The 46725-nt window shown below is 41.7% G+C and carries 52 protein-coding genes and 1 riboswitch (1 of these 53 cut by a window edge); of the genes, 51 read left to right on the top strand and 1 reads right to left on the bottom strand.

Annotation, left to right across the window (positions count from 1 at the left end; genetic code table 11):
* Nucleotides 1–172: 172 nt before the first annotated feature.
* Nucleotides 173–233, top strand: a riboswitch (Fluoride riboswitch).
* Between the two features lie 56 nt (nt 234–289).
* The 13 genes from ciss_RS08915 to ciss_RS08855 all read left to right on the top strand — a co-directional run bounded on the left by ciss_RS08915 (nt 290) and on the right by ciss_RS08855 (nt 10026).
* On the top strand, nt 290–685 hold the full coding sequence (locus tag ciss_RS08915; RefSeq protein WP_075866014.1) for a fluoride efflux transporter FluC: 396 nt from the start codon (nt 290–292) through the stop codon (nt 683–685).
* Nucleotides 686–1057 (top strand): fluoride efflux transporter CrcB, encoded by a 372-nt coding sequence (crcB, locus tag ciss_RS08910; RefSeq protein ID WP_077177532.1) that lies wholly within the window; start codon nt 686–688, stop codon nt 1055–1057.
* Complete coding sequence (locus ciss_RS08905; RefSeq protein ID WP_075866013.1) at nt 1058–1387, top strand: DUF190 domain-containing protein; 330 nt, start codon at nt 1058–1060, stop codon at nt 1385–1387.
* A 76-nt stretch (nt 1388–1463) separates the two neighbouring features.
* Entirely contained in the window at nt 1464–2639 is a 1176-nt protein-coding gene (locus ciss_RS08900) for a D-alanyl-D-alanine carboxypeptidase family protein (RefSeq protein WP_075866012.1), read from the top strand.
* A 34-nt stretch (nt 2640–2673) separates the two neighbouring features.
* On the top strand, nt 2674–2910 hold the full coding sequence (locus ciss_RS08895; protein WP_075866011.1) for a hypothetical protein: 237 nt from the start codon (nt 2674–2676) through the stop codon (nt 2908–2910).
* A gap of 40 nt (nt 2911–2950) precedes the next feature.
* Nucleotides 2951–3409, top strand: a complete 459-nt coding sequence (locus ciss_RS08890) for a Fur family transcriptional regulator (RefSeq protein WP_075866010.1) — start codon at nt 2951–2953, stop codon at nt 3407–3409.
* Nucleotides 3410–3829: a BlaI/MecI/CopY family transcriptional regulator gene (locus ciss_RS08885; protein ID WP_075866009.1), complete on the top strand. Its 420-nt coding sequence runs from the start codon at nt 3410–3412 to the stop codon at nt 3827–3829.
* Between the two features lies 1 nt (nt 3830).
* Entirely contained in the window at nt 3831–4769 is a 939-nt protein-coding gene (locus tag ciss_RS08880; RefSeq protein ID WP_075866008.1) for a M56 family metallopeptidase, read from the top strand.
* Nucleotides 4770–4884: 115 nt separating this feature from the next.
* Complete coding sequence (locus tag ciss_RS08875; protein WP_075866007.1) at nt 4885–6024, top strand: ABC transporter permease; 1140 nt, start codon at nt 4885–4887, stop codon at nt 6022–6024.
* Nucleotides 6025–6034: 10 nt separating this feature from the next.
* Nucleotides 6035–6724 (top strand): ABC transporter ATP-binding protein, encoded by a 690-nt coding sequence (locus ciss_RS08870; RefSeq protein ID WP_075866006.1) that lies wholly within the window; start codon nt 6035–6037, stop codon nt 6722–6724.
* Nucleotides 6725–7276: a Fe-S-containing protein gene (locus tag ciss_RS08865; RefSeq protein WP_075866005.1), complete on the top strand. Its 552-nt coding sequence runs from the start codon at nt 6725–6727 to the stop codon at nt 7274–7276. It abuts the gene before it with no gap.
* A 1-nt stretch (nt 7277) separates the two neighbouring features.
* On the top strand, nt 7278–8408 hold the full coding sequence (locus ciss_RS08860) for an ABC transporter permease (protein ID WP_075866004.1): 1131 nt from the start codon (nt 7278–7280) through the stop codon (nt 8406–8408).
* Between the two features lie 67 nt (nt 8409–8475).
* On the top strand, nt 8476–10026 hold the full coding sequence (locus ciss_RS08855) for a sigma-54 interaction domain-containing protein (RefSeq protein ID WP_075866003.1): 1551 nt from the start codon (nt 8476–8478) through the stop codon (nt 10024–10026).
* On the opposite strand, the gene ciss_RS08850 is transcribed toward ciss_RS08855, so the two are convergent.
* Entirely contained in the window at nt 9997–10608 is a 612-nt protein-coding gene (locus ciss_RS08850; protein ID WP_075866002.1) for a YdcF family protein, read from the bottom strand. The genes ciss_RS08855 and ciss_RS08850 overlap by 30 nt on opposite strands.
* 91 nt (nt 10609–10699) lie before the next feature.
* Between ciss_RS08850 and ciss_RS08845 the strand changes: the two genes are divergently transcribed.
* The 38 genes from ciss_RS08845 to ciss_RS08660 all read left to right on the top strand — a co-directional run.
* Entirely contained in the window at nt 10700–11266 is a 567-nt protein-coding gene (locus tag ciss_RS08845; protein ID WP_075866001.1) for a flavodoxin family protein, read from the top strand.
* Nucleotides 11266–12159 (top strand): patatin-like phospholipase family protein, encoded by an 894-nt coding sequence (locus ciss_RS08840; RefSeq protein WP_075866000.1) that lies wholly within the window; start codon nt 11266–11268, stop codon nt 12157–12159. Before ciss_RS08845 ends, ciss_RS08840 begins: the two co-directional genes overlap by 1 nt.
* A gap of 13 nt (nt 12160–12172) precedes the next feature.
* Complete coding sequence (gene sfsA, locus ciss_RS08835; RefSeq protein ID WP_075865999.1) at nt 12173–12862, top strand: DNA/RNA nuclease SfsA; 690 nt, start codon at nt 12173–12175, stop codon at nt 12860–12862.
* Nucleotides 12859–13758, top strand: a complete 900-nt coding sequence (locus ciss_RS08830; RefSeq protein WP_501161888.1) for a DUF8754 domain-containing protein — start codon at nt 12859–12861, stop codon at nt 13756–13758. The genes sfsA and ciss_RS08830 overlap by 4 nt, the downstream gene beginning before the upstream one ends.
* 29 nt (nt 13759–13787) lie before the next feature.
* Complete coding sequence (locus ciss_RS08825) at nt 13788–14828, top strand: methionine synthase (protein WP_075865997.1); 1041 nt, start codon at nt 13788–13790, stop codon at nt 14826–14828.
* Entirely contained in the window at nt 14821–15618 is a 798-nt protein-coding gene (locus ciss_RS08820; RefSeq protein WP_075865996.1) for a histidinol-phosphatase, read from the top strand. Before ciss_RS08825 ends, ciss_RS08820 begins: the two co-directional genes overlap by 8 nt.
* A 138-nt stretch (nt 15619–15756) precedes the next feature.
* Nucleotides 15757–16188 (top strand): division/cell wall cluster transcriptional repressor MraZ, encoded by a 432-nt coding sequence (gene mraZ / locus ciss_RS08815; protein WP_075865995.1) that lies wholly within the window; start codon nt 15757–15759, stop codon nt 16186–16188.
* An 11-nt stretch (nt 16189–16199) separates the two neighbouring features.
* Nucleotides 16200–17135 (top strand): 16S rRNA (cytosine(1402)-N(4))-methyltransferase RsmH, encoded by a 936-nt coding sequence (gene rsmH / locus ciss_RS08810; protein WP_075865994.1) that lies wholly within the window; start codon nt 16200–16202, stop codon nt 17133–17135.
* Between the two features lie 21 nt (nt 17136–17156).
* Nucleotides 17157–17576 carry an FtsB/FtsL family cell division protein gene (locus tag ciss_RS08805; RefSeq protein WP_075865993.1) on the top strand — a complete coding sequence of 140 codons (420 nt, stop codon included), beginning with the start codon at nt 17157–17159 and terminating at the stop codon, nt 17574–17576.
* Nucleotides 17577–17602: 26 nt separating this feature from the next.
* Nucleotides 17603–19822 carry a stage V sporulation protein D gene (locus tag ciss_RS08800; RefSeq protein WP_075865992.1) on the top strand — a complete coding sequence of 740 codons (2220 nt, stop codon included), beginning with the start codon at nt 17603–17605 and terminating at the stop codon, nt 19820–19822.
* An 80-nt stretch (nt 19823–19902) separates the two neighbouring features.
* Nucleotides 19903–21381 (top strand): UDP-N-acetylmuramoyl-L-alanyl-D-glutamate--2,6-diaminopimelate ligase, encoded by a 1479-nt coding sequence (locus ciss_RS08795; protein WP_075866019.1) that lies wholly within the window; start codon nt 19903–19905, stop codon nt 21379–21381.
* On the top strand, nt 21378–22754 hold the full coding sequence (locus tag ciss_RS08790) for a UDP-N-acetylmuramoyl-tripeptide--D-alanyl-D-alanine ligase (RefSeq protein ID WP_075865991.1): 1377 nt from the start codon (nt 21378–21380) through the stop codon (nt 22752–22754). Before ciss_RS08795 ends, ciss_RS08790 begins: the two co-directional genes overlap by 4 nt.
* Entirely contained in the window at nt 22741–23718 is a 978-nt protein-coding gene (gene mraY / locus ciss_RS08785) for a phospho-N-acetylmuramoyl-pentapeptide-transferase (protein ID WP_075865990.1), read from the top strand. Before ciss_RS08790 ends, mraY begins: the two co-directional genes overlap by 14 nt.
* Nucleotides 23719–23747: 29 nt before the next feature.
* Nucleotides 23748–25100, top strand: coding sequence for a UDP-N-acetylmuramoyl-L-alanine--D-glutamate ligase (gene murD / locus ciss_RS08780; protein ID WP_075865989.1), 1353 nt, complete (start codon nt 23748–23750; stop codon nt 25098–25100).
* Between the two features lies 1 nt (nt 25101).
* Entirely contained in the window at nt 25102–26229 is a 1128-nt protein-coding gene (ftsW, locus tag ciss_RS08775; protein WP_075865988.1) for a putative lipid II flippase FtsW, read from the top strand.
* Complete coding sequence (gene murG / locus ciss_RS08770) at nt 26229–27344, top strand: undecaprenyldiphospho-muramoylpentapeptide beta-N-acetylglucosaminyltransferase (RefSeq protein ID WP_075865987.1); 1116 nt, start codon at nt 26229–26231, stop codon at nt 27342–27344. The genes ftsW and murG overlap by 1 nt, the downstream gene beginning before the upstream one ends.
* Nucleotides 27345–27386: 42 nt before the next feature.
* Nucleotides 27387–28739: a UDP-N-acetylmuramate--L-alanine ligase gene (gene murC / locus ciss_RS08765; protein WP_075865986.1), complete on the top strand. Its 1353-nt coding sequence runs from the start codon at nt 27387–27389 to the stop codon at nt 28737–28739.
* 4 nt (nt 28740–28743) lie between these two features.
* Nucleotides 28744–29652 carry a UDP-N-acetylmuramate dehydrogenase gene (gene murB / locus ciss_RS08760; RefSeq protein WP_075865985.1) on the top strand — a complete coding sequence of 303 codons (909 nt, stop codon included), beginning with the start codon at nt 28744–28746 and terminating at the stop codon, nt 29650–29652.
* Nucleotides 29653–29677: 25 nt separating this feature from the next.
* Nucleotides 29678–30940 (top strand): UDP-N-acetylglucosamine 1-carboxyvinyltransferase, encoded by a 1263-nt coding sequence (murA, locus tag ciss_RS08755; protein WP_075865984.1) that lies wholly within the window; start codon nt 29678–29680, stop codon nt 30938–30940.
* 53 nt (nt 30941–30993) lie between these two features.
* Nucleotides 30994–31740: a cell division protein FtsQ/DivIB gene (locus ciss_RS08750; RefSeq protein ID WP_075865983.1), complete on the top strand. Its 747-nt coding sequence runs from the start codon at nt 30994–30996 to the stop codon at nt 31738–31740.
* Nucleotides 31706–32422: a DUF881 domain-containing protein gene (locus ciss_RS08745; RefSeq protein ID WP_075865982.1), complete on the top strand. Its 717-nt coding sequence runs from the start codon at nt 31706–31708 to the stop codon at nt 32420–32422. Before ciss_RS08750 ends, ciss_RS08745 begins: the two co-directional genes overlap by 35 nt.
* A gap of 1 nt (nt 32423) precedes the next feature.
* Nucleotides 32424–33119: a DUF881 domain-containing protein gene (locus tag ciss_RS08740; protein ID WP_075865981.1), complete on the top strand. Its 696-nt coding sequence runs from the start codon at nt 32424–32426 to the stop codon at nt 33117–33119.
* A gap of 3 nt (nt 33120–33122) precedes the next feature.
* The gene (locus ciss_RS08735; RefSeq protein ID WP_075865980.1) at nt 33123–33452 is read left to right on the top strand and encodes a small basic family protein; all 330 of its coding nucleotides are present in this window, start codon (nt 33123–33125) and stop codon (nt 33450–33452) included.
* Between the two features lie 117 nt (nt 33453–33569).
* Nucleotides 33570–34802: a cell division protein FtsA gene (ftsA, locus tag ciss_RS08730; protein ID WP_075865979.1), complete on the top strand. Its 1233-nt coding sequence runs from the start codon at nt 33570–33572 to the stop codon at nt 34800–34802.
* Between the two features lie 19 nt (nt 34803–34821).
* On the top strand, nt 34822–35880 hold the full coding sequence (gene ftsZ / locus ciss_RS08725; protein ID WP_075865978.1) for a cell division protein FtsZ: 1059 nt from the start codon (nt 34822–34824) through the stop codon (nt 35878–35880).
* Nucleotides 35881–35927: 47 nt separating this feature from the next.
* Nucleotides 35928–36710, top strand: a complete 783-nt coding sequence (locus tag ciss_RS08720) for a hypothetical protein (RefSeq protein WP_143298528.1) — start codon at nt 35928–35930, stop codon at nt 36708–36710.
* 79 nt (nt 36711–36789) lie between these two features.
* A complete protein-coding gene (gene selD / locus ciss_RS08715) occupies nt 36790–37821 on the top strand; it encodes a selenide, water dikinase SelD (RefSeq protein ID WP_080503665.1) in 1032 nt (343 codons plus the stop codon).
* Between the two features lie 89 nt (nt 37822–37910).
* On the top strand, nt 37911–38684 hold the full coding sequence (locus tag ciss_RS08710; RefSeq protein WP_075865975.1) for a sigma-E processing peptidase SpoIIGA: 774 nt from the start codon (nt 37911–37913) through the stop codon (nt 38682–38684).
* Between the two features lie 15 nt (nt 38685–38699).
* Entirely contained in the window at nt 38700–39413 is a 714-nt protein-coding gene (gene sigE / locus ciss_RS08705; protein WP_075865974.1) for an RNA polymerase sporulation sigma factor SigE, read from the top strand.
* Nucleotides 39414–39520: 107 nt separating this feature from the next.
* Nucleotides 39521–40294, top strand: a complete 774-nt coding sequence (sigG, locus tag ciss_RS08700) for an RNA polymerase sporulation sigma factor SigG (RefSeq protein WP_075865973.1) — start codon at nt 39521–39523, stop codon at nt 40292–40294.
* A gap of 46 nt (nt 40295–40340) precedes the next feature.
* Nucleotides 40341–40868 (top strand): stage II sporulation protein R, encoded by a 528-nt coding sequence (gene spoIIR / locus ciss_RS08695; RefSeq protein ID WP_075865972.1) that lies wholly within the window; start codon nt 40341–40343, stop codon nt 40866–40868.
* A 46-nt stretch (nt 40869–40914) separates the two neighbouring features.
* A complete protein-coding gene (locus tag ciss_RS08690) occupies nt 40915–41172 on the top strand; it encodes a YlmC/YmxH family sporulation protein (RefSeq protein WP_075865971.1) in 258 nt (85 codons plus the stop codon).
* Nucleotides 41173–41285: 113 nt separating this feature from the next.
* Nucleotides 41286–41747: a transcriptional regulator NrdR gene (nrdR, locus tag ciss_RS08685; RefSeq protein ID WP_075865970.1), complete on the top strand. Its 462-nt coding sequence runs from the start codon at nt 41286–41288 to the stop codon at nt 41745–41747.
* Nucleotides 41748–41750: 3 nt separating this feature from the next.
* Nucleotides 41751–43766, top strand: a complete 2016-nt coding sequence (gene nrdD, locus ciss_RS08680; RefSeq protein WP_075865969.1) for an anaerobic ribonucleoside-triphosphate reductase — start codon at nt 41751–41753, stop codon at nt 43764–43766.
* A complete protein-coding gene (nrdG, locus tag ciss_RS08675) occupies nt 43766–44275 on the top strand; it encodes an anaerobic ribonucleoside-triphosphate reductase activating protein (RefSeq protein ID WP_075865966.1) in 510 nt (169 codons plus the stop codon). The genes nrdD and nrdG overlap by 1 nt, the downstream gene beginning before the upstream one ends.
* Before the next feature lie 81 nt (nt 44276–44356).
* The gene (locus ciss_RS08670; protein ID WP_075865963.1) at nt 44357–45871 is read left to right on the top strand and encodes an MBL fold metallo-hydrolase RNA specificity domain-containing protein; all 1515 of its coding nucleotides are present in this window, start codon (nt 44357–44359) and stop codon (nt 45869–45871) included.
* Nucleotides 45871–46677, top strand: coding sequence for a peptidoglycan editing factor PgeF (gene pgeF / locus ciss_RS08665; protein ID WP_075865960.1), 807 nt, complete (start codon nt 45871–45873; stop codon nt 46675–46677). The genes ciss_RS08670 and pgeF overlap by 1 nt, the downstream gene beginning before the upstream one ends.
* A 1-nt stretch (nt 46678) precedes the next feature.
* On the top strand, nt 46679–46725 hold the 5' end (the start) of the coding sequence (locus ciss_RS08660; RefSeq protein ID WP_075865957.1) for a response regulator transcription factor. Its footprint extends 649 nt past the window's final position; only the first 47 of its 696 coding nucleotides appear in the window; it begins with the start codon at nt 46679–46681; its stop codon lies beyond the right edge, outside the window.

Raw genomic sequence — 46725 nt, 5'->3', positions numbered from 1 at the left:
AATTTAGAGAGAAAATTATACTCATTAAAAGATTGTTCAATATAAAACGGTAAAATTACTCTATGAGAGTGCCTGGTTAATAACTTAAAAGCAAAAAAAAGCTTACAAAGCAAAAAGCATAATTTATGGTAATTACCTTGACAATTCTGCATTGAAATTTTAAAATAATGACAAAGAATTTGGCGATGGGGCTCGCCAGAAACGCCTTAAAGGCTAATGGCTCCTACCTTTTTGGTTAATTAAAGGTAGGAGCTTTCTTATTTTGCAACCAAAAAAAGGGGGTGCGGAAATGAACTACATAGCTGTTGCTATAGGTGGTTTTTTTGGTGCAGTGATTAGAGACCTAATTGGCAAAATTATTGTTGCTAATATTTTCCCGGTTGGTACATTAACCATTAATCTTTTAGGAAGTTTTTTTCTGCTGTTCTTAACGACCATATTTTTAGAAAAGGTTAATATAAGTGATACGGTGCGTTTAGGAATTACTTCCGGTTTTTTAGGGGCGTTTACTACTTTTTCAACTTTAGCCAAGGAAACTTATGTTCTATTAACTCAGGGAAAGTTCTTCGTTGGATTTGGCTATATTGTTTTATCCCTTGGTGGCGGCTTTTTTACCGGTATATTAGGGAGAGCTCTGGCCCTTTATCTGGCTAATTTAAATATAAATGTAAAGGATGAGGGGTAAATGATAGATTTAATCTTGATTGGTTTTGGTGGTAGTATGGGTGCTGTTTTACGTTTTACCTTAACTAAAAAAATAGGGGAACGCTACCAGGGGGATTGGCCATTGGCGACGTTTTTAATAAATTTAATTGGTTCCTTTGGCCTTGGTTTATTATACGGGTTAAAATTAAATCAAGTAATATGGCTTTTACTCGGTACAGGTTTTTTTGGGGGATTTACGACTTTTTCTACTTATATTTATGAGGCAATTTTTCTTATGGAAAAAGGGTTGTTTTGGAAAAACGTGAATTATTTACTTACATCAATATTCACCGGGGTAGTTTTCTTTGCTGCGGGGATGGGGTTAGCAAATTTTTTTGAGGGAGGCGTTTAAATGAGTAAGGCAAAATTACTCAAAATTTATGTGGGTGAAGCAACCAAACATGATGGGAAAAATGTGGTTCAGCTAATAATAAAAATTTTAAAAGAAAATAAAATAGCCGGAGCAACGGTGAGCAGGGGTATTATGGGATATGGAGCCGATGGCATAATTCATGGAACGAAATTACTTGAACTTTCCGCAGATCTACCGTTGATAATTGATGTGGTCGATAGCGAGGAGAATATTCAAAAAGTTCTCCCCCAAATTTTAGAGGTTTTACCCAAAGGATTATGTTTTACCCTGGATGTGGATGTGCATTTTTATGGTACTAAAGCAAAGTAAAGGTTTATTTCTTTCCTTGACTTGAACTAAGGTTGGCGGTTATATTAAAAAAGAGACTTTTTAGACGAGGGATGAGATGAAAGCAATAAAATTTTTTGCTTTTTTTATCCTGCTTTTATGCCTGAAAACTATAGCACTGGCAGAAGAGCCACAAATTGTTGGCCGGGCTGCAGCGGTTATAAATGTTTATTCCGGAAAGTTTGTTTATTTTAAAAATGCCGACCAAAAAATGTATCCAGCAAGCACTACCAAAATAATGACTACCTTAATTGCTCTGGAAAAAGGAAATTTATCCGACAGGGTTTATATCGATAAAGAAGCGTGTTATGTTGAAGGCTCGGCCATCTGGCTAAATCCCGGGGAACAATTAAGCTTGGAAGATTTATTATATTCGATTATGCTTAATTCTGCCAACGATTCGGCGATAGCGGTGGCCAAATATATTGGTGGTGATGTGGCAACTTTTGTGCAGGAAATGAATGATAAGGCCAGGAAATTAGGGGCAAAAAATACCCATTTTGTCAATCCCAATGGCCTTCCCAACGATGACCACTATACCACCGCTTATGATTTAGCGCTTATTGCGCGGGAAGCAATGTTAAATCCCAAATTTCGGGAGATTGTGGCTACCAAAACCAAGGTTATCGATAGAGATCCAAAATATTTGCGGCTTTTAATTAACCATAATAAACTTTTATGGCGTTATGAGGGGGCCAATGGCATTAAGACCGGATACACTATAAAAGCCCGGCAATGCCTGGTGGCTTCAGCAGAGCGAAATGGAGACGAATTTATTGCTGTTATTTTAGGTAGTGAAGGAAGAAATGTTTATGATGATGCGAAAAAACTTTTAGATTACGCATTTAATAATTTTAAAACAGTAAAACTCATTTCTAAAGGGCAGGAATTTGGGAAGGTAGAGGTGGCAGGGGGCAAAGAGCCGGTAAAACTTATAGCAGCAGAAGACCTGTATGATACTGTTAAACGGGGCCAGGAACCTCAGTTTGATTATCAAAAAGAGGTGGTAAAGCTCCAGGCTCCGGTAAAAGCGGGCCAGAAGGTAGGGAAGATTGTAGTAAAGGAAAAGGAAAAGGTTGTTGGGGAAGTAAACTTAGTTGCCTTTAATTCCGTAGAGCCGACCCTTACATACAGCAAAAGAAAGTTAATTTATCCCGGGATTCTTTTTTTAGCGGGATTACTTTTAACTTTTCAATTTATTAAAAGATATGGTAGAATAAAGCCAAAGTATTAAGTCTTTGGCTTTTCTTTTTGGGGGTAGGTAGTTAATGCACCACCTCTTGAAGATTGTTTTAAAAAGAATGGCTATTGCGTTTATCAGCTGGGGGGTTGGGCTACTTTTAATAGTAGGCTACAGTTACCTTATGTATTATCTTTATATTAAGTATTCTCTCTGGCACATGTTGAGTGGTGCCGTGCTTTTTTGGGGTGTTTTATATTTTATTATTGATTTTTGGGGGTTATTTATTGGATTTGATGAAAATACTGTCAATGAACAAAAATAATCAAAAATAAGATAAAGTTTTAAGAAAAAGGACGGGTTTTATGGAGAGCATCTTAAGTCAAGTGGGAAAAAAACTTCGTGAAAGTGATTATAAGCTTACTCCGCAGCGGGAAGAAATCTTGCGGGTATTAATTGAAAACCAGGATAAGCATTTAAGTGCGGAAGAAATTTTAGGGCTTGTTAAAGAAAAATCTCCGGAAATTGGTTTGGCTACCGTCTACCGCACCCTTGAAATTTTATATTCTTTAGGATTGGTGCACTGTATGGATTTTGGTGATGGCCGCAAAAGATATGAATTTGAGCTTCTTGAAAGTAAATCGCACCAGCATCATCATTTAATATGTTTAAATTGTGGAAAAATTGAAGAGATTGAGGAAGATTTATTGGAGGAACTGGAAAGGGAAGTATATAAAAATAAAGGTTTTGTTGTAACCAATCACCAGTTAAAAATTTATGGTTTTTGCAGAAATTGTGCGCCCAAAAAGGAAGGGGAGATTTAAATGAGCTGGTTAGAAGGGGAATTTAAACCCCAGAATAAGGGTGTGGCCAAGGTTTTAGGCGAATTAGAAGCAAGAGTTATGGAAATTATCTGGGATTTAGGGGAAGCAACGGTAAAGGACGTTCACCAGCTTATCAATCAAGAGAAAAAGCTTGCCTATACCACTATTTTGACCATCATGGGCAGGCTTGCCGATAAGGGACTTTTAATCAAAAAAAGCATTGGGCTTGCCCATTCTTATACGCCGGCGGTAAGCCGGGATGAATTTTATAATAAAGTTGCCGAAACGGTAGTGGATGGACTTTTTGAAGAGTTTGCCGAACCTGCTTTTACCCATTTTTTGAAAAAGGTAGAGAAGGATCCGCAGAAACTTGCGGAGCTGGAAAAAATGTTATTAAAAATTAAAGAACAGCAGGGGTAATATGAGCTTTGAATTAGTCCATACTTTTTTTCTTTATGCTCTTTTTGGACCTCTTTTCGGTTATACTTTGTTATTATTAATTGGCAAAAGGCTTTTAAAAGATAACAGTTATTTTTGGAGTGAGATTTTAACCATACCGCTATTAATTCCTGTCCTGGCAGTAATAATTTACTGGGGAAAACCCTGTCCTCTTTTAACTTTTACCAGCACTCCTTTAAAGAATATAGGGGAATTTTTGTGCTTTTTTGGGAATATAGCTGCCAGATATTTTACTCCTGTCTTTGTATTTGCAGCTTTTTACGGTATGCACGAGATTATCCGGCCCTATTTTACATTTAATCGGTTTTTAAAAACTCACCGGCTAAAGAATAATGAGCGGTTAAACGGTATTCTTGCTGAACTTAAAGAAAAAATGGGGATAAAAAAAGAAGTTTTTTGTTATCTTGTCTCCGGTAATATCACCATTTTTACTTTTAAATTTTATAAACCGGTGATAATTATCGGGGAAGAGTATGCTAAAAGCCTGGATTTTGAAGAATTGAAGGCGGTCCTTGCCCATGAACTTGCCCATATTAAAGCAAAGGATAGCCTGATTATTAGTCTTTGTCAGTTTGCTACCTACCTTTACTTTTTCGTTCCCGGGCTAAAAAAGTATTTTGAAAAGATTCTGTTGTTTCGGGAGCTTAGAGCCGATAAAGTTGCTCTTGGCTATTTAGGGAAAAAGGAGCCTTTGGCCAGGGCTTTGGTTAAAACTTACAAATTTGAGACGAAGGGGTCATGGATCGGTTTTGCTTTGGAATTGGGAGGGGATTTTGAAATAAGACGAATGCAGGCCATAATCGAGAGCGATTTAAAAATTCCCCGGCGCAATTTCGCTTATATTGCGGTGTTGACTTTAATCGTAATTTTAAGCCTAATCTTCTTGTACTTTATTTGTTAAACGGCATTAAAACCTCCGCTTTGGAGGTTTTAATTTTTTTGTAACATTTTTGTAACTACAAATTGTAGAAATTAATTTATAATTAAGTTGAAACTACAAATTAGCGGGTGAGGCAATGAAGATTGGGCATGTAGTTTTACGACAGATGCGGGAAAAAAAGGCCAAGGTTTTTTTAATGGTTTTAAGTATTGCCATTACCATTGGGGGAATCGGGGGAGTTTTACTTACAACTTTTAATCTGCAAAAGGAAGTAGCCGATTATTATGACACAATTGGTGCAAATATTTTAATTGTACCTGATAAGCTTTCCCGGGGGAAGGCCTTTGATGGTGTTCCCTTTGCCGAGCAAAACCTAAGGGGAATTGATTTGACACTTCCCGACAAAATTAAAACCATTAAAAATAAAGAAAGTATCAGCATAATTTCCCCTAAGGTAGTGGTGAAGGCCACGGTAAACAACCGGGAAGGGGTGGTTTTGGGAGTAATTTTTGCGGAAGAGTTAAGAGCAAAAAAATGGTGGCAAATAACAGGACGTAAACCGCAAACTGGAAGAGAAGGGCTGATTGGGGAAAATCTTTACGAAAAACTTGGAAGACCGGCCAAGGTAAAGGTTAATGGGGAGGAATTTGTCATCACCGGAGTGATTAAAAGGACAGGGAGCTTTGAGGATAATAGTTTATTTTTAGATCTGAAAACCGTTCTTTCCATGTTTAAGTTAAACTCTTATACGTTTATTGAGGTAAGTGCTTTGTGTTCCACCTGTCCGATACCGGAAATAGTTAAACAAATCAAAGCGCTGGACCCTGCGATAAAGGTCTCGGCAATGGCGGATGCTATTTTTGACCGTAAACTTTTGGTTGAAAATTTTGGAAGTTTCAGCAAACAGATGGCTTACGGCCTTTTGGTATTAGGCGTTGGCAACTTTTTAATTTTAACTTTTAGTCTTTTTAAAGAAAGGGAAAAGGAGTTATTGATTTTTAGAACCCTCGGCTTTAACAAGTTAAAGATTTTTAATTTGTATGGCCTGGAAATTTTAATTGTACTTTTGGTTAGTGAAGTTTTAGGTAGTTTATTAATGATAGGACTGGCATTGGTCTTAGCCAGGATGTTGGGAATTGTCGGTGCCCAGCTGTTTTCCTGGCAGTATTTGAGTTTTGCCTTAATCGGTGGGCTAATTTTATGGTTAGCGGTTTCGTTGCTACCGGTGGTAAAGGTTTCCCGGTTGGACCAGCAGGAAATTTTAAGGGAGTATTAGGAGGAGAAAAATGGCCTACATTCAAGTGGAAAGCGTTAGCAAGAAGTATGTAAAAGGCAATGTAGAGACCAGAGTGTTAAAAGATGTGAGTTTTCAGGTGGGTAAAGGGGAATTCTGGATTGTGGCGGGGCCTTCGGGTTCCGGCAAGTCAACCTTATTAAGCATCCTTGGAAGCTTAAATGAGCCGGATAGTGGTAGGGTACTGGTGGATGAGCTGGACCTGTTTAGCTTAAGTCATGATGAGCGGGCACTTTTTCGGTTAAATTATCTTGGCTTTATCTTTCAAAACTTTCATCTTTTACCTTACCTAACTGCTTTAGAAAATATTTTATTACCTACCCTGGCGTATCCCCACAAAATAAGTAAGGAAAAAGAGGCGCGGGAGCTTTTAAAAATGCTGGGGCTTGAGGGTAAAGAGGGAAAATACCCCAAGGAGCTTTCCGGAGGAGAACAGGAGCGGGTGGCTATAGCCCGGGCACTTATCATGGAGCCGGAGATATTGTTAGCCGATGAGCCCACGGGTAACTTGGATAGCAAGACCGGAGAGGAAGTTATGAAGATTTTTGCCGAATTAAACCGCCGGGGTAAGACAATTATCATGGTAACTCATAACCTTGACCATCTCCAATATGCTACCCATGCATTATTTTTAAAAGATGGCGAGGTTTTGGAAATAAAAACTTTAAAGGAGGCGAATTAAATGGGCAAAAAGGAAGAATTTTTAAGACAAAAAAATAGCATGCAAAAAGCTCTGAAAATTATCATTGCAGTCCTGGGGATCATTGCCGTAGGATTAACGGTTATGCTTTTTATACCTGCCAAGAAGAAAAAAGAAGGTGCCTATTATGCCGCTGAAATTAATTATTCCGGGCAGGAGATTCAAATGACCGATATTCCAGCGGTGGTCAATAAGGAAGGAAAAATAGAAATACCTTTGGAAGATGTTCAAAAATACGGTATAGTCTACGTGCCTTACAGCCCGACCAAACCGCTGACGGCGTTTTTCTTAAATGACGGAAGATTGGCGGTTGCAGTAAGCATCTGTGAACCGTGTCAGGGATACCGGTTTAAAATTCAAGATAATGCCCTGGTTTGCATGACCTGCGGTACGCGCTGGTCGTTGTTAGACGACTTAAAAGGAATTGATGGTGGTTGTACCGCTTATCCCCCCGATGAAATACCGTACGAAGTGAAAGACGGGAAAATTTTGGTAGATAAAAATATTGTAGATGCCTGGCAGCCGAGGGTTTAATATGAGAGGTTTGAACGTTAGGAGCTTCTTTTTAGGCCGGCGGAGTCGGGTAGTTTCTAAAGCCCTATTAGTTTTGTTGGTTTTTGCTCTTTTTCTTACCATCGGCTTAACAATAAGCAATTTAAACACATATTTGCAAACGGAAAGGGAAAAACGGGGTCAGCGGATTGCCGTGACCGCTGCTACCGAGCAGTTCAGTTTTACCTACCATAATATCACCTTGGTTTCAGGAAATTACCAGTTAAACTTAATTCCGGAAAGTAAAGCTCTAAAGTTTTACAATACTTTTAAACAGCAAATTATCGTTTATGCGCCAAAGAAAGTTCGGCTTTTTACGGTTAATGGTCAAAATACGGCTGTAATTTATCTTGATTTTTTAGAAGAAAGGAAATATCGGCCTTACTGGGAGGTTTTAGGTAAATATCCTGAAAGAGCAGGTGAAATATTAGCAGGATCTGATGTTGCCCGGGAATATAAACTTAAGGTTGGGGATTTAGTCGACTTTGGGGCTTTTAAAGGAAAGGTAGCAGGAATCTTAAAGCCTACCGGTAAAGACGAAGACGGGTTTTTCTTTGCAAGCCTTTATGAAAGCTCTGCTCCTCCGGACTACTTTCTCCTTCAAGCTATTTTAAAACCGGGGGATGACACGGTAAAAGCTAAAGCTTATGAGTTTTTTCCGGATTTAAATATTAACTTTCTTACGGGACCAGAAGAGCAGCGTTTTAACCTCCTTTTAAGGTACCGGGTATTTGGTAGTGTCTTAGCGGTTGTTCTTTTAATAATGGGATTTCTTTTGGTAAAGTCGTTTTTGGAAAATGACCTTCTGGGAAGAAGCCGGGAAATAGGAATTTTTACAGCTTTAGGCTTTAAACCAAAGGTTATTGTAAAAATAATCTTAATAGAAGATTTACTGGCGGTTTTTTTAGGAGTTCTGATAGCCTGGCCGCTGGGATTGATGGTTACCAAGATAATTTTACAAAAGTTAGCCATTCCTTATCAGGTATTGATAAGTGGTATAAACATTGCGTTTTTTGCAGCGTTTTTAATTGCCGTGGCGATAAATTATTATAAATTAGGGAAGATTTTAAGGTTACCGATAATTGAACTTTTAAGAGGGAATGCCGGGGATTAACCCGGCATTTTTTGTTGCAAGATTTTTTGAAAAAAAGGATAATGAAAAAGAGGAGAGGTGACTGGGGATGGGTACCGTCAAGTTATCCCTGGATTTTGAAGACCGGGTAGGGTTAGTTTTGGATGTTTCCAGGGTTATTTCTGCCAGAAATTTAAATATAATCACCTTTCAAGTGCTTCCCGGAAGAATGTTTTTGGAGATTGAGAAAACGGATAAAAAAACTATAAATCAAATTATCGATGACTTAAAAAATATTCCCAAGGTGTTAAAGGTTCATCCCATAGAAATAATGCCCTATGAGCAAAAGGAACAGCAGCTTAGAGCTGTTCTTGATACGGTTAATGAGGGCATAATAGCGATCGATAGTCACGGAATCATTTCTATATGCAATCAAAGCTGTGCTGAAATTTTCGGTATTCCGGTCGAAAAGGTTATTGGGCAGAATGTGGGTAAGCTTTTAGCAAAGGATATACCCATGCTAAAAACGTTAAAAACCGGTGAAAGTTACAACAACCAGGAAATAATTATTAATGTTGAAGGTAGACGCCTTCATTACCTTACTTCCGGACGACCGATAAAGGACCGGTTGGGCAATATTGTAGGGGTGGTTGCGGTTTTAAAGCCCATGTCAGAAGTCCGGGAGCTGGTATATGCCATAACCAAACCGTCGTTAAACAGCTTTAATGATATTATCTATGCTTCGGAAAAAATGCGCTTTGTGGTAGAAATGGCCCAGAAAGTAGCAAAAACCGATACCACGGTGTTAATCCGGGGGGAATCGGGGACCGGCAAGGAGCTATTTGCCCGGGCAATTCACCTGGAGAGCCCGAGAAGAACCAAACCTTTTGTTCCCTTAAACTGTGCGGCGGTTCCGGAGAGTTTGCTGGAATCGGAACTTTTTGGCTATGTGGAAGGGGCTTTTACCGGGGCAAAAAAGGGAGGAAAACAGGGGCTTTTGGAGTTTGCCCATGAAGGGACGTTGTTTTTAGATGAGATTGCCGAACTTCCTACCCACCTGCAGGCCAAACTTTTGCGTGTCCTGCAGGAAGGGAAGGTGCGTCGGATTGGCGGTCAGGAAGAAATACCGGTGGATATTAGAATAATTGCTGCAACGAACCGCAATTTAGAGGGAATGGTCCGGGAAGGAAAGTTCCGGGAAGATTTGTATTTTCGCTTAAATGTTTTTCCCCTTCAAATTCCGCCTTTAAGGGAGCGGGTGGAAGATATTGAAGTGTTGGCCTACCATTTTTTAAATACTTTTGCCAAAAGGCGGGGAATACAAAACTTTGAAATAACGGAAAACGCCTTAAATAAGCTTAAAAGGTATAGCTGGCCAGGCAATGTGCGGGAACTGCAAAACGTCATTGAACGGGCCTTGACCTTAGCGGACGATGGAGTTATCGAAGACAAAGATATTATTTTAGATAACCCCCAGAAGACCCATTTTGTGGTCCGGACTTTAGAAGAAGCGGTTAACCAGGTGGAAAAAGAACTTATTGAAAGGGCATTAAAACAGTATCCCTCCATCCGGCAGGCGGCCAAAAGTTTGGGGGTAACCCATACTACCCTGCGCAATAAAATCAAAAAACTAAAGCTTACCGATAAGATAATGGAATAACTTTAAATATTCTTCAATCACTACTATAGTTTGCCTTAATCTTAACAATCCGCGGGCGTTTGGCAGTTCACCGGCGGGGTAGACAACGGTGGCGTTAATCCCCCGGTCGGTATACATTTTTTTAACCCGCAAAGTATGATAGGCAGAGGTGACCACTAAAATTTTTTTCCAGCGGTTTTGGTAATAAATATTGGCGGTTAATAAAACGTTTTCATAGGTGTTTTCGCTGCTGCTCTCCAGTAAAAGAGCCGGGGCGGGAACACCTTTTTTTAGCGCTTCTTTGGCCATGACGCTGGCGTCTTTTGGTTCTCTGGTAAAACTGCCTCCCGACAGGAGAAGATAACGTCCATAATCGTTTTTCCAGAGGTGAATACCTAAATTTAACCTTTCCCGGGTACTCTCGCCTAAATCTCCCTTCTTAGTAAGGCCTCCGCTTAAAACCACGACGGCATCGGCAGGCTGGGGACTTTCCTTAATTGTTAAAGGTAAGGCAAGATAGTAATTTAACGGGAAAAACCAGGCGGCAATTAAAAAAATTAAGGTAAATCCAAGGAAGGCAAAAATAATTTTTTTTAAGTTCATATTCTCACCCGGAAAAAAGATTCTATTTTTTAGGCAAAAAAACCTTTTTTTCGCATAAATTTTTACAAACTATAGCTTTTGGAGGGGTAGGATGGAGGCCGTAGGTGTTGTTGGGAGTCCAAGGCGCCGGGGAAACACCGAGTATTTGGTCAAGTATTATTTAAAACAACTTACCCAAGAGCTGTCCACGGGAATAATTCCCCTGGCGGAACGAAAAATTGCTGCTTGCAGGGGTTGTAGAAGGTGTCAGGCAACGGGAGAGTGCCAAATCCAGGATGATTTCCAGGGAATCTATCCGATAGTTGTTAAAAGCAAAATCCTGGTTTTGGGAACACCGGTTTACTACAGCAGCATGTCTCCTCTGCTTTCGGCGTTTTTAAGTCGTCTTGGCATGTTATCCTCCAGCAGGGGTCGAGAGTTAGGCGGGAAAATAGGGGTGGGAATTGTCACGGGAAGAAGAGCAGGCCACAATATGGTGTTGGCCCAGTTATTGCAGTTTTATTTTTACCACGGCTTGATCATTCCCGGAGGTCCCTATTGGACAATAGGTTTTGGAGGAGGTAGAGGGGAAGTAAAAAACGACCGGGAGATATTTACCGTACTAAATGCCCATGCGGCTTTTACGCTAAAGATCTTTAAAAAACTGGGGGGAGAATAGTGAAGGAGTGGGGTCTTGCCCTTGGGGGTGGCTTTTTAAGAGGGGCTGCTCACATTGGAGTACTGAAAGTTCTGGAAAAAGAAGGTCTAAAACCTTCAATAGTATCCGGCACCAGTGCCGGTGGGATTATAGCCCTTTTATACGGAGCGGGGTTGTCACCCAGGGAGATGGAGGAGCTTGCTCTTAAAATAAAATCCCAGGACCTTTATAACTGTTTATTTACCCTGGGAGTAGGGATTTCTATCATAAGTTATAATTTATTAAAGCTTTTTGGCTATCAAAATAATAAATTAAAGCTTCCTTTAGGAATCTTTAGACCCATTGGTTTGCTGCAAAAAATTGCAAAGGAATTAGGAACCCTTAATATAAATCAATTAAAAGAACAGGTTGCGGTGATAAGTGTAGACCTCTATTCCGGCAGAAGGGTGGTATTTGGCAATTTTCCCGGGGATTTTCTACGGGGAATAAACGATTATATTGCTGTCCGGGATGCTTTATTAGTGACTGTTTTGGAAGCGACTTCGGCAGTTCCCGGAATTTTTACTCCGGTAAAATTTAATGGCTACTTGTTAACCGATGGGGGAGTTGTGGAAAATGTGCCGGTAAGAATTTTAGCTAATTTAGGTTACGAAAAAATTATTGGCGTTGCCTTGACAAACCCTGAGGAAAATAAGTACCATATTAAAAACATTATTGATGTGCTGGGAAGTTCAATGGAGATAATTATGACTTCCAATACCGAAAAAGATGTGGAACAATTTGCCGATCTTGTTCTTAGGCCTAAAGTTTCGGGGATGGATTGGAATGATTTTACTTTAATCCCCTGGGCCATTCGGCAGGGAGAAGAAGAGGCTTATAAAAATCTTGACAAAATTGCAAAAATTGTTTCTTAGAAAGAGGTCTTAAATGAATTTCGATTTTACGCCAATTCCTGCAGTTTTTTGCAAAAAATTAAACCGCTTTGTAGGTGAAGTGGTTTTAGAGGAAGAAAAGGTGTTGGTCCATATTCCCAATTCCGGCCGACTGGCGGAAATTTTAACTGAAGGGCGGTTGGTGTATTTACGGGAAGGCAAAAATCCTGGCCGAAAGTATCAATATGACCTGGTTTTAGCGCAAATGCCGGAATCTTTGGTTTTAGTTGATAGCCTTCTTCCCAATAAAATTGCGCAGGGGTTGTTAGAGAAAGGTATTATAAAGCCTTTTTTTCATGAGGTAGATCAAATAGTAGCGGAGCAGCCCAAGGGGCAATCCCGCTTTGATTTCAAAGTTCAACTTCGGGAGGAGACCGGTTTTATTGAAGTAAAATCGGTTACCCTGGTGGAAGGGAAGTATGCTCTTTTCCCCGATGCCCCAACTCCACGGGGAGTAAGGCATTTGGAGGAATTAAGAGTTTTATCTTCTCAATATTTAACAGCGGTGGTTTTTTTAATTTGCCGGGAGGATGCAGAAATCTTTAAACCAAATGATAAGTGTGACCCAAAGTTTGCTTCAGCGTTAAAAAAGGCGGCACTGGCGGGGGTCTGTATTAAAGCTTACCGTTTAAAGTTAGACTTAAAAGGAGTTTACTTTGACCGGGAAATGGAGGTAGTTTTATAATTACTAAAAAAATCCTTGGGGTTAGCCTTGGAAGCTCGCGCCGGGATTTTGCCTTTACTTTAAAAGTGGGAAATACCACTTTTTTTGTGAAAAGAACCGGTACCGACGGGGATATAGACCGGGCAATTAAGTTATTAAAAAACGAGGAGTATGATGCGGCGGGAATTGGAGGAATAAATTTTTATTATCACCTGGGAAAGAAAAAATACCCCCTTTTAGAGGCCCAAAAAATTAAAAAGGTAACTTCCAAACCTATGGCGGATGGAAGCTTTATTAAACCTCTATTGGATTTAAAGGCAGTAGAATTTATCCAAAAACTGCAATTGCTACCTCAAAATTTTAACGCACTTCTTACTTCCTATTTGGACAGGCCCTGGTTATATGCTGGATTAAGGAAGGCGGGGGCAAGAAAAGTTTTGATTGGGGATGCGGCTTTTGCCCTCAAGTTACCCCTTTTTTTCCCGGGGGAAAAACTTTTTACGATAGCAGGAATATTAACTTTACCGATACTGAGAACAATACCAATAAAATACCTTTATCCTTTGGGGGCAAAGCAGGAAAAAAATACCCCACGCTATCATAAAGTTTTTAGCCGCTGTCAGGTGGTGGCCGGGGATTTCCACTTTTTGCGGCGGTATTGTCCTGATTTAACGGGAAAAGTAATTATCACCACTACTTTGCGGAAGGAAGATATAGCTTTTTTAAAAAGCAAAGGGGCTTTGGCGGTAGTAGGTTCGGGTGGGGATTTTCAGGGAATAAGCCCGGGAGCCAATCTTTTAGAAGCTATGGCCTGTGCTTATTTTAAGAAAAATCCCGGGGAAATTATCCAGGAAGAGTATGCAAATTTTTTAGAGGCTATTTCCTATAAACCACTGGTTCAAATATTTTCGAAATAAAAAAAGTAATTGATGAAGGAGGCAACGAAATGAAGGAAATTTTAAAAACCGGTATTGGGAGTATGCCACTGGTAGATGCCACAAAAAACCTGGAAATTATCAAGGAAGCGTTACCGCAAATACCCCACTGGCCCCAGATGCCCCAGCGGGGTGTGGCGGAGCATTTTGTTTTTCAGTTTTTACGGCCTTTAACGGAAGTGGGGTTACTGCAGGTAGAAGGAAATAAAGGAATTTTTAAGAAAGATGAAACCTTTCCCGAAAAATTAACTTTCTTTTATGAAAAGTATTTTGAAGCTCTTGAAAAAAGGGATTATGCTTTTTTTGCCATGCCCCGGGAAAGTGGCGAAGGGCTTTATCTTTTGGTGGAAAAATTTAATGAGTATTTTCCCCGGGCCCGGGCGGTAAAAGGGCAAATGGCCGGCCCTTTGAGCATCTTGCTTACCCTTACCGATGAAAACAAGATACCGGCCTTTTACGATCCGGAGATTCGGGAAGCGGTGGTTAAAACCCTGGTTATGTCGGCCCGCTGGCAGGTAAATTATTTAAAAACTACCGGAAGGAAGGTTTATTTGTTTGTAGATGATCCGGCAATTGCCAATTACGGTAGTTTCACCCATCTCACTTTAAAACGGGAAGAGGTAGTAGGAGTACTCAAAGAAATCATCGATGCTATTTTAGAAGAGGGAGGAGTACCGGGGGTCCACTCCTGTGCCGGTATCGACTGGTCAATTGTAACGGAAGCTGGAGCACAGGTTGTATCGGTAGATGCTTTTAACTATCTTGATTCCCTGTTTCCGTATAAAGAAGAAATTAAAAGTTTATTAAATACCGGGGGAATTTTAGCCCTGGGGATTATTCCTACCGGCCCGGAAATAGAAAATTATAGTTTAGAAGACCTCTACAGGGATTATGAACAAAAAGTTAATTTGTTAAGGGAAATGGGAGTAGTTTCGGATAATTCGAATATCATGCTAACTCCGGCCTGTGGCACAGGGCTTTTACTTCCGGAGCATGCGGAAAAGATATACGGCCTTTTGCGGGATTTTGGAAAGGAAATCAACAATGATTGATTTACACGTACACACCGTTTATTCCGGGCACGGGGAAGGGGAGTTTGAGGATTATATCCAGAAAGCCCGGGAAAAAGGAGTTACGGAACTTGGCTTCAGTGAACATTTTCCTATGGCGTTATATGGAAAAGACTTTCCGGGGTATTCCATGGAGGTTAACGATTGGCCTCAGTATCTAAGAAGGCTTTTTAAATTAAAGGAAAAGTACCCTTTTTTAAAAATTGGTCTGGAAGTGGATTATTTTCCTGAAAGTGAAGAGGAAATCAAAAAAGCTTTAAAAGGTTTACCGGTGGATTATCTTATTGGCTCGGTTCACTTTATAGACAACTGGCCTTTTGACGATCCCGCGGAAATTGAAAGCTATCGAGGTAAAGATTTAAAAGAGCTGACAGCAAAATATTTTGATTTAGTTAAAAAAGTAATTAGAATGGGGATTTTTAATGTTATCGGCCACCTGGATTTAATAAAGAAATTTGGCCTAATAAGCTTGGAACTTATTATACCCCACTTACCAGAAGTGCTGCGGGAGTTAAAAAATTCCGGGATGGTGCTGGAAATTAACACCGCAGGCTTACGCTATCCGGCTAAGGAGCAATATCCAGGTAAAATTATCATTGAGGAAGCGGTAAGGGAAAAAATTCCTCTGACGCTCGGCTCCGACGCCCATAAGCCGGAGCACCTTGCCTATAAATTTCCGGAAATTTACCAGATGTTAGAGGAAATTGGCGTAAAAAACCTTACAACTTTTGCAAATCAAAAAGCCCGGGAAATTCCTTTAAACCGCCCGTAATTGGGCGGTTTTTTTTGCCTTCAAAATTTCTGTGATAAAAGTCACACTTTTAAGCAGGATTTTTTTTACCTTTGTAGAATTGAATAGTGGAGAAAAGTGGTTTAAAGTGGTGCAATTTTGGTTAAGGTGGGGAAGCCAATGTTTATGGGGGAGTATTCCCATACCATGGATGCCAAAGGTCGGGTTTTTATTCCGGCCCGCTTCCGCGAGGAGCTGGGAGAAAGGTTTATTGTCACCAAAGGACTGGATCATTGCCTTTTTGCCTTCCCCCAGAAGGAATGGAAAGTGATTGAAGAGAAAATAAAAGCGCTTCCCTTTACCAATCAAGATGCCCGGGCCTTTGTCCGGCTGTTTTTTGCAGGAGCCGCCGAGTGTGAGCAGGACAAACAGGGCAGGGTATTGCTGCCCAACCATTTAAGGGAATATGCCAGACTTGATAAAGAGGTAGTCATCGTAGGGGTTGGTACCCGGGTGGAGATTTGGAGTCAGGAACTCTGGAACAACTACTGTAATGGAGCTCAGGCCGCTTATGAAGAAATTGCCGAAAAAATGGTTGACTTTTTATTATAGAGGGATTTAATATGGAGTTTTCCCATGTACCGGTGTTACTTGAGGAAACAATTGAACATATAAACCCCAAAGCCGGCGGGGTATATGTGGATGCCACTCTGGGTGGCGGGGGCCACAGTGAGGAAATCCTAAAAAGGGCTGACTGCCGGGTAGTGGGATTGGATCAGGATGAAGATGCTTTAAACCACGCCGCCAAAAGGTTAGCTCTTTTTGGTGATAGATTTATTCCGGTTAAAAGCAATTTTCGCAACATAAAAAAAGTAGTTTACCGCCTGGGTTTTGATGCGGTAGATGGGGTATTAATGGATCTGGGGGTTTCCTCTTTTCAACTGGATAATCCTCTAAAAGGCTTTAGTTTCCAGCATGATGGTCCTCTGGATATGCGTATGGATCCTCAAAACCCAAAGACAGCAGCAGATGTGGTAAATACTTATCCCGAAAAAGAACTAATAAGAATTTTTTACGAATACGGGGAAGAAAGGTATGCCCCGCAAATTGCCCGGGCTATTGTAAAACGCCGGGAAAAAAAACCTTTTACCTCTACTTTAGAACTTGCCGAAGAAATAATCCGGGCTGTGCCGGCCAAAGCCCGGCGGGAAAAACATCCTGCCCGAAGGGTTTTTCAGGCCATAAGAATTGAAGTTAATGATGAGTTGAGAAGTTTAGAAGAGGGCTTGGTGGGTGCGGTGGAAGTTTTAAAGCCCGGGGGCCGGATTGTAGTAATAACCTTTCATTCTCTGGAGGACCGGCTGGTAAAAAATTTTTTCCGACGGGAAGAAAATCCGTGCGTTTGTCCCAAGGACTTTCCTGCATGCGTTTGCGGTAAAAAACCAAGGCTTAAAGTTATTACAAAAAAACCGGTAGTTCCAAGTCGGGAGGAAATTGAAAAGAATCGCCGCGCTCATAGTGCCAAGCTTAGAGCTGCGGAAAAATTATCTTTAGCATAAAATAAAAGGAGCGTGAATAAGTTGGTATTGGCAAAAGAAAAACCGGTGACCTTAGAACAACCTAAAATCAGAAAAAAACCCCAAAAGGACTTAATCTGGGGGTTAAAAATTTGGGCCGTAGGAGTCCTTTTTCTCTTTTTGTCCGGGGTTTCTTTTGCCACCGTTTTTGCTTATAGAGCTTCGCTGGGTTACGAGATTGCCCGGCTAAAAAAAGAAGTTAATGCCTTAAAAATCCAAAACGATGCGTTAAAAATGGAGATAGCCTCAATTGACAACAGCAAGGAAATTGAAAAAATAGCCCTATCCCGGGGAATGGAAAAAGCGACCGACAATGTTATGTATGTTGCAATCGAACTGCCGGAGCAAAAAAAAGAAATTCCCAAACCAGAAAAAAGCGGGAATCGGTTAATTGCTTTATTAACCCGCGTATTTAACCGTTAGGAAGAAAGCCGAAGGAGGCTGTTGTTTTGCAAAATTATAAAACAATTTATAAAAAAAGAAGCGGTGCATTGTTCTTACTTTTAGCTGCTTTTGCCTCCATAATCATTGTGAGGCTTTTTTATTTGCAGGTGATAAAAGCCGATACTTTAAGAAGTGAAGCTTTAGCCGACCGGCAAAGTGAAATAATTCTACCGCCGCAAAGGGGAAATATTTATGATCGCAACGGAAATTTATTAGCCCAGTCCATCAGTGTAGAATCTTTAGTAGCAAATCCCAAACAGCTGATGAAATATTATTACGATGAAACCAAGGAAGCTCCTCCAGAAGATAAGGAAAAGGATGAGAAAAAACTTAAACCCAAGCCGTTAGGCTTACTGGTAGATAAGTTAAGCCAGATTTTAAATTTAGATGAAAAAGCCAAGGAAAATTTACGCCAAAAACTTTCCAATACCCGGAGTAGTTTTATTTGGATAAAGAGAAAACTTTCCTACGATGAAGCCAAAGCTTTAAAAAAGCTCTTAGCAGATAAGGAAGATGAGGTTTATACTTATGGCCTTGAATTAGTGGAGGAAACCAAACGGTATTATCCCCATAATGATTTTGCCGCCCATCTGTTAGGTTATGCTGGTACCGATAATCAGGGGCTTGCCGGTCTTGAATTGAGCTTGGATAAGTATCTAAAAGGTATCCCTGGCCGCCTGGTCACCGAAAAAGACGCCAGGGGTTTAGAGATTCCTGAATCTTCTTCCTTATACATTCCTGCCCGGCCCGGAAACAATGTTTATCTCACCATTGATGAAACAATCCAGTATTTTGTGGAAAGAGAGCTGAATAATATTGAAAGTCAGTTAAATCCTGCTTTAGCGATGATTATCGTCATGGATCCCCAGTCGGGTGAAATTTTAGGGATGGGTTCTCGGCCCAACTTTAACCCGAACGAATTTGCCAAATATCCGGCAAAGGTTCGGGAAAAAAACTTTGCAATATGGTATAATTATGAGCCGGGCTCGACCTTTAAAATTATTACTTCGGCTGCGGCTCTGGAAGAAGGCGTAGCTCATTCCAATGACCGTTTTTATGATCCCGGTTATGCTGTGGTAAACGGGCGGAAGATTAGATGCTGGAGTAAAACCCCTCACGGCGATCAGTCTTTTGCGGAGGTTATCCAAAACTCTTGCAACCCGGGGTTTGTCAAGGTTGGTTTGAGTTTAGGGAAAGAGCGGTTTTACAAGTACATTAGAAGCTTTGGTTTTGGAGAAAAGACGGGGATTGAACTTCCCGGGGAGCAAAAAGGTCTTATTATTCCCGAAAACAAAGTAACCAATGTTAACCTTGCGACAATTTCCATCGGGCAGTCAATCGCAGTAACGCCAATCCAGCTTATCCGGGCGGTTTGTGCTGTGGCCAATGGGGGTAAACTTGTGGAACCTCATGTGGTAAAAAAAATTGTTGACCAAAGGGGAAAAACAGTTCTTGAAAATAAGCCCCGTTATATAAAACGGGTGATTTCCGAAGAAACCGCCAGGACATTAAGAGAGCTTTTGGAGCGGGTTGTTTTAAAGGGAACGGGTGCCAAAGCCTACATTAAAGGCTTTCGGGTGGCCGGTAAAACGGGAACCGCTCAGGTGGTTTCCCCTACCGGTGGTTATGCACCGGGAAAATATGTGGCTTCTTTTGTTGGCTTTGCCCCGGCGAATGACCCCAAGTTTGCCGCTTTAGTGGTAATTGTCGAACCCAATTCACAGGTTTATTACGGCGGCCAGATAGCTGCTCCGGTTTTTAAAAGTTTGGGGGAGGATATTTTAAGATACATGGGCGTAAAGCCTCAGGAAGATCCGGAACCGGCGAAAACCGAAGGGCCAATTGAAGTTTTTCCCGAAGAGGTAAGGGTACCTGCTTTAGAGGGTTTAACCCTCTGGGAAGCCCAGAAAAAGATTATCGAAAACGGGCTGATCTTTAAGGTGGAAGGGCAGGGACCAAAGGTAGTAAAGCAGTCGCCGGAGCCGGGAGTTATTGTTCCCGAAGGTACCGAAATTACCTTGACCCTTGGCCAGGGAAAGGGAGATACCGAGAAAGTTGTAGTTCCCGAACTAACGGGTCTTACCTTTGATGAAGTTAGTGAAATTTTAAAACGAGTAGGACTTGGTTTTCGGTATATTGGTTCCGGGGTTGCGGTAGAACAAAGCATCAGCCCTGGAACGGTGGTGCCGCCCGGGACTGTGGTGGAGGTAAAATTTAAGAATTAGGCCACAGCCCCCTGGGGGCTCTTTGTTTATAATTAAAATAGCAATTAATGGCAAAAATAATTAAAAAGGAAGTGGCCAGTATGAAAATCGCGGAGTTAATTGAGATTTTAAAGCCGATAATAACCAGAAACGGTATAAATTGGGCGGAGCTCGAGGTAACGGGGATTGAACAGGATTCAAGACAGGTAAAACCGGGAAATATTTTTGTGGCGATAAAAGGTTTTACCGCCGATGGCCATGATTTTATTGGTAACGTTATTGAAAAAAAGCCATCACTGATTGTGGCCGAGGAAGAGCGGCCTGGAATAAAAGCGGTAAATCACCTTTTAGTTAAAGATAGTCGGCAGGCTTTAGCCCTTTTAGCCCGGACTTTTTACGGTAATCCGACGGAAAAAATTAGTGTTATCGGGGTAACCGGGACCAACGGTAAAACTACCGTTACCCACTTAATTACCTCACTCTTGGAAAGTTTTGGCTACAAAACCGGGTTAATAGGTACGATTTACAACCGTATTGGCGAAAAAATACTTCCGGTAACCAATACTACCCCCGATGCTTTGAGTTTACAAAAGCTTTTTTCCGAAATGGTAAAGAGCGAAGTTTCCTACGTAGCTATGGAAGTATCGTCCCATGCTTTGGTCCAAAAGCGGGTTTTAGGAATAGATTTTAAAACCGGGGTTTTTACTAATTTAACCCAGGATCATTTGGATTTTCACGGTTCCATGGAAAACTACTTTAATGCTAAAAAGGAGCTTTTTAAAATTTTGGCGGAGCAAAAAGCCTTGCCGGGAGTGATCAATAAGGATGACCTTTACGGCCAGAGGATTTTAAAAGAAGTAGCCCATCCTTTTGTCACCTACGGTATTAAAGAACAGGCCGATATTACCGCTAAAAACGTTGAACTTACCAATAGCGGTACCGCTTTTACCCTTTGCTATCAGGAGAAAGAATATCCGGTAAAGGTAAAACTTCTCGGGCTTTTTAATGTTTACAATATTTTGGCGGCGGTGGGGACCCTTTTAACCTTGGGGTATTCTTTGCCCGATATTGTTAAAAATTTACCTTTGTTAAACCCCGTCCCCGGACGCTTTGAGTTAATTGATGAAGGACAGGATTTTGCGGTTATCGTGGATTACGCTCACACTCCCGATGGTTTGGAAAATATTTTAAGGTCGGTCAGGGCAATTACTCCCGGAAGGGTTATTTCGGTCTTTGGTTGCGGGGGCGATAGGGATAAGAGCAAGCGGCCTAAAATGGGCAGGATTTCCGCAACTTTAGCGGACATAACGATCATTACCAGCGATAATCCACGGACCGAAGACCCGGAGGCAATCATCAGCGAAATCGAAAGAGGATTTTTTGATGCTTTGCCGGGAAAATACCTTAAAGAGGTTGACCGGAAAAAAGCTATTAAGACCGCTCTTTTGCTGGCCAAGCCCGGGGATACCGTGGTGATTTCCGGAAAAGGGCATGAAGACTATCAAATAATCGGAACGACCAAATATCCTTTTGATGATCGGGTAGTGGCCCGGGAAATACTGCGAGGGGAACGGCGATGAGAAAAATTTTAGCTTCTACCATTGCCCGGGTAACCGGAGGAGTATTGTTAGGTGAAGACCGGGAGTTTAGCGAGGTAAGTACCGACACCCGGACGCTTAAGCCTTGCGCTTTATTTGTAGCTTTACATGGAGAAAAGCGGGATGGGCATGAATTTGTACCGGATGCGGTAGCCAGAGGTGCGGCAGGAGTTGTTGTTGAGAGATTTTTTTCCATAAATGTAACCCAGATTGTGGTTAAGGATACTTTTCGGGCTTTACAGGACCTGGCATTGTATAATAGACAAAAAGGGGGATTAAAAGTCATCGGAATTACCGGTAGCAACGGCAAAACCACCACCAAGGATCTGGTAAAAGCAGTATTGCGGCAAAAATATAACGTGTGTGCTACGGAAAAAAACTATAATAACGAGTTAGGAGTGCCTTTAACTCTTTTAAATTTTGACGAAAATACCGAGGTTGGAGTGGTAGAAATGGGTATGCGGGGCCTGGGAGAGATAGATGCTCTCTGCCAGATTGCCCGCCCCGATATCGGTATTATAACCAATATCGGAGAAGCGCATCTTGAACTTTTAAAAAGCCAGGAAAATATTGCCCGGGCGAAGAGCGAATTAATTAAAAATTTACCCGGGGATGGTGTGGCGATTATTAACGGCGAAAGTCCCTATATTAAAGACATTGTTGCCAACATTCCCGTAAAAAAGTATTTCTTTGGCCATCGAGCCGGTGATTTATACATAAAGAAGTTTTTTCAGGAAGATGATGGGCTAAGATTTAGTACCGGAGGTGTTCTTGAAGAAGAGTTTTTTCTACCGCTTTTGGGAGTTCACAATGCGGTTAATGCTTTAGCGGCAATTCTGACGGCGTTGACTTTAGGGGTTAAGGTGCCGTTAATAAAAAAAGGACTTTCGGAAGTAGAGCTTACCGGAATGCGTCTGGAAATTCAATTCATAGGAAGCATGAAAATCATAAAAGATTATTACAATGCCAGTCCCACCTCTGTGGAAGCGGCCCTGAAGGTTTTGGCAGGTACCGGGCAAAAGGGAAGAAAAATTGCTGTTTTAGGAGAGATGTACGAGCTGGGGGATTTTGAAATCACGGGACACCGAAGGGTGGGAGAGGTGGCTTCTAAACTTGGAGTGGACTTTTTAATTACCGTTGGGCCAAAGGCGCGGGAAATTGGCAATGGGGCTATAGCCTGCGGTATGAGCCCGCAAAATATTTTTCATTTTGCTACCAAAGAGGAAGCGGGAAGTTTTTTACTAAACTTTTTAAAACCAGAGGATACCGTTTTATTAAAAGCTTCCCGCGGGATGAAGTTTGAAGAACTATTTGCCACAATAGAAAGAGGTTGGTTTAGCAATGGTAATCACTAAAGGGGTTACGGCTTTGCTGGTTTCCTTTTTCGTAGCTTTAGGGGGAGGTATGGTTTTAATACCCTGGCTTTTAAAGTTAAAGATCGGCCAAACGGTCCGTACCGAAGGCCCCGAACGCCATTTAAAGAAATCCGGGACTCCCACTATGGGCGGAATTATCTTCCTGTTAAGTTTGGTGGTAACGGTGGTGGTTTTTCAGGCCTTTGATGCCAAAACCCTACTTTTGTTAGCAACTACGTTACTGTTTGGTTTACTGGGTTTTTTAGACGATTATCTTAAAGTGGTTTTACGCCGACCTTTGGGGTTAAGAGCCCGGGAAAAGCTCCTGGGCCAGGTGATTTTTTCTTTAGTATTGACTTTTGGTGCGGTGGCTTTTTTAGGACGGGGAACCGACTGGTATATTCCTTTTAGTCGGTTGCTTTTAGGAGAACCCCGGTACCTGGAACTGGGGAATGTTTTCTTTTTTGCCGCTACAATTTTTATTATGGTTGGCTTTGCTAATGCAGTTAATTTAACCGATGGTGTAGATGGACTTTGTTCCAGCGTAACATTAATTGTGATGAGCTTTTTTGCGATGACTTCTTTAGCGTTAAAGGAAAAGGGGTTATTTGTTTTTGCCGTTGCTTTAATGGGAGGTTTAATGGGCTTTTTAGTTTATAACCGGCATCCGGCAAAGGTGTTTATGGGAGATACCGGCTCGCTGGCTTTAGGAGCAGCGGTGGCGGGATTTGCGGTTTTAACCCAAACGGAACTTTTTTTACTGCTGGTAGGTTTAATTTATGTTGTGGAAACCTTATCGGTTATAATCCAGGTGCTGGTATACCAGCTAACCGGTAAAAGGGTATTTAAGATGAGTCCGTTGCATCACCATTTTGAATTATCCGGTTGGTCGGAAAACAAGATTGTACTGGTTTTTTCTTTGGTAACTTTAATAATGGTTTTAATCAGCGGTTACGGGCTGTAAAATGAAAGGCAGAAAGGAGAAGGTACGATATGGGTTTATATACCAATAAACGGATCCTGGTGGTTGGAGCGGGAAAAAGCGGACGAGCGGCGGCAGCTTTTTTAATAAAACGGGGGGCAAAGGTAGTATTAACGGATAAAAAAATGAGCCTGCCGGTGGATGAAGAACTCAAGAAGCTGGCGGAAGAAGGAGTGGAACTGGTTTTAGGGGGTTATCCGCTGGTAAAAGATTGGGAACTCTTGGTGGTAAGCCCCGGAGTGCCGCTAACCGAAGAGCCTGTTGTTTACTCTTTAAGGGAAGGAATACCGGTTATTGGGGAAATTGAACTGGCGTATGGGGAATTAAAAGCTCCTGTTATTGCGGTAACCGGCACTAACGGCAAAACAACTACCACTTCCTGGATTGGTGAAATTCTCAAAGTTGCCGGTTTTAAAACGCTGGTTGCCGGGAATATAGGTTATCCTTTAATAGAAGCGGTGGAAGAGGAATGGGATGCGGTTTCTTTAGAAGTGAGCAGCTTTCAATTAGAGACGATAAAAAGTTTTAAGCCCAAAGTGGCGGTGCTTTTGAACCTTACTCCCGACCATTTAGACCGGCATAAAACTTTAGAAGGTTATCGGGAAGCCAAAGCCCGAATATTTATTAATCAAGACAGTACTGACATTACCGTACTAAATTATGATGACCCCCGGATAAGAAGCTTAAATAGTAAAACATCCGGGAGAGTGTTTTTCTTTAGCCAAAGGGAAGAATTAGAAGAGGGTGTTTTTGTCAGAAAGGGCAAGATTGTGGTTAGAAGCTTAGGAGAAGAATATGAAATTATTAATATAAAGGACTTACCTCTTCCTGGACCTCACAATTTAGAAAATGCTTTGGCAACGGTGGCTGCTTGCTGGAGCTTTGGAGTTTCGGGCAAAAATATTGAGCGAGGATTAAAGAATTTTCAAGGGGTGGCTCATCGTTTAGAAAAGGTAGCTGAAATAAATGGTGTATTGTATGTTAACGATTCTAAAGGTACCAACCCCGATTCTACAATCAAAGCCCTAAACTCTTATGAGCGTCCGATAGTTTTAATTGCCGGGGGAAGAAACAAAGGAAACTCGTTTAGTGAGCTTGCCCGGGAAATAAGAGAAAAAGTCCGGTGTACTGTTTTAGTGGGAGAATGCCGCGAGGAGATAAAAGAGGCCTTAGAAATGGTGGGTTACGATAAATATGTTATTGCCGAGAGTTTTGAAGATGCAGTGAAAAAAGCGAAAGAGTTGGCTCAGCCGGGGGATGTAGTGCTTTTATCACCGGCGGCAGCCAGCTGGGATATGTTTAAAAATTATGAAGAACGGGGAGAGTTGTTTAAAAGGCTGGTTTTAAATATGGTGGAGGGATAAAATGAAGCGGGCAAAGGGCACCCCAGATTTAGTCTTTACCCTGTTAATTTTTACTTTGGTTTTATTTGGATTGGTAATGATTTTTTCGGCAAGCCAGTATACCAGCTATGTGCAGTATAATACGGTATGGTATTATTTCAAGAAGCAGCTTTTATGGAGTGTTTTTGGGACAATAGCTTTTTTGTTAGCTTTAGCCTATGATTACCGGGAATTGAGGCGCTACACCGGACCGCTTATTTTAATAGCCGTTATTTTATGTATTTTGGTTGTTTTTATTGGGGTAGAAGTAAAAGGTGCCCAGCGCCAGTTAAGATTTGGCTGGTTAAACATCTCTCCTTCTGAGGTGTTAAAATTTGCGATAATAGTTTTTTTAGCAAAACATTTCCAAAAAAATTACCAGTATATCACCGATTTTAAAAAAGGCTTTTTACCGGTAGTAATAATTATGGCCCTGGCCGATTTACTCGTGCTTTTGCAAAAAGATTTGGGAACAACTCTGGCCATCAGTGGAACGATTTTTGCCCTGCTTATGATTGCCGGTGCCAGGCCTTCCCACTTAACCGGTCTTGGGATTTTGGGAATTTTAGGTGTTTTAGGGGCAATTTTTTTGGAAGAGTACCGGAGAAAAAGGTTTATCGGGTTTTGGTACTTGCTTATCGGTGATGAAAATAAGTTAAAAGGATATGAAGCTGTTATCTATCAGGTAAAGCAGTCCCTTTATGCCATAGGTTCCGGTGGCATATTTGGGGTGGGGCTGGGACGGAGTCACCAAAAAATGTTTTATTTACCTGAACAGCATACCGATTTTATTTTTGCCATCATCGGCGAAGAACTGGGTCTGGTTGGAACGATTTTTGTTGTAAGCTTGTTTTTGGCGATTCTTTACCGGGGACTTAAGCTTGCCCATCGGGCGCCGGATGTTTTTGGCTTTTTCCTGGTAGCCGGCTTTACTTGCATGATGGTGATTCCGGCGCTAATTAACATTGCGGTTGCCACCGGAGTATTTCCGGTAACGGGGATTCCCCTGCCTTTTATAAGTTACAGCGGTTCTTCACTTATAATTAACATGACTGCTGCCGGTATTATTGTCAATGTATCTTGCTACCGGCGCGGAAGGAGTGAATTTTAATGAAACTGGTTTTTGCCGGGGGAGGTACGGGAGGCCACCTTTACCCGGCATTAGCCATTGCTCAGAGCTGGAAGGAAAACCATCCCAACGACGAAATCCTTTTTGTTGGTACGCCAAGGGGTATAGAAACCACGGTGGTTCCAAAGTACGGATTTCCCTTGTATTTGCTCCCGGTGGAAGGGATTCCCCGGAGGGTTAGCTGGGAGACGTTGAAAAAGCTTTTACTGATTCCCAAAAGCTTAATTAACGCTTTTATTTTTTTAAAAAAGGAAAAGCCGGATATGGTGGTGGGTACCGGGGGATATGCAAGTTTTCCGGTAGTTTTTGCCGCAACACTTCTTAAAATTCCAACGGTTATCCATGAACAAAATGCTTATCCGGGAGTCGCCAATAAAATTTTGGCTGTAAAAGTTGACGCGGTTTGTCTTACCTTTGGGGAAGCCGGAAAAAGAATGAAAGCAAAAAATTTTTATGAGACAGGCTTTCCGGTGAGAAGGGAATTTCATACCAATGCCGAGAAAAGAAATGAATTGCGAAAAAAACTTGGGGTTGGTATAGATGAGCTTTTACTGGTAGCCTTTGGTGGGAGTCAGGGAGCACTTACCATAAATAAAGTTGTTGGTTACCTGTTACCGGAAATTATGCGAAGACCTAATTTAAGGTTGATCTGGGCTACCGGTCCCCGTAATTACGAAAATTTAAGGCAAAAATACAAAAATCTCCCCGAAAGGGTACAAATGGTTCCGTACATTGATAACATGCCGGAAGTTTTACCGGCGGCAGACCTGGCCATCACCCGGGCCGGTGCGGCGACCTTAGCGGAAATAGCTGCTTCAAAAGTTCCTGCGGTGTTGATTCCTTATCCCTATGCGGCGGAGAATCACCAGGAACACAATGCCCGGGCCTTTGTGAATCATGGAGCCGCAATTTTATTGCGGGATGCGGAATGCAGTGAAGACCTGGTAAGAGCTACAATTTTGCCCCTTTTGGATAGCCCGGAAAAACTTGTTAGGATGGCGGAAAATGCAGGGAAAATGTTACGTCAAGATTCGCTTCAAGAAATAATTGGAATTATGGAGTGGCTATTAAAACAAAAGAGTAACAAAAAAAATTAAAGGGCATATTATAGTACTGTTCTCAAGAGAAAGGTGAGAAAAATGCTTGCAGTCCATTTTATAGCGATAGGCGGAATTGGTATGAGCGGGCTTGCGCGCATCTTGCAGGCCAAGGGATACCGGGTTTCCGGTTCAGATCTTAAAGAAACTGAGCTTACAAAAAAACTTCGGGCCGAAGGTATTACGGTTTATATTGGACACCGGGAAGAAAACCTGGCTTCCGATGTAAGTTTGGTGGTGGTTTCAACGGCAGTAAACCAGGATAATCCGGAACTTTTAAAAGCCCAGAGGTTAGGGATACCGGTAATGCACCGGGGAGAACTTCTGGCAAAATTGATGCAGGAAAAAAAGGGGATTGCGGTGGCCGGTGCCCACGGAAAAACTACCACTTCGTCAATGATTGCCTTTGTCCTGGAAAAAGAAGGTTTTGATCCGGTAATTGCGGTGGGTGGAGAAATTGTCGACCTGGGGTACAATGCCAAGGCAGGCCAGGGTGAATACATGATTGCCGAAGCGGATGAAAGTGATGGTTCTTTTTTAAAATTACTCCCGTATGCAGCGGTTATCACCAATATTGAAGCGGATCACCTTGATTACTATCAAAGCTTTGAAGAAATCAAAAAAGCGTTTAAAAGGTTTGCGGAGAACGTAAGGCCTGAAGGTTTTGGAGTATTTTGCTGGGATAATCTTCAGGTAAGGGAAATGTTAAAAGGCTATAACAAAAGGAAGTTTACCTATGGTTTTTCTCCCGGTAGCGACTTTATGTTAAGAGACTACCGGGAGGAACAAAAACAGCCGGTGGCAAGTATCTATTATAAGAATTCTTTCGAAGGAGAGCTACGTTTAAAAGTGCCAGGGAAGCATAATCTCTTAAATGCAGCTGCAGCTACGGTGGTTTTGCGAAATATCGGTCTTTCCTTTAAAGCGATTTCCGAAAGGCTTTTAGACTTTAGTGGGGCTAAAAGAAGATTTCAAATATTAGGGGAAAGAAACGGAGCCTTAATCGTGGATGATTATGCCCATCATCCCACAGAAGTGGAAGCAACGCTGAGAGCGGCCAAACTTTATAAGGACCGGGAGATTCTGGTGGTGTTCCAGCCCCATCGCTATACCCGTACCCGCTTTTTCTATAAAGATTTTGCCCGGGTACTGGTTGATGCGGAAAAGGTGGTTTTAACCGGGATTTATTCGGCGGGGGAAACACCTATACCGGGGGTTAGCGGGGAAATGATTGCCGAAGAAATGAAAAAATTAGGGAGAGATCCCTTATATTTAGAGTCGTTAGATGAGGTTTACAATTTTTTGGAGCAAAACTTAAAACCAGGGCTTTTAGTCCTTTTACTGGGTGCGGGGAATATCAATCAAGTAGGTTACAAGCTTTTAGGAAAGGCGTAATGGTATGGATAAAGCTAAACTTAAAGAAGAATTAGCCAAAAGAATAAGTTCACCGGTATTGGAAAATGAGCCTTTAGCCCAGCATACTACCTGGAAAATTGGCGGGCCCGCTGACTTTTTAATTGAACCGCAAAGCATAAAAGAGTTGTCTTTGGTCATCCGGTTTTTAACGGAAAATGCGGTAAACTTCAGGGTTATCGGTAACGGTTCAAACATCCTGGTTTTGGATAAAGGATTTCGCGGGGTAATTATTAAAACAAAGAAAATTAATAAGGTGGAAATAAATGCAGGAGGGCAGGTTTTTGCCGAAGCTGGTGTTATGCTACCGGTTTTAGCCGCCAGAGCCTTAAAATTTGGCTTAAGCGGTTTAGAGGAACTTAGTGCTATTCCCGGTAGTGTCGGCGGGGCAGTTCGGCAAAATGCCGGAGCCCACGGAAAAGAAATAAAAGATGTGGTAAAAAGGGTCTGGACCATCAATGAGAAGGGTGAACTTGAGGAATTTTCTAATAACGAATGTGGTTTTAAATACCGTTCCAGCCGCTTTAAAGAGGAGGAGCAATGGATCGTAAAAGCCGAGTTTTCTTTAAATCCGGGAGATAAAAAAGAAATCCTGAAAAAAATCAGGGAATTTAGAGAGAAACGCTTAGCGTCTCAACCTCTGGAGTTTCCCAATGCGGGAAGTGTTTTTAAAAACCCGGAAGGAATACCTGCCTGGAAATTAATTAAAGAAGCCGGGGCCCAGGGTTTAAAAAAAGGGGGGGCGATGGTTTCCGAGAAACATGCCAACTTTATTGTTAATACCGGTGGAGCCAGTGCTGCCGATGTAATTTATTTAATTAATAAAATTCAAGAACTGGTTTGGAAGAAGTTTTCCGTTAAACTGTTACTGGAAGTGGAAGTGTTGGGGGAGTAGAGGGAAGGCGGAGGTGCCTTCTCAAGTGGAAAAGTTTTTTATTGTGGGGAGTCACGGTTTAAAAGGAGAAATAAAAGTTAGCGGAGCAAAAAATTCTGCCCTGCCAGTTATAGCTGCCACCCTTTTAACCCGGGAACCATGCGTTTTGGAAAATATACCTAAACTTGAAGATGTTAATATCATGCTTTCAATCCTGAAAAGATTGGGAAGCAAAGTGGAATTTGGCCAGCTGCTAACCATTCAGAATAACCGAATCAACGACCTTATAATTCCCGAAGAGTTAGCCCGAAAAATTCGCGCTTCAAATCTATTCTTAGGTCCGTTGGTGGCCCGTTTTCAGGAAGGGGTAGTTCCGCTTCCCGGGGGCTGTAATATAGGCAATAGACCGATGGACTTACACCTAAAAGGTTTACGCCTCATGGGAGCGGAAGTTGAAGAAAAGGCCGGCTTTATCCGGGCTCGGACGAAAAGATTAAAAGGCGCCGAAATTCACTTAGATTTTCCGTCGGTAGGTGCTACGGAAAATTTAATGATGGCTGCAACCTTGGCCCAGGGAACAACAATTATTCGCAATGCGGCCCGGGAGCCGGAGATTGTAGATCTGCAAAATTTTTTAAATCTCATGGGCGCTAAAGTAAAAGGTGCGGGAACTGATGTTATAAAAATCACCGGGGTAAACCGGTTGAAAGGAGTTACTCATAAAATAATTCCTGATAGAATAGAAGCAGGAACCCACATGGTAATGGCAGCGGCAACTCAAAGTGATATAATAATTTCAGGGGTTATTCCCGAGCACCTGGAAGCGGTAATGGCAAAACTAAAAGAGGCAGGAGCGTTCGTAACCTTTGGCGACGACTGGGTTAGAGTAACCGGCAAGAGTATTATTAAGCCTGTTGATATCAAGACCATGCCTTATCCGGGATTTCCCACCGACATGCAACCGCAAATTTTAGCTTTATTAACTTTAGCTCAGGGAACCAGTATTATCTCCGAAGGGGTTTTTGACAATCGTTTTAAACATGTAGAAGAATTAAGGCGGATGGGTGCGGATATTCGGCTGGAAAGCAGGATTGCGGTTATTAAAGGAGTGCCGAAACTTACAGGAGCTTCGGTTATTGCCCATGATTTACGGGCTGCAGCAGCTCTGGTAATTGCCGGTCTTGCGGCAGAAGGAATGACGGTTTTAGAGGGGATAAAAAATCTTGATCGAGGTTATGAAAACCTGGATTTGAAATACCAACTTATCGGGGCGCAAATAAAAAGAGTAAACGGCGAGGAAAAATATTAATTTTTTTTTTAAAATTTCCAGGGACAAGCTTTTTTGGCGAAGGAAGGTAAGTTATGAAACGGAAGAAAAAAAGCAGAAAGTTACTTTCATATCTTTTCATACCTTTATTGCTGTTAACATCGGGGTACTTATTTTTACGCTCTTCCTTCTTTGACCTAAAAAAAATTGATATAAGGTGTGCTGAGCAAAATAAAGGGGAATATGCCAAAGCAGTGATTTCCTTGAAAGGAGTAAATCTATTTGCCATTAATGATAAGGAGATAGAGGATAAATTATTGGCTTATCCTAAGGTTAAAACGGTAAGCATTAAAAGAAAATACCCGGATACCCTTGTTATTTTTGTAAACGAGCGCAGGCCTTTTATAGCATTACCGCAAAATAACCAGAAGGTTGCGGTTTTAGCCGATGATTTTACCGTAATTGACCTAATCGACCCGGGAAGTCTTGACCTTCCGGTGGTTGTTGGATTTGAAGGGAATACCTTAAAACCGGGAGAAAAAGTTTCTGCTGAGAAATTAGAACCGATAAAACGTTACCTGCAGGCTATGAACCTGGAACAAAAAGAGCTTTTATCTACTTTTAAGTACGATAGCGAAGAAGGGGTTGTTGGTTATACCAAAAACGGGGTAAAGCTAATTTTTGGCGATGACCGCGATGTCCAGCAGAAACTGATTATTGCGTTAGGTCTTTTTCAGGAACTGGGAAATAAAGGTAAGAAGATTGAGTATATAAATGTTAGTTTTAAAGGAGCGCCGGTGGTAAAGTATGAAGAAACTGACCGAACATCTCAACAAAAATAAATTTGGCCTTTTTTTGGTATTTTGCATTTTGGGCATCATGCTGGCTACCCAGTTCAGGCTAACCCGGCAGATGCCAACTACCTTTAGCAGCGAACGGGCAGCTTTGCTTGCAAGACAGGTGGAAGCAGCGGAAAAGAAACATAAGGAGTTAACCAAAGAAGTGGAAAGTTTACGCCAGAAAGTTGCTAAATTAACTGAAGAGCAGGGACATTTACGAACCTATCAGGATACTCTTACTAAATATCAGATCTTAGCAGGAACCCTGGCGGTAGAGGGGCCCGGGGTAGAAGTTACCCTGGACGATGCCAAAAAGCCTTTAACTGCCGAAGAAAATCCCAATCTTTACGTTATTCATGATGAAGATGTCCTTTTAGTTTTAAATGAATTGCGGGCAGCGGGAGCGGAAGCTCTTGGTATTAACGGGGAGCGGGTTACTGCGATGACGGAAATCCGCTGTGTTGGGCCGACAATACTTTTAAATAAAACCAAGCGAATTTCAGCACCCTTTGTCATCCAGGCCATAGGGAACCCCGCTGCTTTGCGAAATTCGTTAATGATGCCCGGTGGTGTTTATGACCAGTTAAAAGATTTTATTACTATAAGTATCAAGACTTCGGAGAATATTAAAATTAAGGCAGCAACTCCTCCGGACTATAAATATTTAAAAGAGGGGAGGGGATAACATGAAAACGATTAAAATTCCTTATACCATGCTGGTGGTCAGCTTAATCTTGGGATTTTTACTGACGGTTCAAATTCGCGTCAGCCGGGAAATGGTCAATGCTCCTCCCCTGGAACGAAGCTTTGAATTAACTTCCCGTTTAAAAAGTTTAACCGAGGAAATAGAAGGGTTAATGGAAGAAAAAAACAGTTTGAAGCAAAAAATAAACCTGTTAGAAAAGGGCGGGAAAATTGCGGAGGAGGCCTTAATTTCTGAAATTAATAAAAATCGTTTTTGGGCAGGGGCAACTCCTGCCTATGGACCTGGCGTACGGGTGATTTTAAATAACCCTCCGGGGTTTGGGAACAACTCGGAGTTATTTAATGTACGGGACGAAGACCTTTTTAATCTTTTAAACGAGTTAAAAGCTGCTGGAGCTGAAGGAATTGCGGTTAACGGCCAGAGGGTTACGGCTTTAACGGAAGTCCGGATGGCCGGAAATAAAATTGTGGTTAATACCAAAGCTATTTATCCGCCCTATGAAATATTGGCGGTAGGCAATCCGGAACAATTAAAAACCTCTTTAGAAAATGGTATTGCGGCAACTTTTCGGGAGTGGCAAATGGAAGTAACAATTACCAAAGAAAGTAAGGTGGTTTTACCCCCTTATGAACAGGAGCTGGAATTTAATTATATAAAACCCCAGGAGGCGAAATAAAGGATGTGGTTAGCAGTTGTGGGTTTAATGATTGGAATAGTTTTGGGGTTATTAATCCCGTTGGGAGTTCCTATTGCTTATTCCAAATATCTTTCGGTAGCCCTCTTAGCGGCTCTGGATTCGGTTTTTGGCGGAGTGCGGGCAAATATGGAGAACAATTATGATAATGTAATCTTTATCACTGGTTTTTTTAGTAATACTTTACTGGCGGGAATCCTTGCTTGGATTGGAGAAAGGATGGGGGTTGAACTTTATACGGCAGCTATATTTGTTTTTGGTGTGAGGATCTTTCAAAATTTGGCAATAATTCGTCGCCACCTGCTTAAAAGGTAATTTTGTGACAGCGAAAACAAAAAATTTTAGAAAATAAAAAATACTAAAAAGGATAAATGGTTTTAATGTTGAATTATTTTTATAAATGTTCTTAGATTGTGCAGGGGAGGAACAGGTGTGGCCAAAAAGGAACTGATTGCCGTGGTGGATGTAGGCAGTTCGAAAATTGTAGCACTAATTGGCGAAATTGCTGCAGATGGTCAGGTTACTCTTTTAGGGGTAGGGGAGACGGCAAGTTCCGGAATAAAAAAAGGGGCAATTGTGGATATAGATGGAACTGTAAAGGCCATTAAAACATCTCTGGAAAAGGCAGAACAAATTGTAGGTTACGGCCTTACTTCAGCAGTGGTTAGCTTTACCTCGCCTTCGTTAATTTCTTTAAATAATAAAAGCGTAGTAGCTGTGACCAATCTTGAGAGAGAAATCACTTCCGAAGATGTAAACCGGGTTCTAAATGCCACCAAAATTGTTCCCATTCCACCGGATAAAAAGATTATAAAAGCCATACCAAGATTTTATACCGTTGACGGATTTGCGGGAGTGGTTGATCCGGTTGGGATGACCGGGTCGCGTTTGGAAGCGGAAACCCATATTATTGCCGTGGCCCAAAGCACTTTTGCCAACCTGCAAAAGGTTACCAGTAAAGCAGGGTTAAATGTTCTGGAGTTTATTCCGGCAATCTTAGCCAGTGCGGAAGTTGTGTTATATCCTGCGGAAAAAGAGCTGGGCTGCCTTTTAATTGACATTGGTGCGGGAACGATGGAATTAGCAATTTACAGCGAAGGAAGTTTGTTTTATACCGGCGCTATTCCCGTTGGGGATCAATATATTACTAACGATTTGGCAATTGGTCTTAGAACTCCTATTGCGGTGGCGGAAAAAATTAAAATTGAAGCGGGCACAGCTCTGGTAAGTTTGGTGCAAAATGATGAGTACTTAGAGGTTGAAAATGTTGGAGGTACCGAAAAACAAAAAGTATCCAAACAGATGGTTGCGGCAATTATTGAAGCAAGAGTTAGGGAAATGCTCGAACTTGCTTTAAAAGAAATAAAGAGTTCCGGATTTACAGGCTTACTTCCCGGGGGAGTGATAATTACCGGTGGGGGTGCCTTGCTTCCGGGGATTAAAGAGGTTGCTCAGGAAATTTTTGATTTGCCGGTGAGGATTGGAGTGCCGGAAGGATTGAGTAACTTACCGGTGAATTTAATTAACCCGCGGTATGCATCGGCTATAGGCGCTCTGGTTTTAGCTGCCAAGCAGTACCGGGAGGAACCGGAAGAAAGTAGTGGTTTGGATTTCTTGAGCGGAATTTTCCAAAAAATTAAAGCTTTTTTTAGCGAATTATTTTAGATTTTAAGGAGGGTATTTAATGTTAGAGTTTGATCTTGAATTTCAAAACAACGCAACGATAAAAGTTATTGGCGTAGGTGGCGGGGGCAGTAATGCCGTTAATAGAATGATAATGTCCGGCTTAAAAGGGGTTGAGTTTATTGCAGTTAATACCGATGCCCAGGCTTTAAAGCTTTCCAAAGCCCCAACGCGCATCCAAATAGGGGTTAAATTAACGAAGGGTCTTGGCGCCGGAGCAAATCCGGAAATTGGCGAAAAGGCTGCGGAAGAAAACCGGGAAGATTTGTATGCAGCCCTAAAAGGGGCAGATATGGTTTTTGTTACTGCGGGAATGGGTGGCGGAACGGGAACCGGTGCCGCTCCTATTGTGGCCGAAATTGCTAAAGAATTGGGAGCTCTTACCGTTGGCGTCGTAACCAAACCGTTTTCTTTTGAGGGTAAAAAACGGGCTATGCAGGCGGAAAAAGGTATTGAAAATTTAAAGAGCAAAGTCGATACTTTAATTACCATCCCCAATGACCGCTTGCTCCAGGTGATTGATAAAAATACTCCTATGTTAGAGGCTTTCAGGATTGCCGATGATGTTTTGCGTCAGGGTGTTCAGGGAATATCGGATTTAATTGCCGTACCTGCCTTAATTAACTTAGACTTTGCCGATGTTAAAACTATCATGAAAGACGCTGGTTCTGCTTTAATGGGAATAGGGGTTGCTTCCGGTGAAAATCGGGCGGTGGAGGCTGCCCGGCAGGCTATTTCCAGTCCCCTTTTAGAAACTTCTATTGAAGGCGCCCGGGGGGTTTTATTAAATATTACCGGCGGCACCTCGTTAAGCTTATTTGAAGTTCAGGAAGCAGCCGATATTATTGCTCAGGCGGCCGATCCCGATGCCAACATTATTTTTGGTGCGGGAATTGATGAAACCATGCAGGACGAAGTACGGGTAACGGTAATAGCTACCGGTTTTGATCACCGTCCAGAAACCAGGAAGGAAGTAAAACCGGAGCTTAATTTTAAAGAATTTTCCTCACTGGAAAGCGATACTGGAATTGAAATACCTGCCTTTTTAAGAAGAAGATAAAATGCTCCCCGGATGGGGGCTTTTTTTCTATGGGGGAGGTAAGTTTTTTGAAAAAAGTAGTTTTAGCTCTCTTAAGCCTTTGCCTGGTTGTTTTTTTGGTTTACTTATATTTTTATGTTGCGGCCTTATTAGCTGTTAGTACGTATTATGATGCTTTAACTGCAGGGGATTTTAATGCAGTGGGGAGGATTTTATTTAAAAACAACCAAAAGGAAAGAATTAATTTGGCAAAAAAGCTTACCGAAGCTATGAGCTGGGATGATAGCCGTTATTTTTCTTTTGCCATTAATGAAATCACTTTTTTAGAAAAAGGATTTAACTATCCCGAGGTAGTGGTGGAAGTTACCAAAAAAGATGTGATGGGACTTCGAAAGTATGAAGAGAGGGCAGTTTTGGTCAGGAGGGGCCTGGGTTTTACCTTTAGTGCAATAACCTTTTCCGAAGATCCTTTGGCTAAATTCAGGGATCATAGCCCGGGAGAAATTTTAAACGATGCGGAAAAACAAGTTTCTGATTTAAATCTTTACCCTGAAAAAATTTTAATGGTGATCATTACCGATAAATATAAGCACCAGCTTGAGTTACTGCCGGGAAAAAATGAGCGGGAAATAAAATTATTAGCAAAAGGTATAAGGGAAGGGACGGCGGCTCCATACCGGTATCTTGAAAGCTTTGACTATGTTATAAAAATTAAAACGGAGAAAGCCAGGGATGAGGCGAAAGAGGTAGAAATTAAGTACTCTTCGAATTTAAATATTTTTCAACTTGGCGGGAAACTTTTTAAATCAGCGCCGGCTTTAAAACTTTTAATAGGCAATCATCAAGCTTGACCGCTTAAAGGAAAAAGGTATAAAATAGCAATATACAATGAATAAAATACAGGAATGATTTACTGCTGGAGGTGAGATAATGGAAGCGGTAAAATTGACCCAGTTGGTAAGCTGTGCCGGGTGAGCGGCAAAGATGAGTCCCGAGACTCTGGCGCAAGTTTTGCGCTATTTACCGGAGATTAATGATCCCAATGCTTTGGTGGGTACAAATACCGCCGATGATGCGGCGGTTTACCGGATATCCGACGAGCAAGCCATTGTTCTTACCGTGGATTACTTTACTCCGGTGGTGGATGATCCGTATTACTTTGGAGTAATTGCTGCGGCCAACTCGTTAAGCGATGTTTATGCCATGGGAGCCAAACCGCTTTTTGCGTTAAACGTGGTGGGCTTTCCAAAAAAGCTTCCTCCGGAGATATTAGCTACCATCTTAAAAGGCGGGGCGGATAAAGCCCGGGAAGCGGGAATACCGGTACTGGGCGGGCATACGGTAGATGATGCGGAGCCCAAATACGGGATGGTAGTTTGCGGTCTGGTTCATCCGGAGAAAATTGTAAAAAATCACCCTCCTCATCCGGGGGATTATTTAATTTTAACAAAACCCCTGGGAATTGGGGTATTAACCACCGGTATGAAGCGGGGGATTGTGCCGGAAAATACCGCGAAAAAAGCAATAGAGGTCATGGAAACTCTAAATGACAGGGCTGCGGAAGCAATGATCGAAGTAGGAGTTTCTGCTGCTACCGATATTACCGGGTTTGGACTTTTAGGACATTTAAAGGAAATGCTCCAGGAAGAGTTCGGAGCGGAAATTTATCTTACAAAGATACCGGTTATTGAAGGGGCATGGGAATTTGCCGGCATGAGGGTATTTCCTGGTGGGGCCAAAAATAACTTAAACTACTTGCTGCCCCATTTGGATTTTGTCGGTGAATTTGCTGAAGAAGAAAAGTTGTTCCTTGCCGATCCACAAACTTCCGGAGGACTTTTAATCGCCGTTTCCCAGGGAAAGAAAGAAGAGTTGGTTAAAAAACTTCAACAAAAAGGTGTATTGGCTGCCGAGATTGGCGTTATCACGGAGAACAAAGGAAAGATTGTCGTTAAAAGATAGCTCTAAAGTTTTTTAATTTGACATGAAAAATGCACTCCAACTCATATAATGGTGGTGGAGTGCATTTTCTTTTTAAGGGGTAAGGGAAAATGCCGGTTTACTTTTTGGAATTCGTCTTTTTGGGAAATTTTATCTTAAGTTATGCTGCTTTAACCTTTGCCGCAAAGGTTTTAAACTTAAAATTAAGTTTTAAAAAAAACCTTTTCTTTTCTTTGGTTGGAGCGGTTATGGCGGAAGTTTATTTAGCCTGGCCTTATATTGTTATAAAATTATTGGCTTTTAGCGTTTTTTTCCTTTCCATTTACCCCCTAACTAAATCGCCCTCCAGTGCAGGAAAGCTTTTTTTGTTAACCCTGGCTTTTTTCTTTTTCCTGAACGGTGCTTACCACGCTTTAATTTCCACCGGATACTACCCGGAAATTTTCCTTTTTACAGGACTAATTCTGGCTTTTATTGGAGAGTATGCTTATAAGCAATACCAGAGGATTGTAAGGTTGAAAAAATACGGATTTAGCTTGGAAATTATTTACCTTGGGGAAAAAGTTACGGTACAAAGTTTTTTGGACACGGGAAATCGCCTTTCTGATCCGCAACTGGGCTGGCCGGTGGTGGTGGTGGAGTACCGGGCCGTAAAAAAAATCTTGCCGGATGGCTTTTTTCAAAGAAAAACTCTTCGCAGGATACCTTTTAGAGGTGTTGGGAGGGAGCAGGGGTTTTTTTGGGGCTTTATACCCGATGAACTTAAAATCTGGAAGGACGACGAAGTTATTAGGGTAAAGCAAGCGGTGGTGGCCATAACCTTTCAATCGTTAAATTCCGATTTTCAGGCCCTTCTTTCGGAAGAAATTTTAAAATCGGCATAACAGGGAGGGGTAGGAATGGTTATTAAGAAACTTTTCTTTTGGCTCAAAAATTTATATAAAAAATTTTTTGAGCGTCCGGGAGAGATTTATTATATCGGTAGCCACGATATTCTGCCACCTCCCTTGAGTAGCGAGGAAGAAAACACTCTTTTGGAACTTTTGGTGCAGGGAGATCCAGAAGCAAGATCAACCTTGATCGAAAGAAACTTGCGGTTGGTGGTTTACATAGCCCGGAAATTTGAAAATACCGGAGTAAATATTGAAGACCTGGTTTCGATAGGAACGATTGGTTTAATAAAAGCGGTAAATACTTTTAATCCGGATAAAAAAATCAAACTTGCCACTTATGCTTCCCGGTGTATTGAAAATGAGATTTTAATGTATTTAAGGAGGAGCAGTAAAATTCGCCTGGAAGTTTCCTTTGATGAACCTTTAAACGTTGACTGGGATGGAAATGAACTTTTACTTTCGGACGTCTTAGGAACTGAAGGAGATATTATTTATAAAGTTATGGAAGATGAGGTGGAGAAAAAGCTTCTGAAAGTTGCCCTTTCAAGGCTAAACCCGCGGGAAAGAAAAATTATGGAATTGAGATTTGGACTTACCGATGGTTACGAACGAACGCAGAAAGAAGTGGCGGACTTACTGGGAATTTCCCAATCATATATCTCAAGACTTGAAAAAAAAATTTTAAAACGGCTTAAAAAAGAAATAATTCGGATGGAGTGAGAACCGGCGTTTTGCCGGATTTTTTATTTTTTTTCCAGTATAAAAGAAAAAACCCGGGGCAATAATCATAACGGTAGGTCAAAACTCCGACAAATGGGGTGACCGCGATGCAATCAAACAAAGTCGAGATTTGCGGAGTTAATACTTCCAAACTGCCGGTACTAACCAACCAGGAAATGAAAAAACTTTTCCTTAAAGTTAAAGAAGGGGATAAGGAGGCAAGGCAAAAACTTATTTCGGGCAACTTGAGACTTGTCTTAAGCATAATTCAAAGATTTACCAATCGCGGGGAATATGTGGATGACCTTTTTCAAGTGGGGTGTATCGGGCTAATTAAAGCTATTGACAACTTTGATTTGGAACAAAATGTTAAATTTTCAACTTACGCAGTACCGATGATTATTGGAGAAATACGCCGCTATTTGCGGGATAATAATCCCATCAGGGTAAGCCGGTCTTTAAGGGATGTAGCTTATAAAGCTCTCCAGGTGCGGGATAATTTGGTCGGACGTTTTTCCCGGGAACCGACCATAAGTGAAATTGCCCGGGAATTAAAAGTTCCGCAGGAAGAGGTAGTTTTTGCCCTGGATGCTATTCAAGATCCGGTTTCTCTTTTTGAACCGATATACCAGGACGGCGGTGATCCTATATATGTTATGGATCAAATCAAGGATGAAAAAAATACTGACCATAACTGGCTACAAGGAATAGCTTTAAGAGAGGCTTTAGAACGGTTAAATGAAAGGGAAAGGCTTATTTTAAAATTGCGATTTTATGAAGGTAAAACTCAAATGGAGGTTGCCGAAGAAATTGGTATCTCCCAGGCCCAGGTCTCAAGGCTGGAAAAAGCAGCTTTAAATCATTTAAGAAAGTTTGTTTGAGGGAGGAGTAGGTCTGAAAAGAATTTGCACTTTAGGAGTTTTCTTTTTGGGGGCAAGTTTTATTTTTGGCTCCTTTTCCTATAAAGAGGAGATAATGCCCAAAGTGGTGGAGCACGATATTATCCGTTTTCACGTAATTGCTGCCAGCGATACCCCCGCTGACCAGGAGCTAAAGTTAAGGTTAAGGGATGAAGTATTAACGTATTTATATCCCAAATTAAAACCGGTAAAAAGTCGTGAGGAAGCGTTAAATATTATAAAAGATGAACTGCCCCACATTAATGCTGTAGCCCAGAACTATCTTAAAACTCAGGGAAAAGATATTGGGATAAAAGTGGAGATGGGAAAGTTTTATTTTTCCGAGCGCTCTTATGGAGAATATATTGTTCCTGCTGGTTATTATGATGCTTTAAGAATAAAAATTGGCAAAGCTCAAGGGCAGAACTGGTGGTGCATTCTTTACCCCCGCCTTTGTTTTGCCGATTGGGGACGAATCGAGCCTTCTCACGTAAAAAGTTATTATTTGAAGTCCTTTTTCTTTAAGAAATTCAAAAAAACGATAAAAAAAGGGTAATTTTCAAGACCTCCGGCATATAATTTACCAGGCCGGGGGTGTTTTTATGTTAAGACTTTCGGAATTGAAATATCGTGAAGTAATTAATGTTGCGGACGGACGGCGGCTTGGGCTGATTAAAGATATAGATCTGGACTTGGAGAGGGGTAAAATTAACGGTTTAATCATACCGATAAGCACCCGGAGCTGGAACTTTTGGGCGCGGAATGATGATGTTTTTATTCCCTGGTCGGCAATCAAAAAAATTGGCATAGATGTAATTTTGGTGGACCTTCCCAATTTTGTTGAGATACCGCCCCGGTAAAACCTCAGGCTGGTATGCCCTGGGGTTATTTTTTTGCCTTTTATTTCCTTGACCACACAAGATATAGTAGTATATAATTAGCCTAAACACAAAATATTGGGTGGTGGGAGGAATTGAGGTGTCCTTTTTGCGGTAACGAAAATACCCGGGTGATAGATACCCGGGCTGCGGAAGACGGTTTTGCCATTAAAAGGCGCCGGGAGTGTGAAAACTGCAGCAAAAGATTTACCACCTATGAACGTTTGGATGACCGGCCGTTAATTGTGGTTAAAAAAGATGGCAGCAAGCAACTCTTTGATAAGCACAAAATTTACACGGGTTTACTAAAGGCGTGCGAAAAGCGACCGATTGCCGAGAGTAAACTGTTGGAAATAGCTGAGGAGATTGAGAGGGAACTAAAAAATAGATTAGAGCAGGAGGTTACAAGTTTAGAAATTGGGGAAATGGTCATGAGCCGGTTAAAGAAACTTGATGAAGTAGCGTATGTTCGCTTTGCCTCGGTATACCGGCAGTTTAAAGATGTTAATTCATTTTTGGAAGAGCTGAAAAAATTATTAAACGGGGGAGAGAATTAAGAAATGTTTACGGAGATTATCAAGCGGGACGGTAGGGTAGTTCCTTTTGACCCTATTAAAATAACCGAAGCAATTTTTAAAGCTGCCCGGGCAGTGGGAGGAGAAGATAGGGAAACGGCTTTAAAATTAACTTTACAGGTTCTGGAATATTTAAAGAAAAAATTTAACGGAAATCTTTTTAACGTGGAAGATGTCCAGGATGCGGTGGAAAAAATTTTAATTGAAAACGGCCATGCGAAAACGGCCAAGGCGTATATTCTCTACCGGGCAAAAAGAACGGCGATTCGGGAAGGCAAATCGGAATTAATGGATACCGTAGCGGAAATCTTGGTAGAAACCAGCCGGGAAAACGCCAATATCGGGCACTCGCCGGCGGCCAAAATGTACCAAATAGCCAGTGCCGCTTCCAAACATTACTACCTTTCCCGGCTAATTCCCGAAGAACTGGCGCTGTTACATAAGCGGGGCGATTACCACATCCATGATTTGGATTATTATGCCAAAACCATAAACTGCCTCCAGCATCCCTTAAAGGAAATTTTAGAAAAAGGCTTTAATAACGGACATGGCTATATAAGACCGCCAAAGCGTCCGGGCAGTGCGGCGGCCCTGGCGGCCATTGTGTTGCAGAGCGCTCAGAACGACATGTACGGCGGACAGAGTTTTCCGTTTTTTGACCGGGATATGGCAGCTTTTATGGGACAGGCGCCGGAGGAAGAGATTTTCCAGGCGATGGAGGCGTTCATCTATAATTTAAACAGCATGCACAGCCGGGCAGGAAATCAGGTAGTTTTTAGCAGTATAAATTTAGGCACCGACACCAGCGAGGTGGGTCGCAAAGTTACGAGAAATTTTTTACTGGCCTACGAAAAAGGCCTGGGCCGGGGGGAAAACCCAATTTTCCCTAATGTAATTTTTCGCTTAAAAAAAGGTGTTAACTTTGAGCCCGGGGATCCCAATTACGATCTTTTTCAACTTGCTTTAAGGGTTGCTGCCAAAAGGCTAAATCCAACTTTTAGCTTTATGGACAGTAGCTTTAATCAAAAATACGGCGATCAGGTAAGCTATATGGGCTGTCGCACCCGGGTTATGGCCAACCGGAAGGGCCCGGAAGTTACCGAACGACGGGGGAACATTGCTGCGGTTACCTTAAATCTACCCCGGCTTGCCATTAAAGCCAGGGGTAAACTGGAAGTTTTTTGGCAGGAACTATTCTGGCTTATGGAAAAGGGAAAACAGCAGCTTCTGCACAGGCTTTCCGTTTTAAAAAATTTAAAGGTAAAAGATTTACCTTTTATTATGGGGCAAAAAATTTATTTAGGTTCCGAAAATTTGGGGCCGGAAGATTCAATTTTACCGGCAATTGTGCAGGGGACATTTTCTATAGGCTTTATTGGTCTTGCGGAAACCTTAATTTTACTTACCGGAAAACATCACGGGGAAAGTGAGGAAGCTCAGGAACTGGGACTTAAAATAGTTAAAACGATGCGGGAGAAGGTGGATGAGTTTTGTGAGGAAACGGACCTTAACTTTGCCTTGCTGGCAACCCCGGCGGAAGGCTTGTCGGGACGATTTACGGCTTTAGACCGAAAAGAGTTTGGGGTGATACCCGGAGTTACCGATAAGCAATACTACACTAACTCCTTTCATGTGCCGGTGGCGTATCCTATCGAAATATTTAAAAAGATTGAGATTGAAGGACCTTATCACAAGTACTGTAACGGCGGGCACATTAGCTATGTAGAGTTTTCCGCGCCTCCCTTAAATAACCTTGAAGCTCTGGAAGCAGTTATTAAACACATGGCGAAAAATGACATGGGATATGCGGGAATTAACTACCCCCTGGATTTTTGCGAAAGCTGTGGCTTTTTAGGGGTGATTGCTGATCTTTGTCCAGCCTGCGGTGAGGGGCAGATTAGGCGGGTAAGAAGGATTACCGGTTATTTAAGTACGGTCGATCGTTTTAACGATGCCAAACTGGCCGAACTTTACGACCGTAAGCCCCACGGGGTGTTATGATGGCTAAAATAAGGATAGCAGGCATTATTAGGGAAAGTGTCACGGACGGTCCGGGGTTGCGTTTGGTGGTTTATACGCAGGGTTGTCCTCACCGGTGTGCTGGTTGTCATAATCCGGATACCTGGGAGGTTTCCGGGGGCTATGAATTGGAAAGCGACCTGATTTTTGAACAAATCAAGGAAAATCCTCTCTTAACAGGCTTAACCATCTCCGGAGGTGAGCCGTTTTTACAGGCTAAAAACTTAATTGATTTGGTACAAAAAATTGCGGTTCTTGGCAAAAATACGGTTATTTATACCGGTTATACCTTTGAAGAGTTAATGGAAATTGGACAACAGCAACCGGAAATATTAGAGTTGTTAAAAGCAGCTGATTACCTGGTAGATGGGCCCTTTATAAAGGAACTTAAAACTTTTACTTTACCTTTCAGAGGTTCGTCAAATCAGAGGTTTATTGACTTAAAAAAGAGTTTTTTACAAAAGCAAATCGTAGAAGTGAAATGGGAGTAAATTCTTGAAATTTACTCTTTTTTTCTTTACACTCCCAAAATTCGAGAGTAATATAGAAAAAAAGAAGATTGGGGGAGTAAAATGGAATTAACTTTTTTCGGTGCCGCTGATACAGTTACCGGCTCGTGCTACCTGTTTAACGTTGCCGGGCACAAATTTTTGGTGGATTGCGGGCTTTTTCAGGGCCCAAAAGCTATAAAGGAAAGAAATTACGGCGAATTTCCTTTTAATCCCCGGGAAATCGAGTTTGTCCTTTTAACCCATGCCCATATTGACCATTCGGGGTTAATTCCTAAGCTTGTAAAAAAAGGTTTTAGAGGAACCATTTATGCGACGGAACCGACGGTGGATTTGGCAGCGGTAATGCTTCCGGATAGCGGGCATGTACAGGAAATGGAAGTGGAGAGAAAAAACAGAAAACTAAGGCGGGCTGGCAAGCCCGAATTGCAACCAATTTATACCGCTGATGATGCTTTTAATGCGTTGCAATATTTTCAAAAAGTACCTTTGGAAACTCCCTTTACTCCCTTACCGGGTTTAGAAGTTACTTTTTTTGATGCCGGACACATTTTAGGTTCGGCGATGATAAAAATTGCTTATAATGGGCAGGATGCTAATAGAACTATCTTGTTTACCGGTGATTTAGGTCGAAATGGCAGGCCTTTTATGAAAGAACCGCAAAAAGTTCCTTTGACCGATATTTTAGTTTTAGAAAGCACGTATGGTAACCGGGTTCGTACCGAGGAAGGAGATTTTAAAACTCTTTTAAAATCTTTAATTGAAAAAGTTTATAGGAGAAACGGTAATTTAGTCATTCCGGCTTTTGCTATGGAGCGGACCCAGGATTTAATTTATATTTTAAACGACTTAGTGGAAAATAAGGAAGTTCCCCCAATAGACGTGTACATCGATAGCCCTTTGGCGGTGGAAATTACCAAACTTTTCAAAAAATATCCGATGTATTTTAATGAAGATTACCAGGAAAGACTTAAACGGGGAGATGATCCCCTTACTTTTCCTGGCCTTCATTTTTCTGTAAGCCAGGAGGATTCGGTAAAGCTTAACAATATTAGCCGGGCTATTATCATATCCGCTTCAGGAATGGCCGATGCGGGCAGGATACGCCATCATTTAAAGCATAATTTATGGCGGCAGGAGTCAGCGGTATTGTTGGTTGGCTATCAAGCTCAGGATACCCTGGGACGAAAGTTGTTAGATGGAGCAAAAGAGGTTAAAATTATGGGTGAGGAGATCGCCGTTAAGGCGGAAATTTACCACTATGATGGGTTGTCGGCCCATGCCGATCAGAGGGAGTTACTGGCGTTTATCGGAAGGTTTAGCCCCAAACCTGCGCAAATTTACCTGGTTCACGGGGAAGACGAGGCCCGGATAAATTTAAAAAAGTTAATTGAAGAAAAATATCAGGTTCCGTGTTACCTTCCCCGTTATCAGGAAACAATATCTTTACTTACAAACCTCCCAGGAAAATCGGAAGAAGTATTAATCGATAAAGTAATTACTTTATTGAGAGCTAAACAATTAACGGAGAAGGCCCGAGATTTAGTGGAAAAATTAGTTAAGGAGTTAGAAAGTTGATGAAGTTTTTATTAAATGAAAGGAAAGGCTTAAAGTTTTTTTTCTTTAAAAAATTTCAGGATTTTGGTATTGATGCTTTTTTCACCACGCGCCTTGGGGGGCAAAGTTCTGGGCCTTATCAAAGTTTTAACTTAGCCCTCCACGTGGGGGATAAACAAGAGGCTGTAATAAAGAATCGCCAACTTTTAGCCTCAGTGTGGGATTTAGATTTAAGAGATTTTGTAGCAGCGGAGCAGGTGCATGGAACAAATATTGCCCTTGTAAAACGTTCTGATGGCGGACGGGGTATGGAAGATTTGGATTCGGCGGTGAAAAAGACCGATGGCTTAATTACTGGAGAAAAAAACCTTGGGCTTTTAACGTTTTATGCCGACTGCGTACCTTTATACTTTTTTTCGCCCGAACCTTTTTTGTTGGGAGTGGCCCATGCCGGCTGGCGGGGTACGTTAGCGGAAATTGGAGCAAAAATGGTTTATACTTTTTCTTCTTTAGGAGCAAAACCGCAAAATATTTTTTGCGGTATTGGGCCGGCGATCGGACCGTGCTGTTATGAAGTGGGCGATGAGGTAGCCCAGAGTTTTCTTGACCGGGGCTATCCCAAGGGAGTGATAAAAAAAGGGGGTAAATACTTTCTAAATCTCTGGGAGATAAATTCCGAAATATTAATTAAAGCTGGTATTCAGCGGCAAAACATTGAGATTTTAAATCTTTGTACATCCTGTAATCCTGATTTATTTTTTTCTTACCGCAGAGATGCTGGAGTTACCGGGCGTATGGCTGCCGGGATTATAAAAAGGGAGGAATGATATGAAAATTTTGGTGGTGGATGATGAAGCTCCCATTGTGGAGCTAAT

It is taken from the genome of Carboxydothermus islandicus, assembly GCF_001950325.1.
Lineage (GTDB): Bacteria > Bacillota > Z-2901 > Carboxydothermales > Carboxydothermaceae > Carboxydothermus > Carboxydothermus islandicus.
This window is presented reverse-complemented; position numbering and strand designations above follow the sequence as displayed.

Bases quoted from the DNA above. Each gene is read 5' to 3' on its own strand.
- ciss_RS08795 (WP_075866019.1), top strand. From the start codon at position 19,903: ATGAAAATCGCGGAGTTAATTGAGATTTTAAAGCCGATAATAACCAGA.
- sfsA (WP_075865999.1), top strand. From the start codon at position 12,173: ATGAATTTCGATTTTACGCCAATTCCTGCAGTTTTTTGCAAAAAATTA.
- ciss_RS08845 (WP_075866001.1), top strand. From the start codon at position 10,700: ATGGAGGCCGTAGGTGTTGTTGGGAGTCCAAGGCGCCGGGGAAACACC.
- ftsZ (WP_075865978.1), top strand. From the start codon at position 34,822: ATGTTAGAGTTTGATCTTGAATTTCAAAACAACGCAACGATAAAAGTT.
- ciss_RS08735 (WP_075865980.1), top strand. From the start codon at position 33,123: ATGTGGTTAGCAGTTGTGGGTTTAATGATTGGAATAGTTTTGGGGTTA.
- murC (WP_075865986.1), top strand. From the start codon at position 27,387: ATGCTTGCAGTCCATTTTATAGCGATAGGCGGAATTGGTATGAGCGGG.
- crcB (WP_077177532.1), top strand. From the start codon at position 686: ATGATAGATTTAATCTTGATTGGTTTTGGTGGTAGTATGGGTGCTGTT.
- murB (WP_075865985.1), top strand. From the start codon at position 28,744: ATGGATAAAGCTAAACTTAAAGAAGAATTAGCCAAAAGAATAAGTTCA.
- ciss_RS08750 (WP_075865983.1), top strand. From the start codon at position 30,994: ATGAAACGGAAGAAAAAAAGCAGAAAGTTACTTTCATATCTTTTCATA.
- ciss_RS08890 (WP_075866010.1), top strand. From the start codon at position 2,951: ATGGAGAGCATCTTAAGTCAAGTGGGAAAAAAACTTCGTGAAAGTGAT.
- sigG (WP_075865973.1), top strand. From the start codon at position 39,521: ATGCAATCAAACAAAGTCGAGATTTGCGGAGTTAATACTTCCAAACTG.
- nrdG (WP_075865966.1), top strand. From the start codon at position 43,766: ATGGCTAAAATAAGGATAGCAGGCATTATTAGGGAAAGTGTCACGGAC.
- ciss_RS08820 (WP_075865996.1), top strand. From the start codon at position 14,821: ATGATTGATTTACACGTACACACCGTTTATTCCGGGCACGGGGAAGGG.
- rsmH (WP_075865994.1), top strand. From the start codon at position 16,200: ATGGAGTTTTCCCATGTACCGGTGTTACTTGAGGAAACAATTGAACAT.
- ciss_RS08740 (WP_075865981.1), top strand. From the start codon at position 32,424: ATGAAAACGATTAAAATTCCTTATACCATGCTGGTGGTCAGCTTAATC.
- ciss_RS08895 (WP_075866011.1), top strand. From the start codon at position 2,674: ATGCACCACCTCTTGAAGATTGTTTTAAAAAGAATGGCTATTGCGTTT.
- sigE (WP_075865974.1), top strand. From the start codon at position 38,700: ATGGTTATTAAGAAACTTTTCTTTTGGCTCAAAAATTTATATAAAAAA.
- ciss_RS08690 (WP_075865971.1), top strand. From the start codon at position 40,915: ATGTTAAGACTTTCGGAATTGAAATATCGTGAAGTAATTAATGTTGCG.
- ciss_RS08915 (WP_075866014.1), top strand. From the start codon at position 290: ATGAACTACATAGCTGTTGCTATAGGTGGTTTTTTTGGTGCAGTGATT.
- mraY (WP_075865990.1), top strand. From the start codon at position 22,741: ATGGTAATCACTAAAGGGGTTACGGCTTTGCTGGTTTCCTTTTTCGTA.
- pgeF (WP_075865960.1), top strand. From the start codon at position 45,871: ATGAAGTTTTTATTAAATGAAAGGAAAGGCTTAAAGTTTTTTTTCTTT.
- mraZ (WP_075865995.1), top strand. From the start codon at position 15,757: ATGTTTATGGGGGAGTATTCCCATACCATGGATGCCAAAGGTCGGGTT.
- murD (WP_075865989.1), top strand. From the start codon at position 23,748: ATGGGTTTATATACCAATAAACGGATCCTGGTGGTTGGAGCGGGAAAA.
- ciss_RS08875 (WP_075866007.1), top strand. From the start codon at position 4,885: ATGAAGATTGGGCATGTAGTTTTACGACAGATGCGGGAAAAAAAGGCC.
- ciss_RS08850 (WP_075866002.1), bottom strand. From the start codon at position 10,608: ATGAACTTAAAAAAAATTATTTTTGCCTTCCTTGGATTTACCTTAATT.
- ftsW (WP_075865988.1), top strand. From the start codon at position 25,102: ATGAAGCGGGCAAAGGGCACCCCAGATTTAGTCTTTACCCTGTTAATT.
- murG (WP_075865987.1), top strand. From the start codon at position 26,229: ATGAAACTGGTTTTTGCCGGGGGAGGTACGGGAGGCCACCTTTACCCG.
- nrdD (WP_075865969.1), top strand. From the start codon at position 41,751: ATGTTTACGGAGATTATCAAGCGGGACGGTAGGGTAGTTCCTTTTGAC.
- ciss_RS08710 (WP_075865975.1), top strand. From the start codon at position 37,911: ATGCCGGTTTACTTTTTGGAATTCGTCTTTTTGGGAAATTTTATCTTA.
- ciss_RS08905 (WP_075866013.1), top strand. From the start codon at position 1,058: ATGAGTAAGGCAAAATTACTCAAAATTTATGTGGGTGAAGCAACCAAA.
- ciss_RS08885 (WP_075866009.1), top strand. From the start codon at position 3,410: ATGAGCTGGTTAGAAGGGGAATTTAAACCCCAGAATAAGGGTGTGGCC.
- ciss_RS08860 (WP_075866004.1), top strand. From the start codon at position 7,278: ATGAGAGGTTTGAACGTTAGGAGCTTCTTTTTAGGCCGGCGGAGTCGG.
- ciss_RS08900 (WP_075866012.1), top strand. From the start codon at position 1,464: ATGAAAGCAATAAAATTTTTTGCTTTTTTTATCCTGCTTTTATGCCTG.
- ciss_RS08790 (WP_075865991.1), top strand. From the start codon at position 21,378: ATGAGAAAAATTTTAGCTTCTACCATTGCCCGGGTAACCGGAGGAGTA.
- ciss_RS08670 (WP_075865963.1), top strand. From the start codon at position 44,357: ATGGAATTAACTTTTTTCGGTGCCGCTGATACAGTTACCGGCTCGTGC.
- ciss_RS08870 (WP_075866006.1), top strand. From the start codon at position 6,035: ATGGCCTACATTCAAGTGGAAAGCGTTAGCAAGAAGTATGTAAAAGGC.
- ciss_RS08880 (WP_075866008.1), top strand. From the start codon at position 3,831: ATGAGCTTTGAATTAGTCCATACTTTTTTTCTTTATGCTCTTTTTGGA.
- ciss_RS08745 (WP_075865982.1), top strand. From the start codon at position 31,706: ATGAAGAAACTGACCGAACATCTCAACAAAAATAAATTTGGCCTTTTT.
- ciss_RS08855 (WP_075866003.1), top strand. From the start codon at position 8,476: ATGGGTACCGTCAAGTTATCCCTGGATTTTGAAGACCGGGTAGGGTTA.
- ciss_RS08825 (WP_075865997.1), top strand. From the start codon at position 13,788: ATGAAGGAAATTTTAAAAACCGGTATTGGGAGTATGCCACTGGTAGAT.
- ciss_RS08865 (WP_075866005.1), top strand. From the start codon at position 6,725: ATGGGCAAAAAGGAAGAATTTTTAAGACAAAAAAATAGCATGCAAAAA.